The sequence below is a fragment of the Streptomyces sp. NPDC008139 genome, from assembly GCF_042957025.1.
In the GTDB taxonomy this organism is placed as follows: domain Bacteria; phylum Actinomycetota; class Actinomycetes; order Streptomycetales; family Streptomycetaceae; genus Actinacidiphila.
Window position 1 is genome coordinate 172542 of the sequence record NZ_JBIBHM010000012.1, and the last position, 56190, is coordinate 228731.

51 protein-coding genes, 1 tRNA gene and 2 pseudogenes (2 of these 54 running past the window's edge) are annotated in these 56190 nt (G+C 72.7%); 30 read left to right on the top strand and 24 right to left on the bottom strand.

Annotation, left to right across the window (positions count from 1 at the left end; genetic code table 11):
* Positions 1-3512: the 5' portion of a hypothetical protein gene (locus ACFZBB_RS25540; protein WP_391126648.1), read on the bottom strand. 757 nt of this gene lie to the left of the window's left edge; only the first 3512 of its 4269 coding nucleotides appear in the window; it begins with the start codon at positions 3510-3512; its stop codon lies off the left edge, out of view.
* Positions 3513-3761: 249 nt separating this feature from the next.
* Between ACFZBB_RS25540 and ACFZBB_RS25545 the strand changes: the two genes are divergently transcribed.
* Positions 3762-4043 (top strand): hypothetical protein, encoded by a 282-nt coding sequence (locus ACFZBB_RS25545; protein WP_391126651.1) that lies wholly within the window; start codon positions 3762-3764, stop codon positions 4041-4043.
* A gap of 111 nt (positions 4044-4154) precedes the next feature.
* Here ACFZBB_RS25545 and ACFZBB_RS25550 read toward each other — a convergent pair whose 3' ends face one another.
* From ACFZBB_RS25550 to ACFZBB_RS25565, 4 genes are all read right to left on the bottom strand, one after another.
* Positions 4155-5330 carry a glycosyl hydrolase gene (locus ACFZBB_RS25550; RefSeq protein WP_391126654.1) on the bottom strand — a complete coding sequence of 392 codons (1176 nt, stop codon included), beginning with the start codon at positions 5328-5330 and terminating at the stop codon, positions 4155-4157.
* 100 nt (positions 5331-5430) lie between these two features.
* The gene (locus ACFZBB_RS25555; protein WP_391126657.1) at positions 5431-7077 is read right to left on the bottom strand and encodes a glycosyltransferase family 39 protein; all 1647 of its coding nucleotides are present in this window, start codon (positions 7075-7077) and stop codon (positions 5431-5433) included.
* On the bottom strand, positions 7074-8306 hold the full coding sequence (locus ACFZBB_RS25560; protein WP_391126660.1) for a glycosyl hydrolase: 1233 nt from the start codon (positions 8304-8306) through the stop codon (positions 7074-7076). The genes ACFZBB_RS25555 and ACFZBB_RS25560 overlap by 4 nt, the downstream gene beginning before the upstream one ends.
* Positions 8307-8343: 37 nt before the next feature.
* Positions 8344-9663, bottom strand: a complete 1320-nt coding sequence (locus ACFZBB_RS25565) for a glycosyltransferase (RefSeq protein ID WP_391126663.1) — start codon at positions 9661-9663, stop codon at positions 8344-8346.
* A 512-nt stretch (positions 9664-10175) separates the two neighbouring features.
* Between ACFZBB_RS25565 and ACFZBB_RS25570 the strand changes: the two genes are divergently transcribed.
* Both ACFZBB_RS25570 and ACFZBB_RS25575 read left to right on the top strand, forming a co-directional pair.
* Entirely contained in the window at positions 10176-11273 is a 1098-nt protein-coding gene (locus tag ACFZBB_RS25570; protein ID WP_391126665.1) for a glycosyl hydrolase, read from the top strand.
* Positions 11274-11607: 334 nt separating this feature from the next.
* Positions 11608-12363 carry a hypothetical protein gene (locus ACFZBB_RS25575; protein WP_391126668.1) on the top strand — a complete coding sequence of 252 codons (756 nt, stop codon included), beginning with the start codon at positions 11608-11610 and terminating at the stop codon, positions 12361-12363.
* A gap of 68 nt (positions 12364-12431) precedes the next feature.
* Here ACFZBB_RS25575 and ACFZBB_RS25580 read toward each other — a convergent pair whose 3' ends face one another.
* Positions 12432-12848: a MarR family transcriptional regulator gene (locus ACFZBB_RS25580; protein ID WP_391126671.1), complete on the bottom strand. Its 417-nt coding sequence runs from the start codon at positions 12846-12848 to the stop codon at positions 12432-12434.
* Positions 12849-12911: 63 nt separating this feature from the next.
* Between ACFZBB_RS25580 and ACFZBB_RS25585 the strand changes: the two genes are divergently transcribed.
* On the top strand, positions 12912-13688 hold the full coding sequence (locus ACFZBB_RS25585) for an alpha/beta fold hydrolase (RefSeq protein ID WP_391126674.1): 777 nt from the start codon (positions 12912-12914) through the stop codon (positions 13686-13688).
* A 509-nt stretch (positions 13689-14197) separates the two neighbouring features.
* On the opposite strand, the gene ACFZBB_RS25590 is transcribed toward ACFZBB_RS25585, so the two are convergent.
* On the bottom strand, positions 14198-15082 hold the full coding sequence (locus ACFZBB_RS25590) for a sigma-70 family RNA polymerase sigma factor (RefSeq protein ID WP_391126677.1): 885 nt from the start codon (positions 15080-15082) through the stop codon (positions 14198-14200).
* A gap of 246 nt (positions 15083-15328) precedes the next feature.
* On the opposite strand from ACFZBB_RS25590, the gene ACFZBB_RS25595 reads away from it, so the two are divergent.
* The 4 genes from ACFZBB_RS25595 (at position 15329) to ACFZBB_RS25610 (ending at position 18083) form a co-directional block, all read left to right on the top strand.
* Positions 15329-16126 (top strand): ferritin-like domain-containing protein, encoded by a 798-nt coding sequence (locus tag ACFZBB_RS25595; RefSeq protein WP_391126680.1) that lies wholly within the window; start codon positions 15329-15331, stop codon positions 16124-16126.
* Positions 16123-16965: a ferritin-like domain-containing protein gene (locus ACFZBB_RS25600; protein WP_391126682.1), complete on the top strand. Its 843-nt coding sequence runs from the start codon at positions 16123-16125 to the stop codon at positions 16963-16965. Before ACFZBB_RS25595 ends, ACFZBB_RS25600 begins: the two co-directional genes overlap by 4 nt.
* Before the next feature lie 79 nt (positions 16966-17044).
* A complete protein-coding gene (locus ACFZBB_RS25605; protein ID WP_391126684.1) occupies positions 17045-17542 on the top strand; it encodes a cupredoxin domain-containing protein in 498 nt (165 codons plus the stop codon).
* Positions 17543-17627: 85 nt separating this feature from the next.
* The gene (locus ACFZBB_RS25610; RefSeq protein WP_391126687.1) at positions 17628-18083 is read left to right on the top strand and encodes a hypothetical protein; all 456 of its coding nucleotides are present in this window, start codon (positions 17628-17630) and stop codon (positions 18081-18083) included.
* Positions 18084-18182: 99 nt separating this feature from the next.
* Here ACFZBB_RS25610 and ACFZBB_RS25615 read toward each other — a convergent pair whose 3' ends face one another.
* The 5 genes from ACFZBB_RS25615 to ACFZBB_RS25635 all read right to left on the bottom strand — a co-directional run bounded on the left by ACFZBB_RS25615 (position 18183) and on the right by ACFZBB_RS25635 (position 21179).
* Positions 18183-18593, bottom strand: coding sequence for a rodlin (locus tag ACFZBB_RS25615; RefSeq protein WP_355336497.1), 411 nt, complete (start codon positions 18591-18593; stop codon positions 18183-18185).
* 155 nt (positions 18594-18748) lie between these two features.
* On the bottom strand, positions 18749-19114 hold the full coding sequence (locus tag ACFZBB_RS25620) for a hypothetical protein (RefSeq protein WP_391126690.1): 366 nt from the start codon (positions 19112-19114) through the stop codon (positions 18749-18751).
* 144 nt (positions 19115-19258) lie between these two features.
* Complete coding sequence (locus tag ACFZBB_RS25625; protein WP_391126693.1) at positions 19259-20026, bottom strand: chaplin family protein; 768 nt, start codon at positions 20024-20026, stop codon at positions 19259-19261.
* A gap of 170 nt (positions 20027-20196) precedes the next feature.
* On the bottom strand, positions 20197-20430 hold the full coding sequence (locus ACFZBB_RS25630) for a chaplin (RefSeq protein ID WP_188280635.1): 234 nt from the start codon (positions 20428-20430) through the stop codon (positions 20197-20199).
* 338 nt (positions 20431-20768) lie between these two features.
* Positions 20769-21179 (bottom strand): rodlin, encoded by a 411-nt coding sequence (locus tag ACFZBB_RS25635; RefSeq protein WP_093712105.1) that lies wholly within the window; start codon positions 21177-21179, stop codon positions 20769-20771.
* A gap of 440 nt (positions 21180-21619) precedes the next feature.
* On the opposite strand from ACFZBB_RS25635, the gene ACFZBB_RS25640 reads away from it, so the two are divergent.
* From ACFZBB_RS25640 to ACFZBB_RS25675, 8 genes are all read left to right on the top strand, one after another.
* Positions 21620-22795 carry a glycosyltransferase gene (locus ACFZBB_RS25640; protein ID WP_391126696.1) on the top strand — a complete coding sequence of 392 codons (1176 nt, stop codon included), beginning with the start codon at positions 21620-21622 and terminating at the stop codon, positions 22793-22795.
* The gene (locus tag ACFZBB_RS25645) at positions 22792-25311 is read left to right on the top strand and encodes an exopolysaccharide biosynthesis polyprenyl glycosylphosphotransferase (RefSeq protein WP_391126700.1); all 2520 of its coding nucleotides are present in this window, start codon (positions 22792-22794) and stop codon (positions 25309-25311) included. The genes ACFZBB_RS25640 and ACFZBB_RS25645 overlap by 4 nt, the downstream gene beginning before the upstream one ends.
* A 3-nt stretch (positions 25312-25314) precedes the next feature.
* Complete coding sequence (locus ACFZBB_RS25650; protein WP_391126703.1) at positions 25315-26760, top strand: O-antigen ligase family protein; 1446 nt, start codon at positions 25315-25317, stop codon at positions 26758-26760.
* Complete coding sequence (gene murJ, locus ACFZBB_RS25655; protein ID WP_391126706.1) at positions 26757-28673, top strand: lipid II flippase MurJ; 1917 nt, start codon at positions 26757-26759, stop codon at positions 28671-28673. The genes ACFZBB_RS25650 and murJ overlap by 4 nt, the downstream gene beginning before the upstream one ends.
* A gap of 283 nt (positions 28674-28956) precedes the next feature.
* Positions 28957-29772, top strand: coding sequence for a polysaccharide deacetylase family protein (locus ACFZBB_RS25660; RefSeq protein ID WP_391126991.1), 816 nt, complete (start codon positions 28957-28959; stop codon positions 29770-29772).
* Positions 29769-30923 carry a glycosyltransferase gene (locus tag ACFZBB_RS25665; RefSeq protein ID WP_391126709.1) on the top strand — a complete coding sequence of 385 codons (1155 nt, stop codon included), beginning with the start codon at positions 29769-29771 and terminating at the stop codon, positions 30921-30923. The genes ACFZBB_RS25660 and ACFZBB_RS25665 overlap by 4 nt, the downstream gene beginning before the upstream one ends.
* An 8-nt stretch (positions 30924-30931) precedes the next feature.
* On the top strand, positions 30932-31633 hold the full coding sequence (locus ACFZBB_RS25670; protein WP_391126712.1) for a lipopolysaccharide biosynthesis protein: 702 nt from the start codon (positions 30932-30934) through the stop codon (positions 31631-31633).
* Positions 31634-32310: 677 nt separating this feature from the next.
* The gene (locus ACFZBB_RS25675; protein WP_391126715.1) at positions 32311-33408 is read left to right on the top strand and encodes a GNAT family N-acetyltransferase; all 1098 of its coding nucleotides are present in this window, start codon (positions 32311-32313) and stop codon (positions 33406-33408) included.
* A gap of 777 nt (positions 33409-34185) precedes the next feature.
* On the opposite strand, the pseudogene ACFZBB_RS25680 reads toward ACFZBB_RS25675, so the two are convergent.
* Positions 34186-35466 (bottom strand): annotated as a pseudogene (locus ACFZBB_RS25680) (glycosyl hydrolase); the annotation flags it as partial.
* Between the two features lie 485 nt (positions 35467-35951).
* Here ACFZBB_RS25680 and ACFZBB_RS25685 point away from each other — a divergent pair.
* Positions 35952-36335, top strand: coding sequence for a tyrosinase family oxidase copper chaperone (locus ACFZBB_RS25685; protein ID WP_391126718.1), 384 nt, complete (start codon positions 35952-35954; stop codon positions 36333-36335).
* 102 nt (positions 36336-36437) lie between these two features.
* The gene (locus tag ACFZBB_RS25690) at positions 36438-37307 is read left to right on the top strand and encodes a tyrosinase family protein (protein ID WP_391126721.1); all 870 of its coding nucleotides are present in this window, start codon (positions 36438-36440) and stop codon (positions 37305-37307) included.
* Positions 37308-37391: 84 nt separating this feature from the next.
* Here the strand turns inward: ACFZBB_RS25690 and ACFZBB_RS25695 are convergent, their stop codons facing one another.
* Together ACFZBB_RS25695 and ACFZBB_RS25700 are read right to left on the bottom strand one after the other, a co-directional pair.
* On the bottom strand, positions 37392-37655 hold the full coding sequence (locus ACFZBB_RS25695) for a chaplin (RefSeq protein WP_188284466.1): 264 nt from the start codon (positions 37653-37655) through the stop codon (positions 37392-37394).
* A 242-nt stretch (positions 37656-37897) separates the two neighbouring features.
* Positions 37898-38605 carry a hypothetical protein gene (locus tag ACFZBB_RS25700; RefSeq protein ID WP_391126723.1) on the bottom strand — a complete coding sequence of 236 codons (708 nt, stop codon included), beginning with the start codon at positions 38603-38605 and terminating at the stop codon, positions 37898-37900.
* A gap of 288 nt (positions 38606-38893) precedes the next feature.
* Between ACFZBB_RS25700 and ACFZBB_RS25705 the strand changes: the two genes are divergently transcribed.
* Positions 38894-39397 (top strand): DUF5949 family protein, encoded by a 504-nt coding sequence (locus ACFZBB_RS25705; RefSeq protein WP_355336511.1) that lies wholly within the window; start codon positions 38894-38896, stop codon positions 39395-39397.
* A 122-nt stretch (positions 39398-39519) separates the two neighbouring features.
* Here ACFZBB_RS25705 and ACFZBB_RS25710 read toward each other — a convergent pair whose 3' ends face one another.
* The gene (locus ACFZBB_RS25710) at positions 39520-39792 is read right to left on the bottom strand and encodes a hypothetical protein (protein WP_188284469.1); all 273 of its coding nucleotides are present in this window, start codon (positions 39790-39792) and stop codon (positions 39520-39522) included.
* A 254-nt stretch (positions 39793-40046) separates the two neighbouring features.
* On the opposite strand from ACFZBB_RS25710, the gene ACFZBB_RS25715 reads away from it, so the two are divergent.
* Entirely contained in the window at positions 40047-41129 is a 1083-nt protein-coding gene (locus tag ACFZBB_RS25715) for a hypothetical protein (protein WP_391126726.1), read from the top strand.
* On the opposite strand, the gene ACFZBB_RS25720 is transcribed toward ACFZBB_RS25715, so the two are convergent.
* The 3 genes and pseudogenes from ACFZBB_RS25720 to ACFZBB_RS25730 all read right to left on the bottom strand — a co-directional run bounded on the left by ACFZBB_RS25720 (position 41117) and on the right by ACFZBB_RS25730 (position 43984).
* On the bottom strand, positions 41117-41698 hold the full coding sequence (locus ACFZBB_RS25720; RefSeq protein ID WP_391126729.1) for a hypothetical protein: 582 nt from the start codon (positions 41696-41698) through the stop codon (positions 41117-41119). The genes ACFZBB_RS25715 and ACFZBB_RS25720 overlap by 13 nt on opposite strands.
* Positions 41699-41869: 171 nt before the next feature.
* Positions 41870-42265 (bottom strand): annotated as a pseudogene (locus ACFZBB_RS25725) (DUF1992 domain-containing protein); the annotation flags it as partial.
* A gap of 48 nt (positions 42266-42313) precedes the next feature.
* Positions 42314-43984 carry a SpoIIE family protein phosphatase gene (locus ACFZBB_RS25730; RefSeq protein ID WP_391126732.1) on the bottom strand — a complete coding sequence of 557 codons (1671 nt, stop codon included), beginning with the start codon at positions 43982-43984 and terminating at the stop codon, positions 42314-42316.
* A gap of 246 nt (positions 43985-44230) precedes the next feature.
* Here ACFZBB_RS25730 and ACFZBB_RS25735 point away from each other — a divergent pair, with 246 nt between their 5' ends.
* Positions 44231-45298: an alpha/beta fold hydrolase gene (locus ACFZBB_RS25735; protein ID WP_391126735.1), complete on the top strand. Its 1068-nt coding sequence runs from the start codon at positions 44231-44233 to the stop codon at positions 45296-45298.
* Between the two features lie 169 nt (positions 45299-45467).
* Here ACFZBB_RS25735 and ACFZBB_RS25740 read toward each other — a convergent pair whose 3' ends face one another.
* Genes ACFZBB_RS25740 through ACFZBB_RS25750 form a run of 3 tightly spaced genes read right to left on the bottom strand, consistent with a single transcriptional unit; the run spans position 45468 to position 47223 of the window.
* On the bottom strand, positions 45468-45899 hold the full coding sequence (locus tag ACFZBB_RS25740) for a DUF5994 family protein (RefSeq protein ID WP_391126738.1): 432 nt from the start codon (positions 45897-45899) through the stop codon (positions 45468-45470).
* Positions 45896-46648, bottom strand: a complete 753-nt coding sequence (locus ACFZBB_RS25745) for a hypothetical protein (RefSeq protein ID WP_391126741.1) — start codon at positions 46646-46648, stop codon at positions 45896-45898. The genes ACFZBB_RS25740 and ACFZBB_RS25745 overlap by 4 nt, the downstream gene beginning before the upstream one ends.
* Positions 46648-47223 carry a DUF5994 family protein gene (locus ACFZBB_RS25750; protein ID WP_391126744.1) on the bottom strand — a complete coding sequence of 192 codons (576 nt, stop codon included), beginning with the start codon at positions 47221-47223 and terminating at the stop codon, positions 46648-46650. The genes ACFZBB_RS25745 and ACFZBB_RS25750 overlap by 1 nt, the downstream gene beginning before the upstream one ends.
* Positions 47224-47438: 215 nt before the next feature.
* Here ACFZBB_RS25750 and ACFZBB_RS25755 point away from each other — a divergent pair, with 215 nt between their 5' ends.
* Entirely contained in the window at positions 47439-47960 is a 522-nt protein-coding gene (locus ACFZBB_RS25755; RefSeq protein ID WP_391126747.1) for a GNAT family N-acetyltransferase, read from the top strand.
* 30 nt (positions 47961-47990) lie between these two features.
* Here the strand turns inward: ACFZBB_RS25755 and ACFZBB_RS25760 are convergent, their stop codons facing one another.
* Entirely contained in the window at positions 47991-49694 is a 1704-nt protein-coding gene (locus tag ACFZBB_RS25760; RefSeq protein ID WP_391126750.1) for a helicase HerA-like domain-containing protein, read from the bottom strand.
* Positions 49695-49791: 97 nt separating this feature from the next.
* Between ACFZBB_RS25760 and ACFZBB_RS25765 the strand changes: the two genes are divergently transcribed.
* Together ACFZBB_RS25765 and ACFZBB_RS25770 are read left to right on the top strand one after the other, a co-directional pair.
* The gene (locus tag ACFZBB_RS25765; RefSeq protein ID WP_391126754.1) at positions 49792-50088 is read left to right on the top strand and encodes a type II toxin-antitoxin system VapB family antitoxin; all 297 of its coding nucleotides are present in this window, start codon (positions 49792-49794) and stop codon (positions 50086-50088) included.
* A gap of 21 nt (positions 50089-50109) precedes the next feature.
* Positions 50110-50829: a LytR C-terminal domain-containing protein gene (locus tag ACFZBB_RS25770; protein ID WP_391126757.1), complete on the top strand. Its 720-nt coding sequence runs from the start codon at positions 50110-50112 to the stop codon at positions 50827-50829.
* 306 nt (positions 50830-51135) lie between these two features.
* On the opposite strand, the gene upp is transcribed toward ACFZBB_RS25770, so the two are convergent.
* The gene (gene upp, locus ACFZBB_RS25775; protein ID WP_391126760.1) at positions 51136-51771 is read right to left on the bottom strand and encodes a uracil phosphoribosyltransferase; all 636 of its coding nucleotides are present in this window, start codon (positions 51769-51771) and stop codon (positions 51136-51138) included.
* 169 nt (positions 51772-51940) lie between these two features.
* Between upp and ACFZBB_RS25780 the strand changes: the two genes are divergently transcribed.
* From ACFZBB_RS25780 to ACFZBB_RS25805, 6 genes are all read left to right on the top strand, one after another.
* Positions 51941-52258, top strand: coding sequence for a hypothetical protein (locus ACFZBB_RS25780; RefSeq protein ID WP_391126763.1), 318 nt, complete (start codon positions 51941-51943; stop codon positions 52256-52258).
* Positions 52259-52529: 271 nt separating this feature from the next.
* A complete protein-coding gene (locus ACFZBB_RS25785; protein ID WP_391126766.1) occupies positions 52530-53069 on the top strand; it encodes a hypothetical protein in 540 nt (179 codons plus the stop codon).
* 32 nt (positions 53070-53101) lie between these two features.
* Positions 53102-53536 carry a deaminase gene (locus ACFZBB_RS25790; protein ID WP_391126769.1) on the top strand — a complete coding sequence of 145 codons (435 nt, stop codon included), beginning with the start codon at positions 53102-53104 and terminating at the stop codon, positions 53534-53536.
* A gap of 31 nt (positions 53537-53567) precedes the next feature.
* Positions 53568-53657, top strand: a tRNA-Ser gene (locus ACFZBB_RS25795).
* A 333-nt stretch (positions 53658-53990) separates the two neighbouring features.
* The gene (locus tag ACFZBB_RS25800) at positions 53991-54590 is read left to right on the top strand and encodes a histone deacetylase (RefSeq protein WP_391126772.1); all 600 of its coding nucleotides are present in this window, start codon (positions 53991-53993) and stop codon (positions 54588-54590) included.
* Between the two features lie 185 nt (positions 54591-54775).
* A protein-coding gene (locus tag ACFZBB_RS25805; protein WP_391126774.1) for an alkaline phosphatase family protein crosses the window boundary here: on the top strand, positions 54776-56190 show its 5' portion. Its footprint extends 514 nt past the window's final position; the window shows 1415 of its 1929 coding nt (coding positions 1-1415); its start codon is at positions 54776-54778; the stop codon falls past the right edge of the window.

Genomic DNA, 56190 nt, shown 5'->3' on the forward strand with positions numbered 1-56190 from the left:
GCAATGGTGGCGGTGACCTGCCCCGACACGGTGTCCCACAGCCGCACCCAGCCGTCGCCGTCCCAACTGGCCACCGTGCGGCCGCCCTTGGTGACGGCGACCGCGACCGGCGGCGGTCCCGAGGACGGACCGCCCAGGACGCGCACATGTCCGGTGGCCGTGTCGCGCAGCCGTAGTCCGCCGTCCGTTCCGGCCAGTACGACGCCACCCCCGCCGAAGGCCGCCGCCGCGACGCCGGGCAGGACGGCGGGGCCGTTCGTCACGTCCCACAGCCGCACGGTGCGGTCCGCGCCCGCCGTCGCGAGGGTGCGGCCGTCGGGGCTGAAGGCGAGCGCGCGGACGGTGCCCGTGTGACCGGACAGCACCGCACGGACCCTGCCGGTCGCCACGTCCCAGATCCGTACCGTCCGGTCGTCGCCGCCGGTCGCGAGAGTGCGGCCGTCCGGGCTGAACGCCAGCGCGCCGACCTGGCCCGCGTGCCCGGAGAGCACCACGCGTACGCGGCCGGTCGCCGCGTCCCGGATCCGCACCTTGCCGTCGGCGAAGTCCCCCGTGGCCACGTTGCGGCCGTCCGGGCCGCACGCGAGGTCGAGGAAGTCTCCTCCGTCGTCCGGGACTTCGTGCGTCTGCGACCTGGCGGCGAAGTCGGCCAGCGGGCGGCCGGTACGGGTGTCCCACTCGCGGATCCGCCCGGCGTCGGACATCGCCACGACGCGCCCGCCCGCGCAGAACGCCATCGGTCCCGGGATCTTCTCGCGGCTGGTGTCGATCCGCCGGTCACGTCCGGTCGCCACGTCCCACAGCCTGATCGCGCCGCCGCGGTCCGCGGTGACGGCGGTGCGGGCGTCGGGGCCGAGTTCCCAGTCCAGCGGCGACTCAGGGCCGAGGACCACGGTCCTGGCCGCCCGGCCGCCTTCGGCGGACACCGGGCGCAGGTCCAACTCCCCCTTCCAGCCGGTGATCGCGAGGGTGCGGCCGTCCGCGCCGTACGCCAGCGCGGTCGCGCCCGCGCTCGGGTGGCCGACCGTCGAGCGGACCCGGCCGCCGGACGCATCCCACTGGATCACCGCACCCGCGCTGTCGCCGGTCGCGAGGGTGCGGCCGTCCGGGCTGAACGCCAGGGATTCCACGTCGTGTTCACGGCCCGGCGGGCGCAGGACGGCTTTGAGGGGCAGCGCGGCGGCGGCTTCGAGGCTGACCACCGCCTCGGTGGTGGGGCTCTCGCGATACGCCTGGACGGCCAGCAGCGAGGCGAGTTCGGGGTCGGAGCCGACGAGCGCGTCCGACGTGGTGGCGAGCTGCCGCGACAGCGCGACCTGCCGCGCGGCGTCGGCGGCCCTGCGCTGCCGCTCGTTGCTGCGGCTCTGCGTCCACGCCGTCGCCCCGGCCGCCACGGCCAGGACGAGGAGTACGGACAGGGTCGCCGTCAACGCGCGCAGTCTGCGGGTGGTTCGGGCGGCGGCCTGCTCCTCGCGGCGGCGGGCGGCGGTGCTCGCGTCGAGGAACGCCCTTTCGGTGGGCGTCAGTTCGTCGGCTGCGCCGTCCGCCTCCGCCGCCGGGAACGCCTCCTCGGCCGCCGCGAGCCGCGATCCCCGGTACAACGCGCCCGGCTCGCGGTCGAGTTCGTGCCACATCACCGCCGCGTCGGTGAGCCGACGGTGCACGCGCAGCCGGGCCCGCTCGGCGTCGATCCAGGAGCGCAGCCGTGGCCACGCCTGGATGAGGGCTTCGTGGGCGAGGTCGACGGTCCCGTCGTCCACGGTGATCAGCCGGGCCCTGGCCAGCTCGTCCAGGACGACGGCGGTGTCGTCCGCGCCCAGGGCGAGTTCGGCGCGGTCCACCGGTCTGCGGGTGTCGGGGGTGCCGTCGCCCGGCATGACCAGGCGGAGCAGCACGCGGCGCGCGAGGGCCGCCTGCTCGGCGGTGAGCCGGTGGTAAAGGCCCTCCGCCGTACGGGAGATGGCGCCGTGCAGACCACCGGCCTCGTCGTACGCCCGCTCGGTCAGCGCCCGGCCGGCGCGCCGCCGCCACGTCTCCAGCAGCGCGTGCGACATCAACGGCAGGCCGCCCGGCTCCCCCACGACCTCCGCGACCACCCGGGCGGACAGCGCCCGCTCCACGATCAGCCCCGCGGCCTGCGCCGGCCGCACCACCGCCTCCCGCAACTCGTCCCGGTCCATCGGCCCCGCCAGCAGCGTCGCGTCCTGCAACGCCCCGATCAGCCGCGGATGCTCCGCACACCGCCCCAGAAAGTCCGCCCGCACCGCGATCACCACCCGCGTCCGCCCCGCCGGATGGGCCGCGGCCAACAGCCGCTCAATGAACCCCTCCCGCTCCGCCGCGTCGGCACACAGCGTGAACAGCTCCTCGAACTGATCCACAATCAGCCATGTATCCCCCCCGTCGCCCTCCGCGCCGGACCCCGCACCAACCCCCCGACCGCCCACCGGGCCGAGTCCGGGACCAGCACCCCGACCGCCGGTCGAGCCGATCGCCGGACCGGCCGTGGAGCCAGCCGTGCCCCCCGCCGCCCAAGCGCCCTCCGAGCCGGTCACGTGCCCTGTCGCCGTACCGCCGGTCGAGCCGGGCTCCGCGTCAGCCGCGTACCCAGCCGCCGGACCAGCGGTGAACGTCGCACGACCGCCCGCCAAGCCGGACGCCGGACCGGACGCGTGCCCGGCAGGGCGACCGCCCTCCGGGCTGGGCTCGGAGCCGATCACGTGCCCAGTCGCCGGACCGCCCGCCGGGCCGGGTCCCGGACCAGCCGCAAGCCCAGCCGCCCGACCGTCGGTCGAATCCATCGCCGCACCCGCGGCCGAGGCGGTCGCGGGACCACCCTCCGGATCGGCCGACGTGCCCGTCGCACGACCGCCCTCCAAGCCGGTCGCAGGACCGCCCGCGGTGCTGGCCGCGCGGCCGTACGTGGAGCTCGCCGCAGGCGTCAGGTGGGGGGCGTGGTCGCGGAGCGGATGGGCGCCGGGGGTGAGGATGCGGAGGGCGGCGGGGCGGGTGGCGGGGTCGGCGACTTGCTGGAGGCGGGGGATGAGGCCGGCGCGCAGGAGGGAGGACTTGCCGCTGCCGGAGGGGCCGAAGACGGCGGTGAAGCGGCGGCGGGCGGTGAGTTCCAGCAGGCGGTCGGTGAGGCGGTCGCGGCCGAAGAAGATGTCGGCGTCGCCCGCTTCGAACCGGGCCAGGCCCCGGTAGGGCGCCGGGTCGTCGCCGTCCTCGGAGTCGCGCGGCCCCGCGGCCAGCGTGGCCGCCGCCCGCCAGCGCTGCTCCCAGTCGGCCGGATCGCCGCCGCACGCGCGGACGTACGCCAGGACCACCGGCAGCGTCGCCAGCGTCTCGCCGGAGGCGGCCCGCGACAGCGTGCTCGCGCCGAAACCCGCACCCCTGGCCATCGTCCGGTATGTGGGCTTGCCCGCCGCCTCCCGCAAGTCGCGGAGCTCGCGCGCCAGTTGGCGTACCGGGTCGTCGCCCGGCGCCATCTCCTTCTCCGGACGTCCCGACACCGCGCACTCCCCTCGACGGACAGAGCTGCCACGCTACGCAGACCCGCGCCCCACGGGGACGGGCACGGCCCGGAATTGCACTGGGTGCACACCGCTGCCGCATACCTTCCTGGCGGGGCACCGTCCTCCTCCCGTACGGCGCGCGGACGGCTCCGTAAACGTTGCCGGAAGCCTTGACAGGGGCTGGGGCAAGGCCGACTCTCACGTGGAGAGAGCGCTCTCACGCAACCCCCCACACAAGGAGCAGGCATGTCGATGAGAGACAAGCGCTTGCCGAAACGGCTGGGCGTCGGATTAGTCGCCGTCAGCGCGATGGCCGCGGTGGCCCTGCCCGGTTCGCTGCGGGCGTCGGCGTCCGCCGCAGGAAAGGGCACCGTCTCCCCACAGACGGCGACCCGGACCGCGGCGGCACAAACGGCCGCACAACCGGCCGCACAACCGGCCGCGCAACAGGTCGCCGTACAGCCGAACGCCGTCCCCGTCGTCTCGATCTCGCCGGCCCCGAAGGTCCAGCCCTCACCGGCGTCGTAGCGCCATGTCCCGGTGTCCAAGCCGGTGTTGGCGGCGCCGTTGAAGTCGTCGCTCCACGTGGTGGTGAAGCCGCTCGGGGCGGGGCGGCTCGCGTACCAACGGCCCTACGCGTCACGGCACTTGCGCCAGCCGCAACGCCTTCGCTCCCGCCTTGAAGGACTCCTGCGCCGCGGCGCCGGACATGAACGTCCAGTCGGAGCCGCCGCCTTCGGCGTGGGTGTACTGGAACCAGATGAAGCCGATGACGTCGTGGCGGCTCGCGAGCCACGGGAAGAGGCTGGCGATCCAGGGGGCCTTGCGCCCGCCGGGCCGAGCGCCGGTCTCGGTGATCAGCAGCGGCTTCGCGGTGAATGCGCGCAGGGCGTTCACCGACGGGTTGAGGAGTTCGCCCGCCGTGCGCTCGGCGACCCCGTAGGCGTCGAGGCCGACCCAGTCGACGTAACGGTCGCCCGGATACAGGGACTTCAGGCTGATGTCGTCCGCGCCGCGCAGCGTGTTCGGGGCCCAGACCCAGATCACATTGGTGGCGCCGGCCTGCTGGAAGATGTCGTGGACGTGCTTCCACGCGGCGACGTACTCACCGGGTTTGTTGCCGCCGTTGGGCTCGGCCCACGGATACCAGTGGCCGTTCATCTCGTGGGCGAAGCGCAGCGCGATCGGGAAGCGGTTGGCTTTGACGGCCTCGGCGAAGGACCTGATGTACGGGTCGTGGGCGCCGTCGATGATGGTGCGCAGCGCGTACGAGGGCTGCTCGGTGCCCTTCGCGGAGCCCGCCCACGGTTCCCAGGAGACGACGGGCACGGCGTGCTGGGCGTAGGCGGCGCGGACCGGGTCCGGGTCGAAGCCGCGGGTCCAATTGACGTAGTACTCCACCATGTTGGGCGTGACGCCGCCCGCGTCGCGGCCGACTCCTGCCAGGACGGCCGAATTCCAGGGCGCGTCGGGCTTGGCGACGCCGAAGTACGTGGTCCCGGCGGGCGGTCGGCGGATGGCGTCCTTGTCGGGCACGGCGGTCCGCGGCGGTCCCGGCGCGATGGTCGACACCCCGTCGGCGTCGCCCGCGCCGCTGTCGGCCGCCCGGTCGGCTCCCGCGATACGGTCGTCCCCCCCGTCCCCGCCGTCACCCCAGGCGAGCGCGGCGACCCCGATCAGCAGCGCGAGGACCGCGGCGGGCACGACGTACTTCGCCCGGCTCCAGACCTGGCCGTAGAAGGGGCTGGACAGCCGCCCCGGCCAGTTGACGAGCGGACCTCCCCGCGTCCACCGGTCGCGTCTTCCCCCGAGCATGCTCCCCCGCCTCCGTCACCCGTTCCCCCGACGATTCCCCTGGACGCCCCGCGCCCGCCCCGTCGGGCCCGGCCCCGCTCCGTTGGGCCCAACGCACCGGCTAACGCGCCGACTTCCGCGGCAGCCGGTCGAACAGCGTAATCCGCAGGCCGCCCTCGAAGTCCTTCGCGGTGCCCGCCTTGTACTCGGTCTGGAGGAATTTCCCCTCGTCGGCCGTCATCCCCGCGTACGGCGTGCGCGGCGCGGTGGCCACCAGCCAGATCCGCTGGACGTCCTTGGTGCACACCACGGGCGCGGAGCACGGCTGTCCGGTGTACGTACCGTCCCGCTGCGGCGACACCGTCACGTACACCGCGTCCGGCGGGTCGGCCACGGCGCGCAGTTGGTACGCGGTGCCCCGCATCGCCTTGTCCAGCTCACCGCTGTAGACGACCCCGTCGCCGCCGCGCGTCTGTGTCCGCAGCCAGGCCGACGCCGCCTGGTAGTCGGGGAGTCCGGGCCGCGGGTCGGTGCGCAGGCCGTTGAAGGCCGACAGCGATACCGCGGCCACGGCGACGGCGGCGACCGCGCCGAGCACGATCTGCCGGGTCGCCGCCCCGCGCTCCTTGCCCGGCAGCAGCTTGGCCAGACCGCACACCCCGGCGCCCGCGAGCAGCGCGACGGCGGGCACGGTGAAGACGAAGTACGACGGCGTGAACAGGTTGCCGTACGAGCGCAGTCCGAACAGCGCGACCGGCGGCAGCACCGCCCACACGAGCAGCGGTGCGCCGTTCCTGCGGCCGAGCAGCACCCCGAGCAGCGCCAGGCCGCCCACCGCGAGGGCGACGTGCTGCGAGCCGAGCAGCTCCTGCGGCAGCCGCAGCAGCGCGTGCACATCGGTGCCGCCCTGCGGGTCCTGGTGATTCTGGCCGCGCGCCAGCATCAGCACCGCGAAGAGCGGCGCGACCGGCACCAGCGTCACCGCCAACCACGCCCCGGTGCGCTGGCGTTCGGTGGCCAGCGTGATCAGCAGATACGCCACCACGACCGTGGCCGCCACCGGGTGGAACAGCCCCGTGGACAGCATCCCGAACGCGTATCCGCCCCACCGGTCCGCGCCCACATGGTCCAGCGCCCGGTACAGCAGCAGCGCCCCGGCCACCACCGACAGCGCCGCCAGCGCGAACGGCCGTGCCTCCTGCGCGAATCGCGTCGTCACCGGCAGCACCGCGAACACCAGGCCCGCGACCAGCCCGGTCGGCGCGTCGAACATCCGGCGGCCGAGCAGCGCCAGCAGTCCCGCCGTCACCGCCATCGCCACCACCGACGGCACCCGCAGCATCGCGGGCGAACTCCCGGCGACCGAGACCCAGATGTGCATCAGCACGTAGTACGGCGCCAGCACCACATCGGTGTTGTCCAGCAGCCGCCCGAGGTCCGACCACGACAGATGCGCCGCCCACCACGTCGCCGCCTCGTCCTCCCTGACCTGCGCCGCGCCCACCCGGTACCCGCCCGCGACGAGCGTCACCAGCATCGGCGGCAGCATGATCGCGGCGCGGCCCATCCCGCGCCGCTTCTCCTCCTGGCGCTTCTCCTCCCGCCGACGCGCCGCACGCCCGCCCGAGACAGGGCGTTCCCCGGTGCTGTCGTCCTGGATCTCCCACTCGCCCTGGTCGTGATGGGAGTTCCGCGGCTGCGGAATGATCGAGATGGGGATGGTGTCGGGGTGATCGGGGTGGGGATCCAGCACTTCCCGCTCGTTCATGGGGTGCTCCCGGAAGACGGGGAGGTGCCGGGTGAACCGCTCGGCGGCGCGCCCGGTGAAGGACCGGACGACGTCTTCGTCTGCCCGGTCGCCAGCCGCAGCGTGGCCAGACCGGCCTGGAACGCCTGCTGTTCGGCCTTGCTGGAGGTGAAGCGCCAGTTGGCGCGGGCGCCGGTGTCCCGGTCCTTCTGCATCCAGATGAAGCCGACGACGTCCGGATGGGCCTGGAGCCAGGGGAAGAAGGCCCGGACCCAGTTCAGTTGCTGCTTGTCGATCTGCGCGCCGGTCTCCATGATGATCAGCGGCTTGTCGGCGAAGGTCCGCACCTGCTTGATCGTCGCGCCGAAGGTGATCGCGGGGGTCTTCTCGCGCACGCCGTAGCCGGTCATGCCGATCCAGTCGACGTAGTCGTCGCCCGGGTAGTACGGCTGGAGTTTCACCTTTGGCTTCGGACGGATGATGTTCGGCGACCAGGTCCAGATCACATTGGTGGCCCCGGCCTTGTCGAACAGATCGTGGACGTGCCGCCACGCCTGCACGTACTCGCCGGGCTTGTTGCCGTTCACCGCCTCCGACCAGGGGTACCAACCGCCGTTCATCTCGTGCGCGAGGCGCAGCACCAGGGGCCACTTGGCGTCGGCGATGGCCGTGGCCGTACGGGTGATGTAGGCGTCGAGCTTGCCGCTGATGATGTTGGCGAGCCGGAACTTGGGCTGATCGGTGTTCGTGTCGAGGATGACGCCGCCCGCCGGATTCTGCACCCCGCCCGCCCAGGGCTCCCAGGTCAGCACGGGGAGCGTGCCGTGCTCGTAGGCCGCCGTCATCGAGTACGGGTTGAACTCGTGCTCCCAGTCGAGGAAGTACGAGGCCATGGTCGGCCGGATGCCGCCGTCGTCGGTGGTGAACTCGTCCAGTTCCTTGGCGTCGTAGGGGGCCTTGACGGTGGCCGCGCCGAAGTAGATGCCGTCCGGCTTCATGAACTGCTGCTTGGTCGGCACGTTCGGGTCGCTCTTGCCCTTGAGCCGGTCCAGCAGTCCCGGGTTGCTCTTGCTGCCGCCGCCGAGTCCGGAGTAGCCGGTGCTCTCCGCGTTGGAGACGACTGCCATGTAGACGCCGTAGGACAGCGCGGAGAGCAGGACCGCGTTGACGGCCATCCAGATCCGCAGCCGGATGCCGGTGCCGCGACTCCACCAGTGCGACGGCTTCTTGCGCCGTCGCTTGGCCTCCACCCGGCTCCCGGACCGGTTGGCGGCCGGCCCGTTGTGGCTAGACACTCATCATCACCGACCCCCCGAGCATGAGGCCGCCGATCACGTACGGCACCAGGACCAGGGCGCTGTGGGACTTCTCGCCCGCGAAGCTGTCGGCGCGGGTGCCCCAACTCGCGTTGTGCGCGCAGCGGAAGAAGCCGAGCAGGCGCACGGGGAGCAGCAGCAGGGTGTTGATCACCATGAAGGTGGGCAGGAAGAGCAGGTCCTGCGGCCGGTAGGCGAAGTGCCGCCCGAAGCGGAACATCAGCGAGAACAGGGACATCACGGCGGCCAGCGCGAGGAGCAGCACCAGTGACTTCGTGGGGTCGCTGGGCAGCGGCAGGTCCTGGTAGATGGTGGGCCGGCCCCGGTGGAAGGCGGCGATCAGCCAGGAGGCGAAGGTGCCGAGCAGCACGAAGGGGACCGCGACGTCGGCGAAGTAGAACAGCGCGAGCATCTTCGCGTTGCGCAGCATCCACGGCATCATCCGCAGCGTGTTGTACTGCGAGCCCCGCGCCCAGCGGTACTGCTGCTTGGCCAGCTTCTTCAACTGGAGCGGGGCGTCGGTGTAGACGAGCGACGTGGACTGGTAGACGGTCTTGTACCCGGCCTTGAGCGTGTAGTTGGTGAGCGTGCGGTCGTCGCTCACCTCCAGGAAGACGCCGAGGAACTTCTCGCCGAGGAAGGCGTCCATGCAGTCGAAGAGGATGTGGCTGCGGAAGGCGATGGTGCGGCCGGGCAGACAGCCGACGGTGCCGAGCACGCTCATCGCGGGCATCGCGTACTGGCAGCGCACGCTCTCCAGCCAGTCCGCCCAGCGGGTGAGCACGGTGCGGCTCGGCTGGAGGATGCGCTGACGGGTCGTCACCCCGCCGATCTGGGGGTCGCGGAAGGGCTTGACCAGTTCGCTGAGGGTGTTGGCGGTCCAGATGGTGTCGGAGTCGACGAGTACGGCGATCTCGCCGCTGGACTCGGCCAGGCCGACCTTGAGCGCGTTGCGCTTGCCGGGGACGGGGGTCCAACGCCAGAACACGCCGAGGTCGTCGCAGATGTGCTCAAGCGCCTCGTTGCGGCGGCCGTTGATGACCACGATGATCTCGGTCGGCCGCTGGTCGATGATCCGGCCGACGACCTCGCGGAAAAGGTCCTCGGGCTCGTCCACCACCGGAATGATCACGGAGGTGGTGGTCTGGAAAGGGCGCTTCCACGGCTTGTAGCGACGCGCGAGGACGACCTTGATCAGCCACAGCAACCAGATCAGCGCCATGAAGGCGGCGAAGGGGTACACCACCCCCTGGAGCCGCAACTCACGGATCTCCAGCAAGAACGCCAGCATGTCTTCCTTATCGCGCCGATTCCCCCGAGCCACATACAAGGCGGCGTGCCGCAGAGAGCGTAAGTGGTGACACGATTTTTATCATATGAACCTTAGCGTCCCTCACGGGATCACCTTGAGTAACGCCCCTGCCACGTACACAACGGCCCTGTCGCGTGAGCTGTGTTACACCCCGATGACAAGTCCGTTCCGTCCGGCGGCGAATTACCTGGACAGACGACCGGAGCGGTGAAATCCAGGTCACAGTCGTGTAGGTCCTGTGTCCATCGGACCCCTGTCACTTCCGTCTCGCACGTGACTCACCCCGTCCCGGCACCGTTTTGCGCCTCCGCGCCTCCGCGCCTCCGCGCCCGTGCGGTCGTCGCACCGGTTCGGTGCGCGAGGGGCCAGCCGACCCGGAGGCCCGGCTCGTGGAACCGGCCACGGCCGCACCGCCCGGACACCTAGAGACGACCATAGGTTCGTCTGATGAGATGCTTCCCGTGACGGTTCGCCGAGCAGAATGGCCGGGAATGAATGTGCTCACGCGAGGGACGCGGCGGCGGCCCTTCCTGGTGAACGCCCTGGCAAGCGCGCTCGTGGGCGCCCTGCTGCTGCCGCTGGCCGCGTGCTCCTCCGGGGGCCAGGAGCGCATCGACGACTCCGGCAATCCCTCACAGTCCACGCCTTCCGGAACATCTGCCGCAGACCCCGTGACGCGCACCAAAACACTGAGCAAGGCGGAGTATCTGCATCCGAAAGGCGTCTATTTCGGCGTCGCGACATTCCACGCACCGGCATGGGCGACCACCGCGGCCGTGACCGTGGCGTCGGGGCGTCACCCGCGAATGCTGGAGTACTACCAGGGCTGGAACGAGGATTTCTCCGCCGCCGACGCCGAACTCAGTTACAAACAGGGCGCGGTGCCCTTGCTCACCTGGGAGCCGTTCGCCAAGTCACGGGCCGCCGACCAGCCGGAGTACTCGCTGAAGAAGATCGCGTCGGGGTCGTTCGACTCCTATGTGATCCGATTCGCACGCCAGGTCAAAGCGGCGGGACAGCCGATCGCCCTGCGCTTCGCGCACGAGATGAACGGCGACTGGTACCCCTGGTCCGAGAAGAACAGCGGCAACTCACAGGGCGACTACGTGAAGGCGTGGCGGCACATCCACGACCTCTTCCAGGCCGTGGGCGCGACCGAGGTGATCTGGGTCTGGAGCCCGAACGCGCTCCGCGGCGCCCGCGGCGTCCCGCTCAAACCGCTCTACCCCGGCGACAGTTACGTCGACTGGATCGGTGTCGACGGCTACGGCTTCGGCGAGAAGACGGCCACCGAGGTGATCCAGCCCACGGTGGACGAGATCACGAAGTTCTCGCACAAGCCGATCCTGCTGAGCGAGACCGGGAGTTCACCGGGACCGCAGCAACCCGGCTGGACCGCCGACCTCTTCCGCTGGATCAAGCGGACGCCCAATGTGATCGGCTTCGTGTGGTTCCAGCACAGCGTGGACGAAGGCGGCCAGTACGACTACCGCTTCGACGTCAATCCGCAGACCAAAGCCGCATTCCGGAAGGGACTTGATTCCCTCACCCTGAGCCCGTGGCCGGTCACTCCCGATGCGCCCCAATAAGGGGAGAAGACACCTCCCGTACATGTCTGACGCTATGATTCACCGAAATGAGTGACGGGAAAGGCGAACTCCTCCGGCCATGAGTACTCCCACGGGGCCCCCGGAAGATCCTCGCATACCGCACCAGAACGGTGCCGTACCGCAGGTCGACCAGCAGCAGACGCCACCTGTGCGGCAGACACCGCCCGTACAACCGGCGCAGCAGACGCAACCGGCGCGACCGGCACAACCGGGCTACGGCTTCCCCCCGACCCAGTTCTCGCAGCCGGTCCACCAGGGTTCTCCGTACGAGATCAGGCCCGGGGTTCCGCAGATCCCGCATCCGCAACCGTATGTGCCCAACCCCAACGAGCCCGACTGGTCGGCGCTCGCGGACCAGCACGTGGCCGAGCAGCGGGCGCGCAAGAAGCGGATGCTGATCATCGTCGTCTCCGCCGTCGTGATCCTGGCGCTGGCGGGCGGCGCCGCGCTGTTCCTGATGGGCGGGTCCAAGAAGGACGACGACACCGTCGCCAAGGACGACAAGGACAAGCAGACGACCGCACCGGCCGTCCAGCCGAGCGATTCCGCCAGCGATTCGCCGAGCACGGAACCGAGCGGATCGCCGAGCGGCACCTCGACACCCACGATGCAGGGCAAGGACCTCTTCTCCGACACGTCCACGCGGGTCAACGGCCAGACCTTCACGCGGAAGACCACCAGCCACGAAGCGCCGTGCTGGAAGGCCACCCGCAGCGGTCTCGGTCCGACGCTCGGTCCGAACAAGTGCGCCCAGGTAGTGCTCGCCACCTACACCTCGGCGAAGTCGTCGGTGACCGTCGGCGTGATGGTCTTCCCCAGCGCCAAGGAAGCGACCGTGGTGAACAGCGCCTTCAAGGGCGAACTGATCCCGCTCACCAACAAGTCGGGCATCCCGAACTTCTGCGAGAAGGTCGCGTGCGCGGTGACCCACGCCGTCCACGACCGCTACCTCTACACGACGATCGCCGGTCCCAACAACGGCACCGCGGGCGTCAAGGACGACGACGCGATCGCCGCCGGCCAGGGCATCGCCGGCTACACCCTGACCCGGCTGACCGAACTGGACTGACTCGCGGGCGTCGTTCACGCCACGCGACCGCACCTTGTGAGCCCGTGACCCGTAACAGGGTCACGGGCTCACGTCGGTTCTTCGCCGATGCGGCGCAACAGGGCGAGGAGGGTGGCGCGTTCGGTGTCGTCGAGGGCGGAGAAGGCGGTGGAGAGGACGTCATCGGCGATGTGGTGGCCGGCGGAGAGGAGGGCTTCGCCGGCGGGGGTGAGGTGGTGTTCGATGCGGCGGCCACGGCCGGGGCGGCGGTCGATGAGGTGGCGGTCGGCCAGGCGGGTGGCGAGGGTGCCGAAGGACTGCTCGGTCTGGAAGGTCGCGGCGGCGAGGTCGCGGGCCGAGGCGCCGGGGGTGCGGGCGACGGCGCGCAGGGCGTCCCACTGGGCGAGGGTGGTGCCGACGGTGGCCAGGCGACTGTCGAGGGCGCGGTGCTGACGGTACTGCGCCTGCTTGACGGCTCGTCCGAGGAGCTGGAGTTCAACGGGCATGGGTACAGCCTAACACTCTGACTAAGCTTGCTTATATAAATATCCTTAGTTAAGGTCGGCGGTATGACGACCTCATCGCAGCTCACCGTTGCCGAGACCGGCCCCACCGACGCGGAGACCGATGCCGCCACCGCCCGCCCCGTACTGCTGCTGCACGGCGGCGGAGGCCCCTTCACCGTCGCGGGCCTCGGCGCCCACCTCGCCCGTACCGCGCGTGTCCTCACCCCGACCCTCCCCGGCTGGGACGGCACGCCCCGGCCCGAGGCGTACGACGGCGTGGACGACCTCGCCGCGGCGTACCTGGAGCTGCTTCGGGAGCGCGGGCTGCGTGACGTCCTGGTGGTCGGCTCCTCGCTCGGCGGCTGGATCGCGGCCGAGATGGCGGTACGGGACGGCGCGGGCCTGATCACCGGGCTCGTCCTGATCGACGCGGCCGGAGTGCTGGTCGAGGGCGAGCCGATGACGGACTTCTTCGCGCTCGACGCGCGGGGCGTGGCCGAGCACTCCTTCCACGACCCCGACCGCTTCTTCGTGGACCCCGCCACCCTCCCGGCCGGTCAACTGGCCGCGCGCCAGGCGAACATGGCCACCATGCGGATCATCGCGGGCGACCCGTACATGCACACGCCCGGCCTGCGCGAACGGCTCGCCGACGTCCGCGTCCCGACCCTCGTCCTCTGGGGCGAGAGCGACCGCGTCTTCACACCGGGGTACGGGGCCGCGTACGCCGCCGCCTTCGCCGACGCGCGCTTCGAGGTCGTCCCGAAGGCGGGCCACCTGCCGCAGATCGAGCAGCCGGAGGCGACCTTCGCGGCGATCGACGCCTACCGCGCCCGCTAAAACCCGGCGCCCGTCAGGACTCCGCGCGGAGCACCATCCCGGTCGGCCCCCCTACAAATGACGGTCCCTAGGGCGCCCCACGCCCCGATTCGGCCCCCCTGCCCCGGACGGCGGCCCGATCCCCCAACTCCGGGGGCGCGCTGCCCTCGCGCAGGACCTGCTTTTAGGAGCGCGGGGAACCGCGCGACCAGCCCCCGCCGGGCTTTCAGGCCGAAAACACACAGCAACTGCCCTGCTGGGGCCGGTTCTTCACCCGCGCCACCGCGCGGGCTGAGCGCGCAGTTCCCCGCGCCCCTAAAAACACGTGGCCGGCACCCGGCCGAAGAACCGCCCAGGGCCGCGCCCCTGAAAACGATCGGCGAACCGCCCACCCGCAAAGATCCCGCCCAGGTCCGCGCCCCTGAAAAGATCGGCCCGCCCCCCGGCAGAAGAACCGCCCCAGGGCCGCGCCCCAAAAACCATCGGCGCCCCCCACAGCAGAGGAACCGTCCCCGCGGCGCGGGGGAGGCTCACTCGTCCACTACGACGACCCGCAGGCGCGAGAGGTGGGCCTCGTCCGCGAGGACGTGAATTTCGGCGACGCGCCCGGACGGGCTGACGGTGAGGGCGAAGACGGCGCGGGCACGGCCGTCGTGGATCCAGGCGAGCTGGGGGACGCCGTCGACGAGGACGCGGCGAGCCCCCTTGGCACGGGTGAGGAAGGTGGTGGCGACGGCGGCGGCGCCGCGGACGGAGGTGGCGCCGGACAGGGCGGCGGCGGGGTCGGCCCGGAGCACGACATCGGGGTCGAGGAGTTCGAGGAGCGCCTCGAAGTCCCCGCCGCGGGAGGCCGCGAGGAAGGCGTCGACCACGGCGCGGCGCCGTACCGCGGAGCGCTCCTCGTCGACGACGGCGACCCCCCGCACCCGGCGCCGGGCGCGACTGGCGAGCTGCCGGGTGGCGGCGGGCGAGCGCTCCACGATCGGCGCGATCTCGTCGAAGGGAACGGCGAACATGTCGTGCAGGACGAAGGCGAGCCGTTCCGCGGGACCGAGCGTGTCGAGGACGACGAGCAGGGCGAGCCCGATCGAATCGGCGAGCAGCGCCTGCTGCTCGGGGTCGGTGTCCTCGGCCGCGGCGGCGCGCGTGACCGGGCCTCCCGACGGCGTCTCCAGCGGCTCCTCGCGGCGGCTGCCGCGCGAGCGCAGCATGCTCAGCGACACCCGGGCCACCACTGTGGTCAGCCACCCGGCGAGATTGTCGACCTCGTCGGCGTCGATCCGGCTCAGCCGCAGCCAGGTCTCCTGCACGGCGTCGTCCGCCTCGCCGGTGGAGCCGAGCATCCGGTACGCCACCGCGCGCAACCGGCCGCGCTGCTCCTCGAAACGCGCCGCCAGGAACTCGTACTCGTCCATCGGGCCACCCACCTCCGTCACCTCGTCGTCGTAGCAGTGACCCGCCGGACGGGCCCGATGTGACACCTGGCGGTACCGCCACGCACCGTACAGACGCATTCACTGGGCGAAACGGCCCCCTGCCGTCACCCGGAAGAGTGGTCTCGGTGCCCGTACGGAGGACGGGACCAATCCGGATGAGCCGCCGCCACGAACCTGTCACAGGAGTGCCCTCACAAGAGCGGGCACCGTGAGAGATGGGGCGTGATGGGCGTAGAGCGCATCGACACCCGGCTGCTCGAAGAACTGACAGAGCAGTCACAAGACCTGAACAGTGACGCCTTGCGGATCACCGCGAGCGCGCTGGACGACTTCCGCGCGGCGGCACAGCCCGCGCCGGCGTCCTCGCGCCGCTGGTGGCACCGCGGCGGAGCGGTCGCCGGAGTGGCGGGCGCCGCCGCTCTGCTGCACACCTCGCGGGTCGCCGCGGCCTCCTCCAGCGACGACATCATGGCGCTGCAGACGGCGGCGTCGATCGAGAACCTGGCGATCAGCGTCTACCAGACGGCCGCAGGACTGCCGTTCATCAAGAACGGCAACAAGACGATCGCGGCGTTCATCGCCAAGACGACCACGCAGCACCAGGCGCACGCGAAGGCGTTCAACTCCGCCGCCACCCAGGCGGGCGGCAAGGCGCAGAACCAGCCGGACCCGAAGTACGCGGCCGTGGTCAAGCAGGCCCTGCCGTCGATCAAGACCCCCGCGGACGTCGTGAAGCTGGCGATCACGCTGGAGGACGTCGCGGCCCAGACGTACACGAAGAACGTCAGCCAGGTCAGCAACGGCGACCTGCGCAAGCTCTTCGCCTCCGTCGCGCCCGTCGAGGCCCAGCACCGCGCGACGCTGCTGGCCGTACAGTCGCTGCTCGCCGGGAACATGGGCGACCTGATCGCCATCCCGACGGACGTCGCCAAGCTGCCGGCCGCGGTAGGCAGCGTCGGCTTCCCCAACGCCTTCTACCCGACCAAGAACGCTTCACCGATCTCTGAGGGGGCCGTGAAGTGAGCACCGCACGCGACGGCTGGGAGCTGCAGATCAGCGAGCGCGAGCTCGCCCGTCTCACCCAGGACATGGAAGAGGCCCACCGCGACACGCTGCCCGCGATGCGTGCGGCGGCCGCGGACCTCGCAGCGGAACAGCGCGACAAGGCACAAAGCGACCGGCGCGGCGGGGTGGCCGACGCCTCCCGGCGGCGTTTCCTGCTCGGCGCCGGCGGGGTGGCGGCGGCGTTCGCGCTCGCGGCGTGCTCCAGCAGCGACAAGAAGACCTCCGCGGACTCCGCGACCGGTGCGCCCGGCGGCTCGCCGACCGCCTCGGCGTCGGCGTCCGGGAGCAGCAAGTACACCGGTGACCTGAAGGTCGTCGCGCTGGCGACGGCTCTGGAGAACCAGGCCGTCGGCGCCTACAAGGCGACGCTGGAGGCGGCCAAGGCGGGCAAGCTCGGTACGGTGCCGCCGGCCGTCGCCACCTTCGTGACGACCGCGATGGCCCAGCACGCGGACCACGCGAAGGCGTGGAACGCGGTACTCACGGGTGCGGGCAAGCCCGCCATCAACAATGTGCCGCTGTCCAACCAGGCCGCCACCCTCAAGGCGCTCGGCGAGGCGAAGACCTACGGCGCCGTCGCCAAGCTGGCCCTGCAACTGGAGGACCAGGCCGCGCAGACGTATCTCTTCGCGACCTACAACGTCACCAGCCCCGCCGGGATCGCGACCGCCGCCACCATCGCGCCGGTCGAGGCGCAGCACGCCGCGATCCTCAACTTCATCCTTGGCCAGTACCCGGTCCCCGACGACTTCCTGCCCGTGGACAAGGCGGCCAGCCCGACCCTGCTCACCGTCTGACCCCACCTGTACGGGACGGCCCGCACCCCCACACGGGCCGTCCCGTGCCCCGCCCGAATTCCGAAGGGAAAACCCCGAGTTGATCGTCACCCGGCTCCACGCACGCACCGCTTCCGTCCCCGTACGGGTGCCTTCGCGCGTCCCCGTACGCGTACGCCGTGCGCCGTTGCTGGCCGCCGCCTGCGCCGCGCTGGCCCTGACCGGTTGCTCCAGCTCGGGTTCGAGCGGCAGTAGCGGTACGAGTACGTCGGCGGCTGCCACGTCGGCGTCCTCGTCCGCGTCGAGTTCCGCGTCGAGTTCCGCGTCGGCCTCCAGCGGCGGTGGCGCGGACACCATCGTCATCCAGAACTTCGCCTTCACGCCCGCGTCGCTGACGGTCGCGGCCGGCGCCACCGTGACGGTCACCAACAAGGACTCGACGGCGCACACGGTTACCTCGGTCAAGAGCGGCCAGTTCAACACCAACGACATCGCCCCGGGCAAGACGGTGACCTTCAAGGCCCCCTCGGCCAAGGGCACGTACGACTACATGTGCACGATCCACCAGTTCATGAAGGGCACGCTCACCGTGAACTGACGCGCCGTCGGATCACCGCGCGTTCCGCTCCCCCCACCGTGGCCGTACGACCCGTACGCGCCGTACGAGGAAACGAGGATCCGTCATGCCGTCAGCCGGGGTCAGCTCCACCGGCCGAGCGCTCGACCTGGCGGCACGCCTCGTCGCCGCTGCCGGGCTCGCCGTGGACGCCTATGTGCACGCCAAGCTCGCCGACCAGTACGACGCGGTCTCCGCCGACATCAGCCAGGGCACGCTCTTCCGGATCGAGGCGGGCATGGCGTCGTTCGCGGCCCTGCTCATCCTGGTCTGGCGCCGCCCGCTCAGCGCCGCCCTGGCCTGGCTGGTCGCCGCGGGCGGCCTCTTCGCCCTGATGCTCTACCGCTATGTGAACGTCGGCGCGCACGGCCCGTTCCCCAACATGTACGAGCCGGTCTGGTTCTACGACAAGAAGCTCGCCGTGTGGTCCCAGATCGTCACGATCGTCATGGCGACCGGCCTGCTCATCCACTGGTACGTCACCCGCGTCACCCGCCGCCGCGACGCGTCCACGCTTCGCTAGGAACACCTCCTGACGACGAACTGCCCGATCCGGCCGGTGCGGCCGGGTCGGGCAGTTCGCTGTGCGGTGCGGTGGGACGGATCAGCCGGGTGCGGCAGATCAGCCGTTGTGCACGCCGTTGCCGGACAGGACCGGGATCTGGTCCAGGATGTGCGAGGCGGGCTCGTCACCCTTGATCTGGCTGCTGTTCTCGGCGCACTGCTGGTTCTGCGGGGAGGCCAGGACGTTGATGTCCTGGACCGTGACCGGCACGAGGCCCACGAGGGAGCCGACGTTGGCCTTGACCGGGACGCCGAGGCAGGGCTTGTTCAGGGTGCCCTGGACGAGGCCGATCTGCGGGCTCTGGGTGCCGCCGGTGTGGGTGTTGCCGTAGCTCTGCTCGGCGCCGTTGCCGTTCACCGTGGTCGTGCCCTGGTCGTCGCCGAGGGCCATGGCCTGCGGGGCGGCGGTGACGCCGACAGCAACAACCGAGGCGGCGAGCGCAGCGCCGGCCAGCATCTTCTTGATCATCTGAAATCCCTTTTTGGTGCTCGATTGCACGGTTCTGGAGCGATCTGATCAACCGCTCACGTGGGGTTTGGTTCCGGCGATTCACTCCGATGGCGGAGTGCTGCCGCGAGGATGGCCGAAGCCGACACGCGGCAGGTGGGGGAGCCGGGGCCGGGTCAGCGGCCGAGCGGGAGTCCGCCCAGCAGCGAGGCACCGGGCACCGCACCGGTCACGGTGGAGGTGGCGGCATCCTTGGTGGCGGAGGCGGCCTGGCCGAGCAGCGCGTCGGTCGAGGTCTCACCGCGCAGGTGGTCGGCGGCGGCGCTGACCGTCCGGAGCGCGGAGTCGACCTTGAGGCCGTCACTGAGCTGCTGCAACGGCTGCTCGTTCAGGGCCTGCTCGACACCGCCGTTGATGCTGGTGGGCATCGTGGCCGCGGTGGGCATCTGGGGCGCCGTCATACCGTCGGCGAAGGCAGGCGCGGCGACGCCGACCGCCATCATCGATCCGGCCACGACTGCTGCGACCTTCGAGTACTTCATTGCCACCCTTTCAGTGCCGGTGTCTGTCGGCATGGTCAACGACCGCGGATAGCAACGGAAACGAGGAGTAAACCGGCCTCTCGACAATCACCCGAACGTGAGAGCCGCCTCGCCCAATTCTCGTATTAATTCCGTTGCCCAGGGTCACGAATACGTGCGGCGAATACGGGCCATGGAGGCCGCGTGGGCGCCCGACGCGGCGTGCGCGCCGTGGGCGGCGGCGTGCGCGACCCGCGGTCCGCGCCCGCGGCGGTAGAGCATGGCGCCGCCGAGCAGCAGCGCGGCGCTGGTCGCCCCGGCCGCCCCGAACTCGCCGCCGGCGACGCCGGTCTCGGCGAGCGACTGCTGGTCAACGCCGTCCAGGACGGCGGGAACCGCGTGGTTCGGCTCGGGAGCCGGCGGAAGCCTCCGGACGTCGATGGTCGGATCGGTGTGCACCGAACTGGTGTCGGTGCCGGTGACCGCGTGCGCGCCCGTGCCGTCGTTGTCGCAGGAATTCCCGGACACCGCATTCAGCAGTGCGAGGGGGTCCACGGTGTTTCCGCACACATTGAGCGGAGCGTGGACCGGAATTTGCACCGAGTTCCCTGAGGCCACGCCCGCGGAGCCCTGGATGCCCGACGAATGGGCGGATGAGGGGGCGCTGGGAACGGTGTGGTGGTGGGAATGCGATTCGTTGGAGCAGTGGTTGCCCAGCGCGGCGTTGTCGGCTCCCACGACGTTCACGCTGTTCCCGCACGCGTTCAGCGGGACGTCGACCGGTGCCTCGACGCTGTTGCCCGACAGCAGGCCGGGTGAGTTGGACGCACCGCCCTGCGCGTCGGAATCCGCGTTCGCATACCCCCCGGTGGCCGCGAGGATGCTGCTGGCGGCGGCGACGGTGAGCAGGCTCCGGCTCAAGATGTGTCGCATCGACTTCTTTTCTCCGCTCGGTTCTTCGGCTGCGCCGAATACGTCCCGCGGCCGTCCCGTGCCCATCCCGTAAGACGGACCGCCCCGGAGCGCGACGCACACACTCCGGGGCGGTCCGCGGTCCGGGATCAGAACCTGACGGCCTGACAGGACGACGTCACTTCACTTCGTCACTTGTTGACGCAGGTGTTGCCGAACGCGGGGTTCAGCAGACCGATGACGTTGACGGTGTTGCCGCACAGGTTCACAGGGATGTGAATCGGCACCTGGATGCTGTTGCCGGACAGGACGCCCGGGGAGTGCGAGGTGATGCCACTGGCGTCGGAGTCGGCGAACGCGGGGGCCGCGACACCCACAGCCATGAGCGTTCCGGCAGCGACCGCCGCGACCTTCGAGTACTTCACGTTGAGCTCCCTTTCCGGAGCGGTGTCTGGCACCAGCACGTCCTTCGTACGGGCCGGACACAGGAAATCCGCGTCCGTGAACACCACTACCGACCGGGCTAACGACGGGTGCCGACCGTAAGCAACTCCCCAGCGTGCGGCGCCTTCCATCATCCACTCGAATGGCTCGGCTTTTTCCGCCCGGAGCGGAAACCCCGAGGCGGCCCCGGTGCGGAAGGCGCGGTGCGGAAACCCCGAGGCGGAAGGCGCGGTGCGGAAACCCGGCGCGGAAAACGCGTACGGCCCCGGCCGTCGACGGAAAGTCGACGGCCGGGGCCGTGCGAAGCCAGGGGAATGGCTCAGTGGTTGCCGGCACCGTTGCCGGACAGCACCGGGATGTTGTCCAGGATGTGCGACAGCGGCTCGTCGCCCTTGGCCTGGGTGGAGTTCTCGGTGCACTGCTGGTTCTGCGGCGACGACAGGACGTTGATGTCCTGGACGGTGACCGGCACGACGCCGACCAGCGAGCCGACGTTGCCCTTGAGCGGCAGCGCGAGGCAGGGCTTGTTGAGCGAGCCCTGGACCAGCGCGAACGACGGGCTCATGTAACCGCTGGTGTACGTGTTGCCGTAGCTCTGCTCGGAACCGTTGCCGTTGGCGGTGGTGGTTCCGTGGTCGTCACCGATGGCCATCGCGGAGGGGGCCACCGACGCCGAGACGCCCGCGATGGAGACGGCGACGGCGGCCGTGGCGAGGAACTTCTTGATCACGGTTGGTCCTTCTGGAGTGAGATTGCCCTGTACATGGGTCTACATGGGTCGCACTGACCAACCGGCTCCCAGGCGATTAGTAATGATGTTTCACCCGAATGGATAGAACCACCGGAGGCCGGGCACCGGCGCGCAACGGAAGGGTGACGGCGGTGACGTGGGTTGACGTCTCGTCAACACCGGTCATGTGATCGTCATAAGACATTCGTCCTGCTCGGCGGGCCGCGCGCCTTACGTGAATCGGGCGCCGAGGTCTGCGACCGTGCATTCCTGTTTCACGAGGATTACCTGACAGGCACGGGATTCGTTGACTCCACGCAACCCGCTCGAACGCGCGGGCGCGCACATGACACGCAGCAAACCCATCGGCTTCTCCTCGGCCCCGGTCGGTCCACCGGAGACGGTCACGGAGATGGTCACGGACAGAGAGACGGCGCGCGATGCCGCAACACCAGTACGAACTCGCCGGGCTGACGGTGCTCCATGTGACCCAGCCCGTCGAGGGCGGAGTCGCCCGCGTCGTCACGGACCTGGTCCGGGCCCAGCTCGACGGCGGTACGCGCGCGGTGGTGGCCTGTCCGCCGCACGGCGCGCTCCCGGGAGCCGTCACCGCGGCCGGCGGCCACGTCGTACGGTGGCCGGCCGGCCGCTCGCCGGGGCCCGGCCTGCCGCGCGAGGTCCTTACCGTCGCCCGGCTGATCCGCGCCGTCCGCCCCGACCTGCTGCACGTCCACAGCGCCAAGGCCGGGCTCGCGGTACGGCTGGCTGTGCGCGGCGGCCTGCCGACCGTCTTCCAGCCGCACGCCTGGTCGTTCGACGCCGTCACGGGACCGACCGCGCGGGCCGCGCTGCGCTGGGAGCGGTACGCCGCCCGCTGGGCCGACCGGGTGCTGTGCGTCAGCGACGCGGAGCGGCGCGCGGGACAGGACGCGGGGGTACGGGGTACGTGGGCGGTCGTGCCGAACGGCGTGGATCTCACGCACTTCACGCCCACCGCGGACGTCGGTTCGGCGCGGGCCGCGCTTCCCGCGCTGTCGGACCTCGGTCCCGACACCCCGCTGGTCGTGTGCGTCGGCAGGCTCTGCACGCAGAAGGGCCAGGACGTGCTGCTCAGGGCGTGGCCGCGGGTCAGCGAGCGGCTGCCGGACGCCCGTCTCGTGCTCGTCGGCGAAGGCCCCGCGCTGCGGCCGCTGCTGCGGGACGCGCCGCCCGGTGTGCTGTTCGCCGGGAGCACCGTGGACACCGCGCCCTGGTACCGCGCGGCCGACGTCGTCGTCCTGCCGTCCCGCTGGGAGGGGATGGCGCTCGCGCCCCTGGAGGCGATGGCCTGCGGACGGCCGGTCGTCCAGACCGACGTCAGCGGCGCCCGCGAGAGCGTGCCGCCCGCCGACGCCGCCGAATCCGTCGTCCCGGTCGAGGACGAACGCGCCCTCGCCGACGCCTTGCTGAGGCTCCTCACCGATCCGGTACGGCGCGCCGACGCCGGTCACCGCGCGCTCGCGCACGTACGCGAACAGCACGACGTACGAAGAACGGCTGCCGCCGTCGCCGACCTCTACCGCGACGTCCTCGCGCTGCCCCAGCCGGGCCGCCCCACCGAGAGGGTCACCCGATGACGTGGGAGAGCGCGCGCGTGCCGCCGCCCACCCCCACCGGCGGCCCCCTGCCCTCAGGGGGCCGCCCCGCCGACCGCGCACCCGCGACCGGGGGCGGTACGGGCGACCGCGCGCCCGCGGCCGGGGGCCGTACGCCCGACCGCGAACCCGTGTCGGGAAGCCGGGCAGACGCACCTGCGGCCCGTACGTCCGACCGCGCGCCCGCGAGCGGGGGCCGTGCCGAGCGCGTGCTGGGCGTCGTCGGCCAGGCTGCGGAGAACACCGCGGTGACGCCCGGCCAGGGCGGTGACCGCGCCCAAGGGGGCGGGCCCGAACCGACGCCCGCGCGCGCCGCCGGGCGCAGGCTCAGCTTCGCGCTCGCCCCGGGCTCCGACACCGCCTCGAACACGCCCCCGAGGTGGGGCGGCGACCGCAGCCTCCGCTTCACCCTCGGCCCAAGCCCCGAGCCCACGACCCCCGCGGCCCCCACCCGCACCCCGGAACGCCCCCGCGCCACCACGCGCGGCCAGGAGCCGGAAACCGCTGCGGGCCCGGCGCCCGGGCGGGCCGTCGACCGCGGGGTCGGTGTCGCGCTCGGGGAGGCACCCGAGGCCAACTCGGTCACCGTGCCCGGCAGGGCGCAGGAGCGCGCGCTCGGGATCGCCCTCGGCCACGCGCCGGAAACCACGTCGGGCGCGGCGCCGAGTCGCGTCGCCGACCACGGACTCGGCCGGGCGGGCGGACACGCCTCCGAGGCCAACTCGGTAGCGGCGCAGAGCCGGGGGACCGACCGCGGTCTCGGCATCGCGCTCGGCACGGCCGCCGACACCGGCTCGGGCACGACCGCCGGCCACACAGCCGACCAGGCACTCGGCGGCGCGCTCGGCCAGCCGCTCGCGGCCAACTCGGGCCCGGCGCCCGGGCGGGCCGTCGACCGCGGGGTCGGTGTCGCGCTGGACACGGGGCCCGGGACCGGCTCAGGCGGGCGGGGCGGCGGGGGTGGGCAGGCGGCTGAGGCGTCCTCGGCCGGGCGGGGCGGCGAGCGGGCGCTCGGGGTGGTGGTGGGGCAGGGCGGCGACGGCGGAGGGCGGCCTCCCGTGTTGGCGTCGCAGCAGATGCCCGCGTCGGCACCGCGGCAGACGCCCGCGACGGTGTCGCGACCGCGGCACCGGGCGTTTCGGCAGCGGGTGGCGGGGCCGCTGGTGGCGGCGGACTGTGCGGCGGCGCTGATGGGGGCGTTCGCGGTGCGGGCGGATGTGGGGCCGCTGCTGCTGGCGCCGCTGCTCGGGTGCCTGGTCCCGGCGCTGCGCAAGGCGCGGCTGTACCGGCCGGGGTTCGCGCCGACGGCGTCGGACGAGCTGCCGGCGCTGGCGCTGTGCGCGACGCTGGCGTGGGGCCTGGTGGCCGTGACGGCCGCGGCCACCGGGCCCGAAAGCGCCCTCGGATGGGGCGAGTTGCTGACGGCGCTCGTGCTGACCGTGCTGGGCCAGTGGGTGCTGCGCGGGGTCGTGCACGGCGCGCGGCGCCGGTACGCGCGGCTGCACCCCGGATCGACGCTGATCGTGGGCGGCGACGGGTCCGTACGCGAGGTCGCCGCCGTGCTGCACGCGCATCCCGAGTACGGGATGCACCCGGTGGGCATCGCGGCCACCGGCCAGGTGCCGGGGCAGGAGCAGGGCCCGGGGCCCGGACACGGCACCGCGCCCGACGACTTCCCGCTGCCGGTGCTGACCGGCCACGGCGACATCACGCGCGCGGTGATCCAGAACTCGGTGCGGTACGCGGTCGTCGCGGGACCGCAGCCGCTCGACGCGCGTACCACCGCGACGGTACGGCTGCTGGCCGCGCAGGGCGCCTGCGTGTGGCAGGTCACCGCCGGTCCCGGCAGCGGCCAGGCGGCCCCCGGCCACCTGTGGGGCTTCGCGTGCCGCCGCCTCGACCCGTATCCGCCCGCGCCGCCCGGCCGTTGGGGCAAGCGCGCCCTCGACATCGTGCTCGCCTCGGCCGCGCTGCTGGCGCTCGCGCCGGTCCTCGCGGGCTGCGGCCTCGCGGTACGGCTGACCGACGGGCCCGGTGTGCTGTTCCGGCAGGAGCGCATCGGCCTGGGCGGACGCCCGTTCACGCTGCTGAAGTTCCGTACGCTGCGGCCGGCCGACCCCGGCGAGTCCGCGACGCGCTGGAGCATCGCGCACGACCGCCGGGTGAGCCCGGTCGGCCGGCTGCTGCGGCGCACCTCGCTCGACGAGCTGCCGCAGTTCTGGAACGTACTGCGCGGCGACATGAGCCTGGTCGGTCCACGCCCCGAACGCCCGTACTTCGTGGAGCAGTTCAGCCAGACCCACCCCGGCTACCAGGACCGGCACCGGATGCCGGTCGGCATCACCGGGCTCGCCCAGGTGCACGGGCTGCGCGGCGACACCTCGATCGCCGACCGCGCGCGGTTCGACAACCACTACATCGACAGCTGGTCGCTCTGGCAGGACGTCAGAATCCTCGCCCGCACGGCGACTTCGCTCTTCCGGTTCGGTGGGAGCTGAATCATGGCCACGATCGCCACGCCCGCGCCCGCGCGAAACACGGCGCCCGCGCACAGAGCCGAACCCGCCCCTCGTATCCCCCCGGGCCTCGCCCGATACCGCTGGCTGGCACCGCTGTTGCCCGCCCTGGCGACCGTGCTGCTGCTCGCGGCGCCGGTCAGCACGGGCGACGTCAGCACCTCGGGCAAGGTCACCCCGGCCGACGCCGCCTCCGCCGTACTCATCCTGACCGTCGCCGTACGGCTGCTGCGCGACCGGGCACGGCCGCTGACCGCGACCGCCGCGGTGGTGCTGGGCGCGCCCGTCGTCGGCTTCGCGCTGTCCGCGGTGACCTCGGTCGACCCGGCGGCCGGACTCACCGGATTCCTGCGCTACGCCCAGGTGTTCGTGCTGGTGCCCGCCTCGCTGGTGCTGCTGCTGCGCGACCGGCGGGACTTCGCGGTGGTGGCGGGAGCCGTCGTCGCGGTCGCCCTCGTCCAGGGCGCGATCGGCGTGTGGCAGTACGCGACCGCGACCGGCGCCTCCTACATGGGCGAGGACATCAGGGCGGTCGGCACCTTCGGCCCCTCGGACATCATGGGGATGGCGACGGTCGTCGCGTACGGCCTGGTCATCGCCACCGGCTGCGCGCTCGTACCGGCCGCGGCGGGCGCGCCCCGCTGGCTGCGTCCCGCCGCGCTGGCCTGCGCGGCGGCGCTGCTCGTACCGCTGGCGGTGTCCTTCAGCCGCGGCACGTGGATCGCCACGGCCGTCACGTGCGCGGCGATGATCGTGCTGTCGGGACGGCGCCAGGCGCTGTGCGTCTTCGGCGTACTGACCGCCTCCGCCGTGCTGTTGGTCGGCGGGCTCGGCGTGGGTTCGCAGATGATCGGGCAGCGGGTCAGCAGCATCACGCGGGTCACCGCGGACCCGGACCCCTCGGTCACCGACCGGTACACGCTGTGGGCCGCCGCCGTCAGCATGTGGCGCCAGCATCCGGCGACCGGCGTCGGCCTCAAGCGCTTCCCCGACGAGCGCGACGGGCACGCCTCGCTCGCGCTGTCGTCGGGCAGCGACACGGCGGGGGCCGGGCAGCGCTTCACCCGTGAACCGCTGCTGTCGCCGCACAACATGTACCTGCTCGCGCTCAGCGAGCAGGGTCTGATCGGCTTCGCTCTCCTCGTCGGCGGCTGGGCCGCCTTCCTCACCCGCGGCACCGACCGCCTGCTGCGCGCCCGCCGCGCGCGCGTCCGCGCACCGGGCGCCGCCGCGAGCGGACTGGCCGCCGTCGGGCTGCTGATCTGGCAGTGCGTCGACTTCCTCTACGCCGACATCGGCGGGCCCTCCACCGTGCTGACCGCCGTGCTGCTCGGCCTGACGGCCTGGTGGGCGCTGTCGCCCGCGGCGGACGCCGCTGCCGGTGCCGCCGCCGACCTCAGTGCCGACGCCACGGTCGGCCGCCGCCGATGACCGCGAGTGCGGCGACCGCCGCCCACGAGGACGACGCGCCGACCGGCCGTACGCGCCGGGCCTCGGGGACGGCCCCTGGCGACGGCACCGGCACTGGCACCGGCCATAGAAGCGGCATCGACACCGGCGTCGGTTCCGACCCGAGCTCCGGCTCCGGCTCTGGTTCCGGGGGCGACCGGGGGTCGAAGGGGCTCGCGCGGGCCGCCTTGGTCACCGCCGTGCTCTCGGTGGCCGGTTCCGTGCTGGGGCTGGTGCGCGACCAGGCCATCGCCCACCTCTTCGGAGCCGGGGCGGCGAGCGACGCGTTCCTCGTGTCCTGGACGGTCCCGGAGCTGGCGGCGACCGTCCTGATCGAGGACGCGATGGCGCTGCTGCTCGTACCGGCCTTCGCCGCCGCCCTCAGCAGGCGGGCGGACGGAAGGACGGCCGACGGCCGGGCGGGGCGGACGGGCGATCCCGTACGGGCCCTGCTGGCGGCCACTTTGCCGCGGCTGACGCTGCTGCTGGCCGCCGTCGGAGCCGCCATCGCGGTGGCCGCGCCGCTCGTGGTCGACGTCCTCGCGCCCGGACTGACCGACCACCGCCTCGCGGTGGACTGCACGCGGCTGACCGCCGTGACGGTCTTCACCTTCGGCCTCGCCGGGTACTTGAGCGCCGCGCTGCGCGCCCACCGCCGCTTCCTGCCGCCCGCCGCGATCTACGTGGCGTACAACGTCGGCATCATCGGCACGCTGTTCGCACTGCACGCCCACTGGGGCGCGCGGGCCGCGGCGGCCGGTGTCGCGGTCGGCGGACTGCTGATGGTGCTCATCCAACTGCCCGCGTTTCTCGTCGAGTTGCGCACCGCACGGCAGACCGTACCGGCGACGACCGCGGCCATTCCCGAACAGCCGCAGCGCGAGGGGAAGTTGAGGAACGAGGGCCGGTCCGGACCCGAAGTGCCGTCCCTGACGCGCGAATCCGTCCCGGCAGGCGGCCGAGCGAGCGCCGGAGCCCGGTCCCACCGGGCCCCGCGCGTCCGGACCGGGCCCCAACTCCCCTCGCGGCCCAGGGCGTCCCGCCTCGGCCTCGCCCTGGTCGCGCCCGTCATCTTCTTCACCGTCAGCCGCCAGGCCCAGGTGCTGATCGAGCGGTTCTTCGCCGCACCCCTGCCGTCGGGCGCGATCTCGCACCTCAACTACGCCCAGAAAGTGGCGCAGATGCCGATGGCGCTGTCGGTGATGATCTGCACGGTCACCTTCCCCGTCGTCTCGCAGGCGCTCGCCCGCGGCGACCGGGAGCGGGCCAGACGGCAGGTGCAGCGCGACCTGACGGTGGTGTGCGTCGTGGTGCTGCTCGGCACCGCCTTCATCATCGGCTGCGCCCCGCAGATCATCCAGGTGCTCTTCCAGCGCGGCGCGTTCGACGCCTCCGACACCGCGGCGACGGCCGCCGTGATGCGGGTGTACGCGCTCGGGCTGCTCGGCCAGAGCCTGGTGGGCGCGCTGATCAGGCCGTACTTCTCGGCCGCCCGGCCGACCTGGTACCCGGCCGCCGCCATGTCCGCCGGCCTGCTCGTCACGATCGGCGCCGACGCGGCGACGGTCGGGGCGTGGGGCGCGTACGGCATCGCGGCGGGCAACGCCGCCGGGATCACCGTGACCGCCGGGCTGCTGGTCCGCGGCCTCGCGGCGCACACCATCGCGATCGGCGCACGCCAACTCCTCACCGGCGTAGGCCGGATCACGCTTGCCGCGGCGGTGGCCACCGCCGCCGGCTGGGGCCTCGGATCCCTGATCCCCGATCCGTTGGCCGCGACGGCGGTGTGCTGCATCGCCGTGCCCGTCACCTTCGCCGCGGCGGCCGCCGCGGTGCGGGTGCCGGAGGTTCCGCACCTGCTCGCCACAGCGAAACGAAGGCTGTCCCATGCCTAGTTCGAACGCCACGCCCGGCTCCGCGCCGGAATCCGTCCTCCGATCCGTCCGCAGGCCGTCCCCCGGCCCGACCCCCGAATCCGCGCCCGTGTCCACCGACGCACCGACCTCGGTACGTACCACCGCGCGGACGACCGCGTTCCGCCCGTCGCCCGTGCGCGTCTCCGGCCGCTCCGGCTCAGGACCCGTCCCAGGTCCCCGGCCCGACAGCGCCGCCGACCGGGCCCGCGCGCAGAGCGCCGCGCGCAGCCGCAGGCGGCAGGCCGCGCTGCCGTGGACGCTGATGTACCACTCGGTGGGCGACTGCCGGGACGACCCGTATCTGGTGACCGTCTCGCCCGAACGGCTCGGCCGCCAACTGGAGTGGCTGCGCCGCAGGGGCCTGACCGGCGTCGGCGTCGGCGAGTTGATGCGCGCCCACGCGGCCGGACGCGCGAGCCGCATGGTCGGGCTGACCTTCGACGACGGTTACGCCGACTTCCTGGAGTACGCCGTCCCGCTGCTGCTCCGGTACGGCCACACCGCGACGGTCTTCGTGCTGCCCGGCAGGCTCGGCGGCGTCAACGCCTGGGACGAACAGGGCCCGCGCAAGCCGCTGTTGACCGCCGACGGCATCCGCGCGGCGGCGGCGGCCGGGATGGAGGTCGGCTCGCACGGCCTGCTGCACCTGGACCTCACCGCGGTCGACGAGGACGAGCTGACCGTCGAACTCACCGAGAGTCGCGACCTGTTGCGGGAGATCACCGGCCACGAGCCCGACGGCTTCTGCTACCCGTACGGCGCGACCGACGCCCGCACGGTGGCGGCCGCCCGCAGTGCCGGTTACCGCTACGCGTGCTCGGTCGACCCCGGCCCGCTCGCCGGGACGTTCGCGCTGCCGCGCGCGTACGTCGGCCAACGGGACGCGGCGGGACGGCTGAACGCCAAGCGGCTGCTGCACAAGCTGCGGACGGCGACGGCCGCCGGAGGGCCGCCCGCCGCGCCCGCGCCGACGCCCGTGCCGGGAGACGGGATCAGCGTCCTGCCCGACGTGCGGGACGGCGCGCAGTCCGGCCCGCGGTCCGGCCGGGGGACGGCCGCTCCCGAGGAGCCCAGGTGAAGGTCCTGCACGTCATCACCGGTCTGGGCATCGGCGGCGCGGAGCAGCAACTGCGGCTGCTCGTACGCCACCTGCCCGCCTCCTGCGAGAGCGAGGTGATCACCCTCACCAACCCCGGTCCGGTCGCGGACGCGCTGCGCGCCGACGGCGTACGCGTCACGCACCTGGGCATGACCGGCAACCGCGACCTGTCCGCGCTGCCCCGGCTGACCCGGCAGATCAGGGCGGGCCGGTACGACGTCGTGCACACCCACCTCTACCGCGCCTGCGTGTACGGCCGCCTCGCCGCGCGGCTGGCCGGGGTGCGTACGGTCGTGGCCACCGAGCACTCGCTCGGCGACTCCCAGATCGAGGGCCGCCCGCTCACCCGTGGCACCCGCGCGCTGTACCGGGCCACCGAACGGCTGGGCGTGGCCACCGTCGCCGTCTCCTCGACGGTCGCGCGCAGGCTGCGCGAGTGGGGCGTGCCCGACCCGCGTATCCACCTGGTGCCCAACGGCATCGATCCGGCCCGCTTCCGTTTCGACCCGGCGGCACGCGCCGCCGCACGGGCCCAACTCGGGCTGCCCGAGCAGGCGTTCGTCGTCGGCGGGGTCGGCAGGCTCGTACCGGGCAAGAACTTCGACACCGTCATCCGCGCGCTGGCCGGTGTCCCGGACGCCCATCTCCTCGTCGCGGGCACCGGGCCCGAGCACGACGCCCTGCTGCGGCTGGCCCGTTCGACCGGCGTCGGGCCGCGCGTGCATCTGGTGGGCGCGGCGGGCGGGGACGACGGCAGCGGTGTCATGCCCGACATGCCCGCGCTGCTGGCCGCGATGGACGTCTTCGTGTCCGCGTCGCGCGAGGAGTCCTTCGGGCTCGCCATGGTCGAGGCGCTGGCGGCCGGGCTGCCGGTGCTGCACACCGCGTGCCCGGCGATCGAGGACCTGCCGCCGGACAGCGCGCCCGGCGCCCGCCGGATCGGCACCGGCCCGCGGGACCTCGTCTCCGCACTCCACGCCCAACAGGGCGCGGGCGTACGGCGGTTGCCGGTGCCCGCCGCCGTCGACAGCTACCACATCGCCCACACCGCCGACCGCGTGATGCGGCTGTACGCAACGGCAACCGCATCCGCATCCGCCACCGGCGTGGGGCCGGGACAGAAGAAATGAGACCGCTCATGCAGGACACCGCAGTGCAGGAGAAGGCCGCGATCCGCGACGGGGGCCGCGCCCCCGCGGGCAGGCAGGGGCGCGGGCGCCGCGCTTCGTGGCGGACGCCGCCGCGCTGGCTGCCGCTGCCCCTGTGCCTGGGCATCGGCCTCGCGGGCGGCCTCGGTTACGGCCTGACGGCGGCCCCGCAGTACGCCGCCACCAGCTACGTCATCGTGGTGCCGCAGCACGGCGACGCGACGACCACCACCGGTTTCGCGCAGGCGTACGGGCGGGTCGTCACCGGTTCCGCGGTGCTCGCGGGGGCGCAGGCCGCGTCCGGGATGGCGGTGGACGACCTCAAGGGCAGCGTGCAGGCCGCGACCTCGCCCGACGCGCCGATGATCTCGATCACCGGGACGGCCCGGCGCGGGGCGACCGCCGCGAAGGTCGCCAACGCCGTGGCCGATTCGCTGGCCGCGACCGGCAACCGCAACGCCGGCAGCACCGGCGTCCGCCTGCTGGTCTTCTCCCCCGCCACCGCCCCGGCCTCCCCCTCCTCGCCCTCCACCGCCTTGTCCGCGGCGGTCGGCGCGAGCGCGGGCGGCCTCCTCGGCGCCCTCTTCCTCCTGGTCCGCCCCCGCTCGCGCCGCGAGCCCGCCTACGGCGCCTCCCTCCCGGCCCCCACCCCGGGCCACGCCCCGACAGCGATGCCGAGGGAATCCGTATGACCACCCCCGCCTCCGCCCACCCCCAGCCCGCGCCCGCGCCCGCGCCCGCGCCCGAGACGACACCGCAGACCCCGCCCGCCGCCGAGCCTGCGGCAACGACGACGGCTGCGCCCGCGCCAGCGCGGGCACCACGGGCGACCACGGGCGGCACGGGCGGCGGCCCAGGCGCCGACATCGGCGCACCGGCCGGGCACGAGACCCCGCCCGCCTCGGCGGAGGCACCACCGGCAACCACCGGCAGCACAGGCGGCAACGCGGCCGGACGCGTATCCGAGCCACGGGCCACGCCAGGCGCCGACATCGGCGCACCGGCCGGGTACGAGACCCCGCCCGCCTCGGCGGAGGCACCACCGGCAACCACCGGCAGCACCGGCAGCACCGGCGGCAACGCGGCCGGACGCGTATCCGCGCCACGGGCCACGCCCGGCACCCCCGTCGCGCGCGAAGCTGCGCCAGCGCAGGCAACCACCGGCAACGCGGCCGGACGCGTATCCGAGCCACGGGCCACGCCCGGCGCCGACATCGGCGCACCGGCCGGGCGCGGTGCCTCCCCCGCGTCGGCGGAGGCGCCGCGGCCAGTCGTTGATCGCGCGGACCGGCGCGGGGCTCCGGGCGGGGACGGGGACGGGGACGGGCTCAGGGTTGAGGTGTGCCGGGATGGCGAGGCGTTCGGGGGGATGGCCGCGCAGTGGGGGCGGTTGTACGGGCGGTGTGGGGCGGCGACGCCGTTCCAGAGTCACGCGTGGCTGTATTCGTGGTGGCTGTCGTACGGCAGGCGCGGGCGGCTGCGGGTCGTGGTGGTGCGGCGGGGCGAGGAGTTGGTCGCGGCGGCGCCGTTGATGGTGACGTACCGGCCGGTGCCTGTGCTGGTGGCGCTCGGCGGGGCGATCACGGACTACGCGGACGTGCTGGTGGACGACGCGGATCCGGCGTACGCGGCGGCGTTGACCGGGGCGCTGCGGCGGTTGGCGCGGACGGCCGTGATCGACCTGCGCGAGGTACGGCCAGGCGCGGCGGCCGAGCGGGTGTACGGCGCGTGGCGCGGCCCGCGCAAGGACCTGGAGGACTCGGTCTGCCTGGAGCTGCCGGGCCTGCCGATGGACGGCCTGATCGCGAGGGTCGGCAGCTCGCGCGGCCAGCGCATCCGCTCGCAGTTGCGCAAGCTGGACGCGGCGGGCGTCGAGGAACGCGCGGTGCCCGCGCACGAGGTGGCGCCCGCCGTCGAGACGATGCTGCGGCTGCACCTGCTCCAGTGGCAGGGCCGAGGGGTCACCCCCGAGCACGTACGCCCGCGCTTCGCCGAGCACCTGACCCGCGCCGCGCGGCTGATGGTGGCGAGCGGCGACGCGGCGGTCACCGAGTTCAGCCTCGGCGGCGAGGTGGTGGCCGCGAATCTCACCGTGCTCTGCCCGAGCCTGGCGGGCGGCTACCTCTACGGCGCCCACCCGGACCTGCGCACCACCAAGGTCGACGTCACGACGCTGCTGATGCGGCACGGCGTCCGGCAGACCCAGGACGGCGGCCGGGCCGCCCTCAGCCTGCTGCGCGGCGCGGAGCCGCACAAATTCCACTGGCGCCCCGACCACCTCGCCAACCGCCGCCTGCTGCTGACCACCCGCCCGCTGGCCGTCGTCCTCCACAGCCGCGTCGCCCTGGCCGCCGCCCGCACCCGCCTGGCCGCGACCGCCAAGCGCCGCCTGCCGGTGCTGCGCGCCTGGCGGGCCGGGCTGAACGACCGGCTCGCCAGGCGCGGCGGCAAGGCTCAGGGCGCCTGAGCCGCCCGACAGGCCCTAGCCGGCCGGCGGCGTGGGACTCGTCGCGGGCGCGGCCTCCTGCACCGACTCCGGCTTCACGGCGGACGTGGCCGTCGGCGGCAACGTGGGTGTCGGTGTCGTCGGCAACGTCGGTTCCGGTGTCGTCGGCGCGGTCGGAGTCGGTGCCTCAGGCGTCGGCGACTCAGACGTCGGCGCGGTCGGCGTCGGCGATCCAGGCGTCGGCGAACCGAGTGTCGACGCGCTCGGCGTCGGCGTCTGCTCCCCCGGCCCCTTCGGTTGCAGCTTGATGCAGACCTGACCGCTGGCGTACTGCTTCTGCATCTCCTCGCTGAGCTGGAGTGGCAGGCACGCCTCCACCACGGGCGGCAGCGGTGAGGGCCCGGCCTGCGGCACCGGCGTCGGGCCCGGCGTGACGGCCGGAAGCAGAGTCGGTACGGCCACGGGTGTGAGCGCCGGGGTCGGCGTCACGGGCGGCAGCACGCTGGGCGTCGGGCTCGCGCTCGGGCTGACCGCCGGGCTCGGCGACAGGTCGGGGGACGGCGACACCGAGGGCGTCGTCGGCACGGTCTGAGTCGGGCTCGGCGACAGCGACGGCTCCGGGGTGAGCGTGCCGCTCGGCGTCGGCGTCACCGTGGGCGTGTCCGTAGGCGTCGGGGTCTCGGTCGGCGTCGCGGACGGGCTGACCGAGGGGGTCGGCGTATCCGTAGGCGTGTCCGTGGGCGTCGGAATCACCGTGGGCGTATCCGTAGGCGTCGGCGTCACCGTGGGCGTATCCGTAGGCGTCGGAATCACCGTGGGCGTATCCGTAGGCGTCGGCGTATCCGTAGGCGTCGGAGTGCCGGTCGGCGTCGGGGTCTCCGTGGGCGTGGGCGTACCCGTAGGCGTCGGGGTCTCCGTCGGCGTCGGCGTACCCGTGGGCGTCGGCGTCTCCGAAGGAGTGGGCGTCTCCGAAGGAGCAGGCGCCGGCTTCAGGTCGAACAGCGCGTTGCGATACACCTTCGAGGACTTCGGGTTCTCCGTGCACTGCCACACGCCGTGCGGGCAGTAGTCGGTGATGGTCTGGTAGGCCGGCTGATGGTCGTTGATCCACTGGAGCATCTGCCGCATGTAGTCGGGGTTGTCGCCGTTCCTGAACAGGCCCCACTCCGGGTACGAGATCTCCTTGCCGTGCTGGTCGGCGAAGTCGACCTGCGCCTGGAGCCCGTACGCCTCGTTGACCTGGTCGTAGAAGGTCTCGCCGGGCGGCTGGTCGTAGGAGTCCATGCCGACGATGTCGACGGTCGCGTCACCGGGGTAGCACTCGGTCCAGCCGATGGCGTCCTCGCCGCGGTTGGGGGTGAAGTCGAAGCGGAAGCGCTGGCCGGGGACGGCGCGCATGGCCTTGACGATCCGGTTCCAGTACGTCTTCCAGCCGGACGGGTCGGGCCCGCAGCGGTGGGTGTACGTGGTGCCGTTCATCTCCCAGCCGAGGACGATCACGGTGTCGGGCACGCCGAGGTCGACCAGTCGGTGGGCGAGCCGGGTGAAGTGGCCGTCGAAGTCGCCGCGCGCGCCCTCCTGGATCAGTTCGCGTACGTCGCGGTCGGGGACGCGGTCCTCGTTGTGCTCCTGCATCGGCACGTTGAGGACGAAGAGCCGGTCGGGCTTCGCGCGTTTCCAGGTGGCCCACGGCTGGAGCAGCCCGCCGCTGCCCTCGATGCCGGACCAGTCGTCACCGGGCAGATACGTGTGGCCGACCGTCGCCTCCGTACCGCCGAGCCAGGACTCCAGGGCGTCGATCCGTGCTACGCCCTCGGCGCCGGAGTCGGTGAAGGCGCCCATGGGGGCGTACGAGGCGCGCGGCGGGGGCTTGGGCGTGGCCCCGGAAGCACCGGCAGGACCGTTCGAGCCGTCAGGACCGTTCGAGCCGTCCGGGCCGTTCGAGCCGCCGGCGCCGCTCGACCCGTTGACGCCGTCCGCGCCGCCCGGTCCCGTGGCGCCCTCCGCGCCGACGGCACCGGCGAGCGCGGTGACCAGGCGGCGGCCCGCGCCCGGCGGGTCACCCGCGACGCCGGACAGTCCGGACACGATCAAGGCGGCCGACACGAATCCGACGCCCGCACCCGTCAGCCACTGGCGTCGGTTGGCCATGGTCACTCCTCGTTCGCTGTCCGTTGTGCGTGGTGCGGTGTGCGGTGACCGCCGTGCGACCGCACGGAAATCGGACTCCTAACGATCAGTCATAACGTACGAGTAATAGGTACGCCCCCTGGCGTAGACCAAAAGCGGTTCCCGCGACAGTTTTTACCCGACCTCAAACAACCTGGCAGTCCGTCAATACCGGCACCGGGCCGATCGCGATATCACTCGGGCGGATGAAATTCCTTGCATCGCCCACCGATTATCCGGGTGACTCACCCCTACGGCGGCAAGATGAGCCGCGGAAACGGCCGGAGGAGAGGAGTGTGTCGGACATGAGCGAAGCCATCGAGAACGGCAGCGGAAAACACTCACGACCCCGTGTGGCGACGCGCCGGCGGTTGATCAGACGGGGCATCACAACCGTGGCCGCCGTATCGGGGACCACCGCGGCGCTGCGTCCGATGCTGGCCGCGAGGCAGTCGGACACCGTGGTCGCCGAGCCCGCCGCCGGGTACGACAGCGCCGCCGCCGGGTACGAGCCCGCTCCCGTGCCGGGCGCGGGGGCCGCCCTCTTCGACGAGGTCTATCGCGGCCGCCGCATCCAGGGGTTCAGCTCCGCGCGGGACAGCGGCGTCGACATCCGGATCGACGGGCGCCCGCTGCACGTGATGCGGCGTGTGGACGGCAGCTTCATCAGCATGGCCAACCACTACCAGCCCTTCCCCACCGCCCTCGGCACGGCCCGCGGCGCGGTCGACGTGCTCGGCCGCGCCCAGCTGTCCACGACCGCGGAGCACCACCACTGAGCGCCGTCCACGGGCGCCCGCACTGAGCGCCACCACTGAGCGCGGCACCACGCGCCACCACTGACGGCTGAGCGCCGTACGACCGCCGAGGGGTCAGTTCCTGTGTACACGCGAATGAATCAGCGGCATCTGACCAGCAGCCAACGCTCCCGGTTCGTCGAGGCCGTGCTGGAGCTCAAGCGCGTGGGCGGCTACGACAAGTACGTCATCACGCATGGCAAGTACTTCGCCGCCGACGGCGAGAGCGGGCTGCGGGTCGCCCACATGGCCCCGACCTTCTTCCCCTGGCACCGCCGGTTCCTGCTCCAGTTCGAGGCCGATCTCCAGATGTTCGACCCGGGCGTCACCATCCCGTACTGGGACTGGACGTACGACAACGCGCAGAGCTCCTCGCTGTGGGGCCCGGACTTCATGGGCGGCAACGGCCGCGACAGCGACGGCCAGGTGATGACGGGCCCGTTCGCGTACCAGACCGGCGACTGGCCGATCAACTACGGGGTCACGCAGGAGAAGTACCTGACCCGCAACTTGGGGCGGCCCGACCGGCCGATCGTGCTGCCGACGAAGGCGGAGCTGGACAACGCGCTCGCGATGCCGGTCTACGACGTCGCGCCGTGGAACTCCGCCCCGTCCACCAAGGGTTTCAGGAACAAGATCGAGGGCTGGACGGTCAGCGACACCAAGGGCGGCTACCTGCACAACCGGGTCCACCAGTGGGTCGGCGGCCACATGATCGGCGGCACCTCGCCGAACGACCCGGTGTTCTGGATGCACCACGCCTTCCTCGACCTGGTGTGGATCCGCTGGCAGCGGCTGCACCCGAAGTCGGCGTATCTGCCGTCCATGCCGCTGTCGGCCAAGGACCCCGAGCACGGCCGCGTGATCAGCAGCAATGAGCTGATGCCGCCGTGGAACGAGAAGCCGTCGGACTACTTCGACCACCGCCCGTTCTACCGCTACGAGGAGAGCTGAGGCGCTCGCGCCGAGGGTGATGAGCCGAGGGAAAGGAAACGGCCTCCCGCACACAAGGTGACGGGAGGCCGCGGTGGCGCGGAATTACCACTCGCCGCCGTCGTGCCCGGAGACGTTGGCGCACTGGTTGCCGAACGCCGGGTTCAGCAGGCCGATGACGTCGACGGTGTTACCGCAGACGTTGACCGGGACGTGCACGGGCACCTGGATGAGGTTGCCGGACAGCACACCCGGCGAACCGACAGCGGCACCCTGCGCGCCGGAGTCGGCAACAGCCATACCGGCGCCGGCGGCCAGAACGGCACCCGCCGCGGCGGTGACGGCCGCCGCCTTTGCGATACGCGACATCAAGATCTCCCTGAGACGAAACCCAACCGCAAATACCTGCGGCGTTGACGCTGTGCGCAACGGGGGGAGATCACGAATAGTCACGCATGTTGGGCTGAATCGGTGACGGCGTATCAAAATGGGCCGAAGGGGTGAGCGCTGTTCGCGCTCACCCCTTCGGGTGTCACATCCGGCCGGAGCACGGCTCGTAGCGCCGCTCAGGAACCCTGCGAACCGCGACTCCGGCTACGCCCGGCGCTCGGTCAGAGCGGCAGGCCGGGGGCCGAAGGGAGGCCGCCGGGCAGCGACGGGAGGGCGGGCAGGCCGGGCAGGTTCGGCGCCGGCAGGCCACCGCCGAGGACGGTGGCGACGACGACGTTGACCAGGCCGGTGACCACGGCCGTGGCGGCGGTCAGCAGCCCCGCCGGGTCACCGGCCGTGGACGCCTTGACCAGGTTGTCGACGGCCGTCTGGAGCGCGGTGAGGGCGTCGGCCTTCAGGTCCCGCGTGGCGGACGGCTTGGCCGACGGCTGCGTGGCGACCTTGCCCGAGGGGCTGCCGAGGCTCGGCACCGCGGGGGCGGCGGGAGCGGCGGGAGGAGCCGGGGCGGCGGGAGCCGCAGGGGCAGCGGGAGCGGCGGGGACGGCCGGCGCGGCGGCCTTCGCCGCGTCGATCGCCGACTTGGCCCCGGCGGCGTCGGCGGTGATGGTCTCGGGCTTGACGGTGCCGGGCTTGGCGAGCACGTCCTGGACCAGTTTCGTGACCGGGGTGAGCACGCCTGCCACGTCTCCCAGTGACTTGGCCTGCGCGAGCAGCGCGGTCGCGTCCGGCGCGGCCGGTGCCGCCACGGTGCCCGCGGGCTTGGTGTCTGCGGGGGTGGCGGCAGCGGCGGTCGTCGTGAGCGCGCCGCCGGCGATGGTGGCGACGAGCGCGGACGCGACGACCACGCCGGTGATCCGGTGGGTACGCATGGAAAACAGTTCCCTTCGGTGGTGAACAGCTACGCCACCACCGTGAAAAGCAGACGGTATTACCGCAACTGCTGAGAATGGCCGCCGCCCACCAGGGTGGCAGCGCGAACTGCGTGAACTGCGGATTTCCCGTTTTCAACCGCTGCCGATCCACGTCACCCTGATGGGCCGTTAGGGTGCGTACACGCGGCCGACTTCTCCCCTAACGGAGGAATCCGGGAGCCTCGGGTCGCCCGCGGAGGTGATATCCGCCCCGGCCGGGCTCTCCCGGCGGTTAGGGTCCGGCGCATGAGCCAGACCAATACCGCCCTGAATTCCGCCCTCCAGCGCCGACTCGGCACCCTCGTGGTGATTCCGTGGGCCGGTGAACACCACGAGGACGGCCGCGACATGCCGTTCCTGATGGCCTATTCGCTCGGTGACGGGCCGGACGGCCCGGAGTCGGGGCAGGAGGCGGCGCTGGCCGTCGCGGAGGAGGTCGGACTGCCGGTCGGCGGCGCGATCCTCGACGTCAAGCAGGCGCCGAACGTCCCGGTGAAGGTGCTGGTCGAGGGCGGCAAGGCCGTGCTGACGATGCCGTACCTGCACGCCGCGTGCCCGGTGCCCGAGCAGTGGGTGGCCGCGGCGCAGGACCGGGGCGCGGTGTACTTCATCCTCGCCACCCGCCCGTGGCCCGAGGCGAAGCCGGGCACCCCGGTGACCGAGGAGACCCTCCAGGGCTTCGCCGGGGACACCGACGTCCTGGGCACCGCCGCGCACTGCCTGGTGCCGGTGGGCACCCTCAAGGGTTAGGGCCTGTAACTCGCGCAAGGGCGCCCCGCCGGACCGGAGAAGTCCCGCGGGGCGCCCCTGCGTGTGGTGGGTCTGTGCCTACGCCCCCGCACGTGTTCCGTGCGTACGGCGTCCGGCTCGGGTCAGTGGACCAGGTCGTTGGCGGCGGTGACCGCGTCGGTGCCCGCCTGGGCGACGTTCTTCACGTCCTGGACCTTCTGGTCGACCTTGTAGTCGCCGAGCACGCTGGCGGTGGCGCCCTTGGCCTGCTCGCCCGCGGCGCTCGCGGTGATCGCGGTGCTGCTCAGGGTGGAGCCCAGGTCGGCGGACTGCTCGGCGGCCATGGCGGCGGGGGCGCCCGCCGCGATCAGGAAGGAACCGGCGGCGGCAGTGGTGAGGATTCGGCTTACGTTCATGATCGATACAACGCGCGAACCGCCCGCAGGGCACGCGGACCGTACCGGTCCTGGTCGGCGCGGGACCGCGGGCCCTCCCGCCGCGCGCGCCCCCGCTGTTGCACTGGCGTGACAACGGCAGCACAGGAGACGGACGTTGCGGGAGCACTCTTTGTGTCACCGGCAAGAACAGCCGGAGCCGGCCGGAACAGCGGGAAACCGCCGCGAGCGGCCGGAGAACGCCGCACCGCATCCGTTCCTGGGGGGAACCCGATATGTCCGTTCGTGCCAGTGGCCGTCGCAGCACCGCCGCCGCCATCGCGCTCACCGCCGGGATCACGGCGGGTGCCGCCCTGCTCCTGACGGCCTGCGGCCCCACGGACGGCACCGCCTCCGACCCGGCGCCCTCGGCGACGAGCGGCGCGAGCGGTCAGCCCACCCCCAGCGGGAAGGGCGGCAGCGGCGGCACCGGGGGGAACGCGGGGGACGACGGCGCCAACGGCTCAGGGGCCAGCCCGGTGGGCAGCAGCACCAAGCTCAACGGCACCGCGCACTCCGGTCTGACCATCAGCGACGGCACCCGCTACGTCGTCATGAACGGCACCCGGGTGGACTTCGGCACCGAGGTCCGCGACCTGGCGTGGTCGCCGAACGGCGCGAAGGCCGCCTTCATCGACGGCGACGGCGACCTGGCGGTCAGCGACCCCGACGGCAGCGGACGCGTGATCGTGGCCAGGAACCCGGGCAACCAGAACTGGTCGCACCCGACCTGGCAGGTGCGCGCGAAGGACCCGCAGAACGGCCTTCCCGCCCTCAACAACATCCTCTTCGCCGGCCGCCAGGGCGGCACCGCCCGGCTGTACGGCGTCCCGGCCACCGCACACGGCGGCACGCCCAAGGTGCTGAGCCTGAACCACGAGTCGGACGACAACGTGAAGCCGCTGCCCCAGACCGGCAACGTATGGCCCAGCTCGGCGGGGAAGTACGGCACCGCCGTCTACGCCAACACCGGCGACGGCAAGGTCTACATCCGCGACGACTACCTGCGGCAGCAGGGCTACGCGCTCACCCCGGGGTCCGAGCCCGCCATCGGGCCGACCGAGGACGACGGCATCGTCTTCGTCCGGTCCGTCGGGGGCCACGACCACCTGTTCCTGGAGACGCCCCATGACGGCGCGCCCGTGTACAAGGACCTGACCCCGCAGGCGACCACCGACTACACCGAGCCCGCCTTCGAGCCGAACGGCAGGACGGTCGTGGCCCGTACGCCCAACGGCATCGTGCGGCTGCCCGTGGACGGCTCGCAGGCGCCGGTCAAGGTCTCCGACTACGTCGGGCTCCCGGCCTACCGCGCCTGAGCCAACTCGGCCCGCAGCGCGTCCAGATGGGCGTCGGCGGTGTCGTGCGGCAGGAATTCCACCACGTCGACGAAGCGGAACAGCACCTGTGACGAGGTGACCGCGAACTCGTAGTCGGCGAAACCGACGACGGCGCCCAGCGTTCCGCGCACCGCGCCCCGGACGACATGAGCGGTCATGTCGTCCGGGTTCCGCGCGTCCAGGCCGCGCCGCGCGTTGGGCCGCGCCAGGTACGGGCAGACCATCGAGGCGTAGAGCATGCAGGCGCGGTGGCCGGGCCCTTCGAGGGTCGGCGCGAGATTGCGGTACGGGCGCCCGGCGGCCAGCGCCTCGCCGATCGCGGCGCTCTCGGAACCGCCCACCACCCGCCACACCGGGCCGCGCGGCATCAGCGTGTCGCACACCGAACACAGCCGCTGCCGGGCGCAGTTGGCGCTGCGGTCGTAGTCGGTCAGCGCGAACTGCGGCTGGTCGTCCTGCCACGGGGTGATCGCGGGCACCGGGTAGCCGCGCGGGTCGCGGGGCCTGACCTCGACGGTCGGCGGCATCGGCACGGAGTCAAAGCGCACGGCCCATCCCTATCAGGCGGAACGGTCCCTGCGGAACAGCCGTCCGAACCCCGTCCGCCGCCCGCCCCGGCCGGAATCGGTATCGGTAGCGGTATCGGCGGCCGTACCCGTACCCCTAGCCGTATCCGTATCCGTATCCGTATCCGCGCTGTCGTCCGTTCCCGTACCGACGGCCCGCGCCGCGTGCCAGTCCGCCACGACCTTCTCGACGTCGAACAGGCCGAGGTTGAGGGGCGGTCCCTCCGGGGGGCGGCGCAGGGCCTCGCGGATGCGGTCGTTGATCTCGGTGAGGATCTGCCGCACCTGCCGCTCCGAGCGCGCCTGCGCCATCGCGGCCGTCGCGTCCTCCGCCGCCTTGCGCAGCACCAGCGTCGGCGGCAGCGCGGACAGGCCCTCACGGTGCATCTTGCCCTTGATCCACCACAGTTCGTCGTACGGGGTGTCCAGCGAGGCCAACGGCTTTCCCGCGCCCGGCAGTTCGGCGAAGTCGCCGCGCTGCTCCGCCTCGCGGATCTGCTTGTCCACCCACGTCTCGAAGGAGACACCGGCGGGTTTGCGGTCGGTCATACCTCGCTCCTCACGTGGGCGCACGCAGCGGGTGGCGTACGTACCAGGTTACGGCCGCGCCCGCGCGGCCAGCAGGGCGACGTCGTCCTCGGCGGCGGAGGGCGCGAGGCGGTGCACGATCCGGGCCAGGAGCGCGTCCAGCGGTTCACCGTCGTGCGGGAGGACGAGCGAGGCCAGCCGGGCGAGCGAGGCGTCGATGTCCTCGGTACGGCGTTCCACCAGCCCGTCGGTGTAGAGCAGCAGCGTCTCCCCCGCGCGCCACGGCACGTACACCGTCTCGTAGGTGCCCCGCAGGTCCGCGCCGAGCGGCGGTCCCGGCAGTACGGCGAGCAGCCGGACGCGGCCGTCGGGGGTGACGACGGCGGGCGGGAGGTGGCCCGCGCTGGCGAAGAAGCAGCCGCCGCGCGCCGGGTCTGCGAGGCCCAGCAGGCAGGTGCCGGGCCGCTGGGCGCCCGCGGCGGCCAGCAGCGCGTCCATCCGGCGCAGGACGCGGTCCGGCGCGTCGCCCTCGCCCGCGACCACGCGCAGCATCGAGCGGTAGTGGCTCATCTCGACGGCCGCCTCGACGCCGTGCCCCATCACGTCGCCCATGGCCAGCAGCGTCACGCCGCCGGGCAGCGCCAGGGTGTCGAACCAGTCGCCGCCGACCAGGTCCGTGGCGCCCGCCGGGAGATAGCGGGTGGCCACCTCGACCCCGGGGTGCGGGGTGCCGGGCGCGGCCAGCAGGGCGCGCTGCAACTCCACCGCGATGCCGTGCTCGCGGGTGTAGCGGCGGGCGTTGTCGAGGCTGATCGCGGCCCGGTCGGCCAGCGCGCGGGCGATGGCGGTGTCCTCGTCGTCGAAGCCGGGCGAGGTCCCGGCCCTGATCAGCGTGACCGTGCCGATCCGGTCGCCGCGGGCGCTGAGCGGCACGACCAGCACGGAGTGGATGCCCGCGGCGCGGTAGGCGGCGACCCGCTCGGCGTTCGGCGCGGAGTGGGCGATCTCCTCGTCGCGCGGCAGATTCTGCACCACGGGACGCCCGGTCTCCAGGCAGGTCGGGATCGCCGAGCCGCGCTGGTAGACCACGTACTCCCCCGGCGTCCCGAAGATCCGCACCCGCTCGCGCAGCGATGGCCGCGCGGCCATCGCGGCCCTGCGCAGCCGCAGCGCGCCGTCCGGCGGGGGGCGGGGGTGGGCGCGCGGGCCGCTGTCCAGCACCTCGACGGTGGCGGTGTCCGCGATCACCTCGACCAGCAGGTCGGCCAGTTCCTGGCAGGTCGGGTCCATCTCCAGCGTGGAGCCGATCCGGACGGCCGCCGCGTCGAGCAGCAGCAGCCGCTCCTTGGCCCGTTCCAGCTCGCGCTGCGCCTCGTGGTCCTCGCTGACCTCGATGATCACCGCGCCGACCCCGCCCACCCCGCCGTCCCGGCCCTGGAGCCGGTGGTAGGTGCACTGCCAGTAGCGCGTGGTGTGCGGCGAATCGGCCCGGGTCTGGCCGCTGGAGAGCAGTTCGCGCGGGGTGCCGTCGGCGAGCACCATCCGCAGGACGCCCTCGCCCACGTCCACGCCCGGCACCGTCTCGGCGATGGTCCTGCCGATGTGCGCGGCCGGTTCGACGCCGTTCATCCGGGCGAGTGCCGGATTGACGTACCGGTAGCGCAGGTCGGGGCCGAGTACGGCGACACCCGCCGCCGTCCCCTCCAGCAGCGCGCGCCACAGCGACTCATCCGCGTTCACCTGTTCCACAGTGCACGCAGGGTCGCGGGGCCGCGAATCGGGACGGCGGAGCAGCCGGGTGGCGGACGTTCCCAGGGCGTCCGGGGATTCGGGGGGGCGGGGGGGCGGGGAGGCGCGGCGGGGTCGGGGGCGGGGAGGCACGGGGCACGGGGCACGGGGCACGGGCTGATATAACAGCGCTGTTAGATTAGCCGCCCGGCGCTTCGACGGTTGAGGCGTCGCGCCCGTCGAGAGGAACGGATCGCCATGACCGAGCCGCAGCGGAGCCACCCGCCGATCGAGCCGTACGACCGGGGCATGCTCGATGTCGGCGACGGGAACCTCGTGTACTGGGAGACCTGCGGCAACCCCGAGGGCAAGCCGGCGCTCGTCGTGCACGGCGGCCCCGGCTCGGGGTGCAGGCCGTCGCACCGGCAGGACTTCGACCCGGAGCGGTACCGGGCGGTGCTGTTCGACCAGCGCGGCTGCGGGCGCAGTACGCCGCACGCGAGCGACCCGGCGACCGACCTCACCCACAACACCACCGACCACCTGATCGCCGACATGGAACGCCTGCGCGTCCACCTCGGCATCGACCGCTGGCTGCTCACGGGCGGCTCCTGGGGCTCGACGCTGATCCTGGCGTACGCGCAGCGGCACCCCGAGCGGGTCTCGGAGATCGTCATCAACGGCGTCACGACCACCCGCCGAGCGGAGATCGACTGGCTCTACCGGGGCGTCGGCCGCTTCTTCCCCGAACAGTGGGCGGCCTTCCGCGCGGCGGCCGGTCCGGCGTACGACGGCTCCGCGTCCGGCACGGCGACCGGCTCCGCGTCCGGCACGGCGTCCGGCATGACCGGCATGGCGTCCGATACGTCGGGCGGCATCGCGGGCGGGCTCGTCGCCGCGTACGCGCGCCTCACCGAGGACCCCGATCCGGCCGTACGGGCCAGGGCCACCGCCGACTGGTGCGCGTGGGAGGACGCGGTGCTCTCCCTCGAACCCAGCGGCTCCGCCCGCCCCTACAGCGACCGCCCCTCCGCCGCCCGGCTCGCCATGGTCCGGATCTGCGCCCGCTACTTCTCGCACGGAGCCTGGCTCGAAGAAGGCGCCCTCCTGCGCGACGCGCCCCTGCTGCGGGGCATCCCCGCCACCCTGCTCCACGGCCGCCTCGACCTCAGCTCGCCGCTCGACACCGCCTGGCGCCTCGCCGCCGCCTGGCCGGGGGCCACCCTCACCGTCGTGGACGACGCGGGCCACAAGGGCAGCGCCACGATGTCCCGCCACGTACGGGACGCACTGGACGGGTACGCGCGAGCGGTCCAGGTGTATTGACTCGCAGGGTTGTTGACGCGGGTGATGGGTGGCTGGCCGCCGAGCGGAAGGCGCCGGGATGCCCGCACAGCGGAGCTATTCGGGTATTCCGGCAACGCGGCGGGCGGGCGGGCCAGGGGCTGAAGGAGCCGTTCGTGATCCGCCGGACAGGCCCCAGGGGCGGGCCCGGTCAGCCGCGTACGGGGACCGTCGAGGTGGTGAGGAGCTGACGGGCCTGGCGCTCCGGGGTCTCGGGCGGCACGACGAGCAGGTCGCAGCGGCCGACGCCCCGGCAGAGCAGGCACACCGAGTCGCGGTGACCGGTGGTGGTGGAGCGGTGGATACGGAGGGTGTGGCCGCCGAGCAGCAGGGCGGAGGACCCGTCGAGCCAGTTCGCCGCGTCGAGGGTGATGTCGGTGATCCGGCCCCAGCGTCCGTTCAACGCGGCGAGCAGCGGCGGCAGTTCCTTGGTCACGTCACGGGTCCGCGGCCACCAGGCGCCGTCGATCCGTACGGGGCTGCCGCCCGGGTGGATCAGGGACAGCCGGGCGGGCGGGCCGTCCCAGACCGGCAGGGCGCAGGCGGGCGGCGGCGGTGTCTCGGTCACGGTGGTGATCGTCATGATGTCGGCCTGTCTCCGGACGGTTCGTCCGGGGTGGTGGGTTGTGCCAAGCGCGTGTTCGGGGCGGGCCGCGGCGGGCGGGGCGGCGACGGCGGGCGTACGGGCGGCGGTACGTCATCGGCGGCTGTGCCCTCGGTGACGTCCGTGCCTCGGCTGACGTCCGGGCCCTGGGTGACGTCCGCGTCTTTGGCGACGTCCGCGTCCTTGGTGACGTCCGCGTCCTTGGTGACGTCCGCGTCCTTGGTGACGTCCGCGTCCTTGGTGACGTCCGCGTCCTTGGCGGCCTCGGTGACGCCGGTCACGCCGGTCACGCCGGTGACCCCGGCCGTCCCGGTGCCGTCCCGTACGCGCTCCTCGCCGCCGACCAGGCGGAGCTGGAAGGGGCCGGCGTCGGGGAAGTGGACGGTGTCCACGGTCAGCCGCAGCCGGGTGCCGCCGTCCTCGTCCACCACCGGGCGGCCCGGGGGCGGCTGCTCGGTCGCGGCGAAGCGGAAGCGCAGCACCTGCGCGATCCTGCGGGCCGCCTCCGGGGTCGCGGCCACGATGCTGACCTCGGCGAAGCCGGGCGCCGGCAGCGCCCGCTCCGCGCCGTCGGCGCCGGTGGCCGCCGCCGCGTCCCGCGCCGCGTCGTCGCGCCCGGCCCCGGCGCGGCCCCGCGGCGGCCCGGCCGTACCCGCCATGCGCGGATCGGCCCCCGTCCCCGCTCCGGCCGCGCGCGGTTCGCCCGACTCGTTCTCGCGCGGGGGCATCAGGCCGCCCGCTCCGGCCGGGCCAGCCCCGCGGGGCCGCCCTCGGCCTCCCAGGCGGCGTCGGCGCCGCGGTCGGGGTCGGCCTGGGCCATCAGCTCGCTCGCGGTACGGACATTGGCCGGATCCGCCGCCGCGGCCATCAGCCAGGCCGCCGTCGCCGCCGGGGTCTGCGGCGGGACGATCAGCAGATCCCAGCGGCCCGTACGGTACGAGAGCACCAGCAGCTTGTGCGGGTCCTGCTCCTCGACGAACCAGCCGACGTGCACCACGTGCCCGGCGACCGGCACCTTCTTCGGCACGGTCGGCCAGTACAGGGGATTGACGGTGACCCGGGTGATCCGTCCCCACAGCAGGTCCAACGCGCCGACCAGGGACGGCAGTTCGAGGGAGAGGTCACGGGACTTGGGCCACCAGGCGCCGTCCAGCGGGCCCGGTCCGTGGCCGAGCTCGGCCGAACCGATCCGCAGGGCGCTGACGCCGGGCGACAGCGAGAGCCGCGGCGCGGGGGGCGCGGGAGGGGGCCGCGGGACCGTACGGGCCGCGGTGGGGTGTGCGGAATCCTGAGAGGAGAGCATGGAACAAATCCGTCCACGGGCCCGCTGGAACGGGTCCGGCACCGTCGCTCACCGCGAACGACGCCGACTTGAGTGCCGGTGTACGGAATGCCCTCGGTCCGTTCACCCTACTCCGTCCGGGGTCTCTGGGACGATGATGGAAGGTCACCGTCCCGGACCGCCGGGACACGGGCCGATGGGGGAGGGAACACGTGGCCGAGGTCTTCACGCGCCGCATGTCCAGATGGCAGGCGGAGCAGCAGCGCGAGGCCGTCGCGGATGTCTACGTCGAGGCGTACCGAGGTGTGCCGGGCCAGGAATTCCACGACCGGGAGGATTTCCTGCGGCGCTTCGCCGAGGCCACGCAGCGGCCCGGCTTCGACATGATCGTGGCCAGCGAGCGGCGGCTGACCGGGGTCGCGTACGGCTACGTCCTCGACCGCGCCGACGGCTGGTGGCGGGACTTCACGGTCGCGGGCACCGACGGCGCGGGGCCCGACGGCACGGACATCGAGGAGCTCACCGCCTCGGGACAGGTCTTCGCGCTCGCCGAGCTGATGGTCGTGCCCGCCTACCGCAGGCAGGGCATCGCGACCGGTCTGCTCGACCAGCTCCTGCTGCGCAGCGACGCGGCCCTCGTCACCGTCCTCACCGCGCCCGACGCCGACGCCGTCCACGCCCTGCGCGCCTGGGAGTGGACCTACCTCGGCGACACCCACGGCCCCCGCCAGGCATGGAGCCGCCCGCTGCGCCCGTGAGCGTCGCCGCCGCCATGTCCCCTGGCGTCGCTACCGCTTGCGGACGCCGAAGAGCGAGCGGCTGATCTCGCGGCCGAGCTGCGTACCCATGGAGCGGGCGAGGGACTTGAACGCGCCGCTGTGGACGACCTGTTCGACGATTCCGGCGTCGGCGGCGGCGCCCTTGGCGGAGGAACGGCCGCTCTTCGGGGCGGCCTTGGGCGCGCTCTCGGCGGCTTCGGCCCGCGCGGCGGAAGCCGCTTCGGCGGCGGCCAGCTTCTCGTAGGCGGACTCGCGGTCGACCGCCTCGGCGTACCGCCCGTACAGCGGCGAGGACTTGACGGCGGAGTCGAGCACGGCCGCGTCCACGGGACCCATCAGCGACTCGGGGGCGCGCAACCGGGTGGCGGCCACCGGCGTCGGCGCGCCGTTCTCGCTGAGGACGGTGACGACGGCCTCGCCGGTGCCGAGCGAGGTGAGCAACTCGCCGAGGTCGTAAGCGGAGTTGGGGAAGGTGGAGACGGTGGCGCGCAGCGCCTTGGCGTCGTCGGGCGTGAAGGCGCGCAGGGCGTGCTGGACGCGGTTGCCGAGCTGGGCGAGCACATCGCCGGGGACGTCCTTGGGCGTCTGCGTGACGAAGAAGACGCCGACGCCCTTGGAGCGGATCAGCCGTACGGTCTGGGTGATCGCGTCGAGGAACGCCTTCGAGGCGCCGTTGAAGAGCAGGTGCGCCTCGTCGAAGAAGAAGACCAGTTTCGGCCGGTCGAGGTCGCCGACCTCGGGCAGGTCCTGGAAGAGGTCGGCGAGCAGCCACATCAGGAAGGTCGAGAAGAGCTGCGGCTTGGCCTGCACGGCGGGCAGCTCCAGCACGGAGACCAGCCCGCGCCCGTCGGACGCCGTACGCAGCAGCTCGCTCGTGTCGAATTCCGGCTCGCCGAAGAACGCGGCGGCGCCCTGCGCCTCGAAGGCCGTCAGGGTCCGCGTCAGCACCCCGGCCGTCGCCGACGAGATCCCGCCGATCTCCTTCAGCTCCGGCTTGCCCGCGTCGGAGGTCAGGAAGGCGATGACGGCCCGCAGGTCCTTGAGGTCGTACAGCTCAAGGCCCTTGGTGTCGGCGTAGTGGAAGATCAGGCCGAGCGACTGCTCCTGCGTGGTGTTCAGGCCGAGCACCTTGGACATCAGGACGGGGCCGAAGGCGGTGACGGTCGCCCGTACCGGGATGCCGGGGCCGAGGCCGCCCAGCGCGTAGAACTCGGCCGGGAAGCCGGTGGCCGTCCACCTCTGGCCGACTTCCGCCGCCCGCCGCTGGACCTTCTCACCCGGTTGGCCCGGCGCCGACACGCCGGAGATGTCGCCTTTCACGTCCGCGAGGAAGACCGGGACGCCCTGCGCGGAGAGCTGTTCCGCGATGAGCTGGAGCGTCTTGGTCTTGCCGGTGCCGGTGGCGCCCGCCACCAGGCCGTGGCGGTTCAGCATGCCGAGCGGGATGCGGACCGGCGCGTCGGCGTGGCACTCGCCCTCCCACAGCAGCGCGCCGAGGTCCAGCGCGGGGCCGGTGAAGGCGTAGCCGCGGGCGATGTCGGCGGCGGGGGACGGCACTGTCGGCCCGGACGGTGCGGCTGATGGCCCGGACGGCACTGTCGGCCCGGACGGTGGGGCTGTCGGCCCGGACGGTGCGGGAGTCGGCCCCGGTGTCACGGCCGCCTCACCCGTGACGGCCTCACCGGCGGAACTATTCGGCTGGGGATCGGTCATCACATGCTCCCGATTTATACGACGGTGAGGCTTTTGCTACCATCGCACCCCGGCAGCGGTGCTGCGCCCGGACAAGCCGGGCCGGTAGGCTTTCCGTGTGATCTTCAAGCGCATCGGAAACACCCGGCCGTACCCGGACCACGGCCGGGTGAGTACGCGCGAGTGGGCCGACGTCGCCCCACGTCCCGTGCGGCTGGACCAGTTGGTGACCACCAAGGGACAGCTCGACCTGGAGACACTTCTCGCCGAGGATTCCACCTTTTACGGCGACCTCTTCGCCCATGTCGTGAAATGGCGGGGCGACCTCTATCTCGAGGACGGACTCCACCGGGCGGTACGCGCCGCGCTCCAGCAGCGCCAGGTGCTCCACGCCCGGGTCCTGGAGATGGACTGACAATCCGCTTACGCTGCGCTCATGAGCATGCTGACCCCCTCCGGTATGGGCGGGAAGTACCGGGTCACCGGCAAGCAGTACCCGAGGATGCGCCGCCCGCGCCGCCGCGGCCGTGTCGTAACCGCCGTGATCGCCTCGGTCGTCGTGCTCGGCCTCTTCGGTTACGGGGCGCTGCAACTCGTCCATGTCTTCCGCGGGGACGACAACGGCGACACGAAGGCGAACGCGGCACCGCAGAACCGCCCCTGCGTCACTGTGGCCCCCACCGCCCCCACGGGTAAACCGGCCCCGCTGCCGCAGCCCGCGGGCGTCACGCTGAACGTCTTCAACGCCACCGCCAAGGGCGGCCTGGCCAAGACCACGGCCGACGAGCTGGCCAAGCGCGGCTTCAAGGTCAACAAATTCGGCAACGCGCCCGACCCGTACGACAAGAAGGTCGGCGAGTCCGCGCTGATCGTCGCCGGGCCCGCGGGCGAGGCGGCGGCCCGCACGGCGGGCACCCAGGTGGCGGGCTCGACCGTGAAAATCGACCCCAAGCGGACCGACAAGACCGTCGATGTGATGATCGGCACGGCCTTCACGGCGCTTTCCGGTCCGACCGACGTGGCGAAGGCCCGGATCGTGGCGGCGAACCCGCCGCCGCCGAAGCCGGTGTGCGTGACGCCGAGCCCGAGCGCGTCGGGGGGCGCCCCCGGCAAGACGGGGGCCACGACGAAGGCGGGCGCGCCGGCGAAGCACTGAGCCGCCGTGGTGGGCGCCGCCGTGGCCCGGGCGGCGCTTGCGCGGACGGCCTGGCCCGGGTGACCTTGCGCGGTGGCCTGGCCCGGGTGACCTTGCACGGACGGCCTGGCGGCCGACAGCGTACGTGCGAGAGGGGCGGGCCCTGAGCCAGGTCCCGCCCCTCGCTTGTCAGATCAGCGGCCGGTCACCGTTCAGGGTGTCCGGTCGTTCAGCCCTTCCGGACCGTTCAGCCTGTCCGGTTGTTCAGCCCTTCCGGACCGTTCAGCCCTTCCGGGTCATCCGCGACACGCCGGGCCGGGCCGATTGTCAGCTCACCGTGCCGTACATCCGGTCGCCCGCGTCGCCGAGGCCGGGCACGATGTAGCCGCGCTCGTTCAGCCGCTCGTCGACCGCGGCCGTGACCACGGTGACCGGCTTGCCCGCCAGGGCCCGCTCCATCGACTCGACGCCCTCGGGCGCGGCCAGCAGGCACAGCGCCGTGACGTCGTCGGCGCCGCGTTCGATCAGCAGGTCGATCGCCGCCACCAGGGTGCCGCCGGTCGCCAGCATCGGGTCGACCACGTACACCTGCCGTCCCGACAGGTCCTCCGGCATACGGGTGGCGTACGTCGCCGCCTCCAGCGTCTCCTCGTCGCGGACCATGCCGAGGAAGCCGACCTCGGCGGTCGGCAGCAGCCGCACCATGCCGTCGAGCATGCCGAGCCCGGCGCGCAGGATCGGCACCACGAGGGGGCGCGGGTAGGAGAGCCTGACCCCGGTGGTCGGGCCGACCGGGGTGCGGATGTCGACCTGCTCGGTCCGCACGTCGCGGGTGGCCTCGTAGGCGAGCAGGGTGACCAGCTCGTCGGCGAGCCGCCGGAACGTCGGCGAGTCGGTGCGCTCGTCGCGCAGGGTGGTGAGCTTGTGCGCGACCAGTGGGTGGTCGACAACATGGAGACGCATGAATATGACTGTATCCGCCGGGTGGGGGGCGCGTCGCCAGTGCGATGAGCAGCCCGGCTGCGCGCACCTTCTGCGCCTGGCGTGGGGTAAACCGCGCGAACGAGGGAAACTGGCCAGATACGCCCGGTGTGCCTTCCGGGTGAAGCGAGCCCCAGGGATGGTGCCCGAGATGCCGGAGCCCGACCGAGCAGCCGAGCGAGCAACCGACCGAGCCATCGACCGTGACGCGGATCGCACTGACCGCACTCCGGATCGCGCCCCCGACGGCGCTGCGGACCGCACGGCTGACCGACCCGCGGACCGGTCCGCGGACCGATCTCCCGGACGTTCCCCCGCCCGCGACACGGACGTCGAGCGGCGCCGCAAGCGCGCGCTGTTCCTGCGGGAGCTGAACGAGGCCAAGGAGCTGCGCGAGCGGGTCCAGCCGCGACGCGCCCGGGTCGCCCGGCTCCGTCAGCAAATGCGGATGCGCACCTTCCGTTGGTGACCGCGCCGCGCGGGTGACCGGGTACGGATCACGTATAGGCCGCGTACGCGCCGCGTACACAGCGTGACGGATCAGTGCCGTACGGGTGACCGTTCCGGGCCCCCGATGGCCGGACTTTCCAGAGAAGTGACGAAGACCTGGCACGTCGCGGTGCAGAAGACCCTTCGCAACGCCCCGGTTTCTGCCACGATGCCGAGTGGGTGGGGCCAACGGAAGTCGAAAGCGGCCCCCATCCGGTCCGGACGGCCTGAGACCCTGTGGGAGAGTCACGGTGTACTTCGCCGCACTGCTCGCGCGCACCGAGGACGGTTGGCAAGCGAGCGAACCCGATCTCGACGATGTGGAAACCCTCGCCGATCTGAGCGATCTGGCCCGCGCGGCCGGCGACGAGGAGGAAACGGTTCTGGTCTTCATCGAACAGGAGGACGCCTGGTTCGGCGTCATCCGTGTGGACGGTGAAGAGGATCCCAGGATCTATGTGTCCGACGCGGCCGCCGCCGCCCGCAGTTCGTACGGGGAGATCCTGCTCACCGACGAAGTGCTGGGCCGCGACCCCGAGGACCTGGACGAACTCGTGGACCTCGACGGCACCGAGGACGGCGAAGACGACGAGACCGAGGACGCCGTGGCGGGCCCCTCGGAAGACCATGTGCCGACCGGTCCGCTCGGCGAAACCGACATCCTCACGGATCTCGGCATGAGCACCAGGGAACTGCTGGCGCTCAGCGGTGACGGCGCGCTGACCGGTGAGGCGCTCGGCGAGATCGCCGAGGCGCTGGGGTGCGGGGACGTGCTGGAGGCGGTCCGCTGACAGACCCTCTGAAGGACCCCTGGGTCGCCGCGATGCGGCTGGCCCTGGAGGAGGCGGCACAGGCCCCGCTCACCGGTGACGTGCCGGTGGGCGCGGTCGTGCTGGCCCCCGACGGCACGGTGCTGTCCCGTGCCCGCAACGAGCGCGAGGCCACCGGCGATCCGACCGCCCACGCCGAGGTCCTCGCCATCCGCCGCGCCGCCGCCTCCGTCGGCGGCTGGCGCCTGACCGGCTGTACCCTCGCGGTCACCCTCGAACCCTGCACCATGTGCGCGGGCGCGATCGTCCTCTCCCGGCTCGACCGCGTCGTCTACGGCGCCGCCGACGACAAGGCGGGCGCCGCCGGTTCCCTCTGGGACGTCGTCCGCGACCGCCGCCTCAACCACCGCCCCGAAGTCATCCCCGACGTCCTCCCCACCCTCTCCGCCGCCCTCCTCACCCGCTTCTTCCGTACAACCGATTTCTGACCACCCCCCCGCGTGGGCTAGGATCTCTCTCGGTAGCGTGTCCGAGCGGCCTAAGGAGCACGCCTCGAAAGCGTGTGAGGGGGCAACTCCTCCGTGGGTTCAAATCCCACCGCTACCGCCATGAGCTGAACGAAGAGGGCACGTACCAATTTTGGTATGTGCCCTCTTTCGCGTGCCGGCACCTGCTCTCGTCCCGCTGCCGCGGTCGGCGGGAGAACCGCCGGCGGGGTACGCGGTCGACGTCCGCGAGGCCGCAGACGAGGCTGGCCGCGCCGAGGCAACCCCTTGAGTGACCAGCGGTTACTCAATAAACCCGGCCCGCCCCCCAGGTAGAGTCGGAGCCATGCCCTCCCCCGTGAATGCCACGACCGGCGAAGGCCCGGCGCCGAGCGCGCCGCGGCGTCCGGCCCGGGGGCGGCCCGCGCCGGAACCCACGACCCCCCGCCCGTAACCGATGCCCACCACGTCGGAGCGCCTGGTCTGGTACGTGTCGTACGGCTCCAACATGTCGCTGGCGCGCCTGCGTTGCTACCTGACCGGCGGCACGGCCCAGGACACCGCCGACTGCGGCGGGCGTACGTATCCCGGTTGCCGCGACCCGCGGATGCCGGAGCGCTCGGTGGGGATCGAGCTGCCGGGGACGGTGTACTTCGCCACCTGGTCGCCGGTCTGGCACGGCGGACGCGCCTTCTACGACCCACTGGCCCCCGGCCGCGCCTGGGCCCGCGCCCACCTCCTGACCCTCGGTCAGTTCTCGGACATCGTCGCCCAGGAGATGTACGCCGCCCCCGGCCACGACCTCGACCTCACCCGGGTCCTCACCGAGGGCCGCGACCGCCTCGGCCCCGGCCGCTACGAAACCCTCCTCCACCTCGGTGACCTCGAAACCCGCCCTCTCCTCACCTTCACCGCCCCCTGGCACGCCCCCGACGCACGGCCGGTCCCCCCGTCCCCCGCCTACCTCGCCCACCTCGCCGCGGGCCTCCGCGAAGCGAACACCTGGCCCCCCGAAGCGATCACGACCTACCTCGCGGGGCTGGCCGGCGTGGCCTGATCTCGTCGCGCGGGGGGCATCCGGCGCGGGCGGGGGCGTTCCCCTTTGGGGGGTGGACTCCGTACGTTCGTACGGAGTCGGGGTCGCGTTCACCGAAGGGCGGATCGGCGAAGGCGGCGTGACGGTCGATGTGTCCTGATATGTCTGATGTGGGGCGGCACGAGAGCGAAGGTGGGATCGGGAGCATGGACCTGGCTGAGCGGACGAGAAGCCGAGGGCGGGTCCGGCGCGGACACGTACACCGGGGATACGCACCCCGCGGACACGCGCACCGGCGGCGGATCGCGCTGGCCGCGACGGCCCTGACCGCCACCGCCGTGCTGGCCGTGGCGCCGGGGGCGTCCGGCGCTCCGGAAACCGAGGCCGCGACGGCCACGCCGGTCAAGCACCTCGTGGTCATCTTCGACGAGAACGTCTCCTTCGACCACTACTTCGGTACGTATCCGCAGGCCGCGAACACCGACGGCACGCGCTTCACGGCCGCCCCCGGCACCCCGGCCCCGGTGAATCTGCTCAGCGACGGCTCCCGGCTGCTGACGCACAACCCGAACCAGTACCAGCCGCGCCGCCTGAGCCCGTCGCAGGCGCTCACCTGCGACCAGAACCACAGCTACACGCCCGAGCAGCAGGCGTACAACGGCGGCGCGATGGACCAATTCGTGCAGCACACGAGCAGCGACAAGTGCTCGGGGCTGTACGGGAGTCCGGGCCTGACGATGGACTACTTCGACGGGAACACCGTCACCGCGCTGTGGAACTACGCCCAGAACTACACGCTGGGCGACAACAGCTTCGGCGATGTCTTCGGCCCCTCCACGCCCGGCGCGCTCGGCCTGGTCTCCGGGCAGACGCACGGCGGCGTCTCGATCGATCCCAAGACCGGCGAGCAGGTCCCGGTGGAGCGGTCCACGACGGTACGCAGCCCCGACCCGACGACCGGGGTCGGCACGGTCGTCACCGACCCGGACCCGGCGTACGACGACTGCTCGGACAACAACCACACCGCGAGCGGCCAGCTCACCGCGATGCGCGGCCGCAACGTCGGGGACCTGCTCAACGACAAGGGCGTGAGCTGGGGCTGGTTCCAGGGCGGCTTCGCGCCGACGTCCTCGCCGGGCGGCACGGCGGTCTGCGGCGCGACCCACGCCAATGTGGGCGGCAACGCGTCGGTGGACTACTCGCCGCACCACGAGCCGTTCCAGTACTACGAGTCGACGGCGAACCCGCACCACCTGCCGCCGACGTCCGCCGCGATGATCGGCCGCCAGGACCGGGCCAACCACCAGTACGACCTGACCGACTTCGACACAGCGCTCGCGGCCGGGAATCTGCCCGCCGTGTCGTTCCTGAAGGCGGCCGAGTACCAGGACGGGCACGCGGGCTACTCCGACCCGCTGGACGAGCAGCACTTCCTGGTCCGCGAGATCAACGCGGTCCAGCGGTCGCCGCAGTGGGCGAGCACGGCGGTAATCCTGGCGTACGACGACTCCGACGGCTGGTACGACCAGGTCGCCGCCGCGATCACCAACGGCTCCACCGACGCGGGCGCGGACACCGCGATGTGCGCCGACGGCCCGCCCGCGGCGGGCGGCTACCTCGA

Excerpts from the sequence above, each read along its gene's own strand:
- ACFZBB_RS25545 (WP_391126651.1), top strand. The coding sequence starts at position 3,762 with ATGTCGATGAGAGACAAGCGCTTGCCGAAACGGCTGGGCGTCGGATTA.
- ACFZBB_RS25550 (WP_391126654.1), bottom strand. The coding sequence starts at position 5,330 with ATGCTCGGGGGAAGACGCGACCGGTGGACGCGGGGAGGTCCGCTCGTC.
- ACFZBB_RS25555 (WP_391126657.1), bottom strand. The coding sequence starts at position 7,077 with ATGAACGAGCGGGAAGTGCTGGATCCCCACCCCGATCACCCCGACACC.
- ACFZBB_RS25565 (WP_391126663.1), bottom strand. The coding sequence starts at position 9,663 with ATGCTGGCGTTCTTGCTGGAGATCCGTGAGTTGCGGCTCCAGGGGGTG.
- ACFZBB_RS25570 (WP_391126665.1), top strand. The coding sequence starts at position 10,176 with ATGAATGTGCTCACGCGAGGGACGCGGCGGCGGCCCTTCCTGGTGAAC.
- ACFZBB_RS25580 (WP_391126671.1), bottom strand. The coding sequence starts at position 12,848 with ATGCCCGTTGAACTCCAGCTCCTCGGACGAGCCGTCAAGCAGGCGCAG.
- ACFZBB_RS25585 (WP_391126674.1), top strand. The coding sequence starts at position 12,912 with ATGACGACCTCATCGCAGCTCACCGTTGCCGAGACCGGCCCCACCGAC.
- ACFZBB_RS25590 (WP_391126677.1), bottom strand. The coding sequence starts at position 15,082 with ATGGACGAGTACGAGTTCCTGGCGGCGCGTTTCGAGGAGCAGCGCGGC.
- ACFZBB_RS25595 (WP_391126680.1), top strand. The coding sequence starts at position 15,329 with ATGGGCGTAGAGCGCATCGACACCCGGCTGCTCGAAGAACTGACAGAG.
- ACFZBB_RS25610 (WP_391126687.1), top strand. The coding sequence starts at position 17,628 with ATGCCGTCAGCCGGGGTCAGCTCCACCGGCCGAGCGCTCGACCTGGCG.
- ACFZBB_RS25615 (WP_355336497.1), bottom strand. The coding sequence starts at position 18,593 with ATGATCAAGAAGATGCTGGCCGGCGCTGCGCTCGCCGCCTCGGTTGTT.
- ACFZBB_RS25620 (WP_391126690.1), bottom strand. The coding sequence starts at position 19,114 with ATGAAGTACTCGAAGGTCGCAGCAGTCGTGGCCGGATCGATGATGGCG.
- ACFZBB_RS25625 (WP_391126693.1), bottom strand. The coding sequence starts at position 20,026 with ATGCGACACATCTTGAGCCGGAGCCTGCTCACCGTCGCCGCCGCCAGC.
- ACFZBB_RS25640 (WP_391126696.1), top strand. The coding sequence starts at position 21,620 with ATGCCGCAACACCAGTACGAACTCGCCGGGCTGACGGTGCTCCATGTG.
- ACFZBB_RS25645 (WP_391126700.1), top strand. The coding sequence starts at position 22,792 with ATGACGTGGGAGAGCGCGCGCGTGCCGCCGCCCACCCCCACCGGCGGC.
- ACFZBB_RS25650 (WP_391126703.1), top strand. The coding sequence starts at position 25,315 with ATGGCCACGATCGCCACGCCCGCGCCCGCGCGAAACACGGCGCCCGCG.
- murJ (WP_391126706.1), top strand. The coding sequence starts at position 26,757 with ATGACCGCGAGTGCGGCGACCGCCGCCCACGAGGACGACGCGCCGACC.
- ACFZBB_RS25660 (WP_391126991.1), top strand. The coding sequence starts at position 28,957 with ATGTACCACTCGGTGGGCGACTGCCGGGACGACCCGTATCTGGTGACC.
- ACFZBB_RS25670 (WP_391126712.1), top strand. The coding sequence starts at position 30,932 with ATGCAGGACACCGCAGTGCAGGAGAAGGCCGCGATCCGCGACGGGGGC.
- ACFZBB_RS25675 (WP_391126715.1), top strand. The coding sequence starts at position 32,311 with ATGGCCGCGCAGTGGGGGCGGTTGTACGGGCGGTGTGGGGCGGCGACG.
- ACFZBB_RS25695 (WP_188284466.1), bottom strand. The coding sequence starts at position 37,655 with ATGTCGCGTATCGCAAAGGCGGCGGCCGTCACCGCCGCGGCGGGTGCC.
- ACFZBB_RS25700 (WP_391126723.1), bottom strand. The coding sequence starts at position 38,605 with ATGCGTACCCACCGGATCACCGGCGTGGTCGTCGCGTCCGCGCTCGTC.
- ACFZBB_RS25705 (WP_355336511.1), top strand. The coding sequence starts at position 38,894 with ATGAGCCAGACCAATACCGCCCTGAATTCCGCCCTCCAGCGCCGACTC.
- ACFZBB_RS25710 (WP_188284469.1), bottom strand. The coding sequence starts at position 39,792 with ATGAACGTAAGCCGAATCCTCACCACTGCCGCCGCCGGTTCCTTCCTG.
- ACFZBB_RS25715 (WP_391126726.1), top strand. The coding sequence starts at position 40,047 with ATGTCCGTTCGTGCCAGTGGCCGTCGCAGCACCGCCGCCGCCATCGCG.
- ACFZBB_RS25735 (WP_391126735.1), top strand. The coding sequence starts at position 44,231 with ATGACCGAGCCGCAGCGGAGCCACCCGCCGATCGAGCCGTACGACCGG.
- ACFZBB_RS25740 (WP_391126738.1), bottom strand. The coding sequence starts at position 45,899 with ATGACGATCACCACCGTGACCGAGACACCGCCGCCGCCCGCCTGCGCC.
- ACFZBB_RS25745 (WP_391126741.1), bottom strand. The coding sequence starts at position 46,648 with ATGCCCCCGCGCGAGAACGAGTCGGGCGAACCGCGCGCGGCCGGAGCG.
- ACFZBB_RS25750 (WP_391126744.1), bottom strand. The coding sequence starts at position 47,223 with ATGCTCTCCTCTCAGGATTCCGCACACCCCACCGCGGCCCGTACGGTC.
- ACFZBB_RS25755 (WP_391126747.1), top strand. The coding sequence starts at position 47,439 with ATGTCCAGATGGCAGGCGGAGCAGCAGCGCGAGGCCGTCGCGGATGTC.
- ACFZBB_RS25760 (WP_391126750.1), bottom strand. The coding sequence starts at position 49,694 with ATGACCGATCCCCAGCCGAATAGTTCCGCCGGTGAGGCCGTCACGGGT.
- ACFZBB_RS25770 (WP_391126757.1), top strand. The coding sequence starts at position 50,110 with ATGAGCATGCTGACCCCCTCCGGTATGGGCGGGAAGTACCGGGTCACC.
- upp (WP_391126760.1), bottom strand. The coding sequence starts at position 51,771 with ATGCGTCTCCATGTTGTCGACCACCCACTGGTCGCGCACAAGCTCACC.
- ACFZBB_RS25780 (WP_391126763.1), top strand. The coding sequence starts at position 51,941 with ATGCCGGAGCCCGACCGAGCAGCCGAGCGAGCAACCGACCGAGCCATC.
- ACFZBB_RS25790 (WP_391126769.1), top strand. The coding sequence starts at position 53,102 with ATGCGGCTGGCCCTGGAGGAGGCGGCACAGGCCCCGCTCACCGGTGAC.
- ACFZBB_RS25800 (WP_391126772.1), top strand. The coding sequence starts at position 53,991 with ATGCCCACCACGTCGGAGCGCCTGGTCTGGTACGTGTCGTACGGCTCC.